The sequence below is a fragment of the Ktedonobacter racemifer DSM 44963 genome, from assembly GCF_000178855.1.
Classification (GTDB): domain Bacteria; phylum Chloroflexota; class Ktedonobacteria; order Ktedonobacterales; family Ktedonobacteraceae; genus Ktedonobacter; species Ktedonobacter racemifer.
The window spans coordinates 1,556,953-1,614,623 of record NZ_ADVG01000002.1 but is presented as its reverse complement, the minus strand read 5'-3'; the positions used below and the strand labels follow the sequence as shown (position 1 = coordinate 1,614,623).

At 55.8% G+C, this 57,671-nt stretch carries 45 protein-coding genes and 2 tRNA genes (2 of these 47 only partly in view); 23 read left to right on the top strand and 24 right to left on the bottom strand.

Going from position 1 to position 57,671, the window contains the following annotated elements:
• Positions 1-2,167: the 5' portion of a tetratricopeptide repeat protein gene (locus KRAC_RS23300; RefSeq protein ID WP_007911346.1), read on the bottom strand. It extends 437 nt beyond the left edge of the window; the window shows 2,167 of its 2,604 coding nt (coding positions 1-2,167); the start codon lies at positions 2,165-2,167; its stop codon lies off the left edge, out of view.
• Positions 2,168-2,302: 135 nt separating this feature from the next.
• On the opposite strand from KRAC_RS23300, the gene KRAC_RS23295 reads away from it, so the two are divergent.
• From KRAC_RS23295 to KRAC_RS23285, 3 genes are all read left to right on the top strand, one after another.
• Positions 2,303-3,028, top strand: a complete 726-nt coding sequence (locus KRAC_RS23295; protein ID WP_007911344.1) for a hypothetical protein — start codon at positions 2,303-2,305, stop codon at positions 3,026-3,028.
• Between the two features lie 289 nt (positions 3,029-3,317).
• Positions 3,318-3,851, top strand: a complete 534-nt coding sequence (locus KRAC_RS23290) for a hypothetical protein (RefSeq protein WP_007911342.1) — start codon at positions 3,318-3,320, stop codon at positions 3,849-3,851.
• Positions 3,852-4,225: 374 nt separating this feature from the next.
• Positions 4,226-6,547 (top strand): FUSC family protein, encoded by a 2,322-nt coding sequence (locus KRAC_RS23285; RefSeq protein WP_007911341.1) that lies wholly within the window; start codon positions 4,226-4,228, stop codon positions 6,545-6,547.
• A 55-nt stretch (positions 6,548-6,602) separates the two neighbouring features.
• On the opposite strand, the gene KRAC_RS23280 is transcribed toward KRAC_RS23285, so the two are convergent.
• From KRAC_RS23280 to KRAC_RS23270, 3 genes are all read right to left on the bottom strand, one after another.
• Positions 6,603-7,829 (bottom strand): pyridoxal-phosphate-dependent aminotransferase family protein, encoded by a 1,227-nt coding sequence (locus KRAC_RS23280; protein WP_007911340.1) that lies wholly within the window; start codon positions 7,827-7,829, stop codon positions 6,603-6,605.
• Between the two features lie 82 nt (positions 7,830-7,911).
• Positions 7,912-8,895 (bottom strand): 2-hydroxyacid dehydrogenase, encoded by a 984-nt coding sequence (locus KRAC_RS23275; protein ID WP_007911333.1) that lies wholly within the window; start codon positions 8,893-8,895, stop codon positions 7,912-7,914.
• 166 nt (positions 8,896-9,061) lie between these two features.
• A complete protein-coding gene (locus KRAC_RS23270; RefSeq protein WP_007911331.1) occupies positions 9,062-12,292 on the bottom strand; it encodes an ATP-binding protein in 3,231 nt (1,076 codons plus the stop codon).
• A gap of 344 nt (positions 12,293-12,636) precedes the next feature.
• On the opposite strand from KRAC_RS23270, the gene KRAC_RS62320 reads away from it, so the two are divergent.
• A complete protein-coding gene (locus KRAC_RS62320; protein ID WP_007911330.1) occupies positions 12,637-13,638 on the top strand; it encodes an extracellular catalytic domain type 1 short-chain-length polyhydroxyalkanoate depolymerase in 1,002 nt (333 codons plus the stop codon).
• 91 nt (positions 13,639-13,729) lie between these two features.
• Here the strand turns inward: KRAC_RS62320 and KRAC_RS23260 are convergent, their stop codons facing one another.
• On the bottom strand, positions 13,730-14,791 hold the full coding sequence (locus KRAC_RS23260; RefSeq protein ID WP_007911329.1) for a lipid II:glycine glycyltransferase FemX: 1,062 nt from the start codon (positions 14,789-14,791) through the stop codon (positions 13,730-13,732).
• A 368-nt stretch (positions 14,792-15,159) separates the two neighbouring features.
• On the opposite strand from KRAC_RS23260, the gene KRAC_RS62315 reads away from it, so the two are divergent.
• Positions 15,160-17,271, top strand: coding sequence for an SGNH/GDSL hydrolase family protein (locus KRAC_RS62315; protein WP_007911328.1), 2,112 nt, complete (start codon positions 15,160-15,162; stop codon positions 17,269-17,271).
• 68 nt (positions 17,272-17,339) lie between these two features.
• Here KRAC_RS62315 and KRAC_RS23250 read toward each other — a convergent pair whose 3' ends face one another.
• The 4 genes from KRAC_RS23250 to KRAC_RS23235 are packed head-to-tail and all read right to left on the bottom strand — an operon-like array spanning position 17,340 to position 21,955.
• A complete protein-coding gene (locus tag KRAC_RS23250) occupies positions 17,340-17,894 on the bottom strand; it encodes an acyltransferase (RefSeq protein ID WP_007911327.1) in 555 nt (184 codons plus the stop codon).
• 15 nt (positions 17,895-17,909) lie between these two features.
• A complete protein-coding gene (locus KRAC_RS23245; protein ID WP_007911326.1) occupies positions 17,910-19,541 on the bottom strand; it encodes a flippase in 1,632 nt (543 codons plus the stop codon).
• Positions 19,542-19,544: 3 nt separating this feature from the next.
• A complete protein-coding gene (locus KRAC_RS23240) occupies positions 19,545-20,738 on the bottom strand; it encodes a carboxylate--amine ligase (protein ID WP_007911325.1) in 1,194 nt (397 codons plus the stop codon).
• Between the two features lie 50 nt (positions 20,739-20,788).
• Entirely contained in the window at positions 20,789-21,955 is a 1,167-nt protein-coding gene (locus tag KRAC_RS23235; RefSeq protein ID WP_007911320.1) for an NAD(P)-binding domain-containing protein, read from the bottom strand.
• 478 nt (positions 21,956-22,433) lie between these two features.
• On the opposite strand from KRAC_RS23235, the gene KRAC_RS23230 reads away from it, so the two are divergent.
• The 7 genes from KRAC_RS23230 to KRAC_RS23205 all read left to right on the top strand — a co-directional run bounded on the left by KRAC_RS23230 (position 22,434) and on the right by KRAC_RS23205 (position 30,083).
• Positions 22,434-23,435 (top strand): GumC domain-containing protein, encoded by a 1,002-nt coding sequence (locus KRAC_RS23230; protein WP_007911318.1) that lies wholly within the window; start codon positions 22,434-22,436, stop codon positions 23,433-23,435.
• Positions 23,436-23,565: 130 nt separating this feature from the next.
• On the top strand, positions 23,566-24,438 hold the full coding sequence (locus KRAC_RS23225) for a CpsD/CapB family tyrosine-protein kinase (RefSeq protein WP_040444064.1): 873 nt from the start codon (positions 23,566-23,568) through the stop codon (positions 24,436-24,438).
• Positions 24,439-24,447: 9 nt separating this feature from the next.
• Positions 24,448-24,582: a hypothetical protein gene (locus KRAC_RS78410; protein ID WP_007911314.1), complete on the top strand. Its 135-nt coding sequence runs from the start codon at positions 24,448-24,450 to the stop codon at positions 24,580-24,582.
• A 20-nt stretch (positions 24,583-24,602) separates the two neighbouring features.
• Positions 24,603-26,210, top strand: a complete 1,608-nt coding sequence (locus KRAC_RS23220) for an O-antigen ligase family protein (RefSeq protein WP_007911312.1) — start codon at positions 24,603-24,605, stop codon at positions 26,208-26,210.
• Positions 26,149-27,390: a glycosyltransferase gene (locus KRAC_RS23215; protein WP_007911311.1), complete on the top strand. Its 1,242-nt coding sequence runs from the start codon at positions 26,149-26,151 to the stop codon at positions 27,388-27,390. Before KRAC_RS23220 ends, KRAC_RS23215 begins: the two co-directional genes overlap by 62 nt.
• A gap of 192 nt (positions 27,391-27,582) precedes the next feature.
• Positions 27,583-28,845, top strand: a complete 1,263-nt coding sequence (locus KRAC_RS23210; protein ID WP_040444062.1) for a glycosyltransferase family 2 protein — start codon at positions 27,583-27,585, stop codon at positions 28,843-28,845.
• A complete protein-coding gene (locus KRAC_RS23205; RefSeq protein ID WP_007911309.1) occupies positions 28,842-30,083 on the top strand; it encodes a glycosyltransferase family 4 protein in 1,242 nt (413 codons plus the stop codon). Before KRAC_RS23210 ends, KRAC_RS23205 begins: the two co-directional genes overlap by 4 nt.
• A gap of 69 nt (positions 30,084-30,152) precedes the next feature.
• On the opposite strand, the gene KRAC_RS23200 is transcribed toward KRAC_RS23205, so the two are convergent.
• The 5 genes from KRAC_RS23200 to KRAC_RS23180 form a co-directional block, all read right to left on the bottom strand.
• Positions 30,153-31,484: a polysaccharide deacetylase family protein gene (locus KRAC_RS23200; protein ID WP_007911308.1), complete on the bottom strand. Its 1,332-nt coding sequence runs from the start codon at positions 31,482-31,484 to the stop codon at positions 30,153-30,155.
• A 325-nt stretch (positions 31,485-31,809) separates the two neighbouring features.
• Positions 31,810-32,091 carry a hypothetical protein gene (locus KRAC_RS23195; protein ID WP_007911306.1) on the bottom strand — a complete coding sequence of 94 codons (282 nt, stop codon included), beginning with the start codon at positions 32,089-32,091 and terminating at the stop codon, positions 31,810-31,812.
• Positions 32,092-32,319: 228 nt separating this feature from the next.
• Positions 32,320-33,375, bottom strand: coding sequence for a zinc ribbon domain-containing protein (locus tag KRAC_RS23190; RefSeq protein ID WP_007911304.1), 1,056 nt, complete (start codon positions 33,373-33,375; stop codon positions 32,320-32,322).
• A 441-nt stretch (positions 33,376-33,816) separates the two neighbouring features.
• Positions 33,817-33,900 (bottom strand) — tRNA-Leu (locus KRAC_RS23185).
• A gap of 319 nt (positions 33,901-34,219) precedes the next feature.
• A tRNA-Leu gene (locus KRAC_RS23180) sits at positions 34,220-34,303 on the bottom strand.
• 379 nt (positions 34,304-34,682) lie between these two features.
• Between KRAC_RS23180 and KRAC_RS23175 the strand changes: the two genes are divergently transcribed.
• The 3 genes from KRAC_RS23175 to KRAC_RS23165 all read left to right on the top strand — a co-directional run bounded on the left by KRAC_RS23175 (position 34,683) and on the right by KRAC_RS23165 (position 37,505).
• The gene (locus KRAC_RS23175; RefSeq protein ID WP_007911302.1) at positions 34,683-36,143 is read left to right on the top strand and encodes a Ppx/GppA phosphatase family protein; all 1,461 of its coding nucleotides are present in this window, start codon (positions 34,683-34,685) and stop codon (positions 36,141-36,143) included.
• Positions 36,136-36,720, top strand: coding sequence for a CHAD domain-containing protein (locus KRAC_RS78405; protein WP_040444059.1), 585 nt, complete (start codon positions 36,136-36,138; stop codon positions 36,718-36,720). Before KRAC_RS23175 ends, KRAC_RS78405 begins: the two co-directional genes overlap by 8 nt.
• Positions 36,721-36,857: 137 nt before the next feature.
• Entirely contained in the window at positions 36,858-37,505 is a 648-nt protein-coding gene (locus KRAC_RS23165) for a hypothetical protein (protein ID WP_052568532.1), read from the top strand.
• A gap of 33 nt (positions 37,506-37,538) precedes the next feature.
• On the opposite strand, the gene KRAC_RS62310 is transcribed toward KRAC_RS23165, so the two are convergent.
• From KRAC_RS62310 to secD, 3 genes are all read right to left on the bottom strand, one after another.
• Entirely contained in the window at positions 37,539-38,483 is a 945-nt protein-coding gene (locus KRAC_RS62310) for a VOC family protein (RefSeq protein WP_007911301.1), read from the bottom strand.
• Positions 38,484-38,563: 80 nt separating this feature from the next.
• Positions 38,564-39,838 carry a protein translocase subunit SecF gene (gene secF / locus KRAC_RS62305; RefSeq protein ID WP_007911300.1) on the bottom strand — a complete coding sequence of 425 codons (1,275 nt, stop codon included), beginning with the start codon at positions 39,836-39,838 and terminating at the stop codon, positions 38,564-38,566.
• Between the two features lie 11 nt (positions 39,839-39,849).
• Positions 39,850-41,235, bottom strand: coding sequence for a protein translocase subunit SecD (secD, locus tag KRAC_RS23150; protein WP_007911299.1), 1,386 nt, complete (start codon positions 41,233-41,235; stop codon positions 39,850-39,852).
• A gap of 670 nt (positions 41,236-41,905) precedes the next feature.
• Between secD and KRAC_RS23145 the strand changes: the two genes are divergently transcribed.
• A complete protein-coding gene (locus tag KRAC_RS23145; RefSeq protein WP_052568529.1) occupies positions 41,906-42,652 on the top strand; it encodes an ABC transporter ATP-binding protein in 747 nt (248 codons plus the stop codon).
• A complete protein-coding gene (locus KRAC_RS23140; RefSeq protein ID WP_007911297.1) occupies positions 42,649-45,432 on the top strand; it encodes an ABC transporter permease in 2,784 nt (927 codons plus the stop codon). Before KRAC_RS23145 ends, KRAC_RS23140 begins: the two co-directional genes overlap by 4 nt.
• A 94-nt stretch (positions 45,433-45,526) precedes the next feature.
• Here the strand turns inward: KRAC_RS23140 and KRAC_RS23135 are convergent, their stop codons facing one another.
• Positions 45,527-46,804: an alkaline phosphatase family protein gene (locus tag KRAC_RS23135; protein ID WP_007911296.1), complete on the bottom strand. Its 1,278-nt coding sequence runs from the start codon at positions 46,802-46,804 to the stop codon at positions 45,527-45,529.
• Positions 46,805-47,423: 619 nt separating this feature from the next.
• On the opposite strand from KRAC_RS23135, the gene KRAC_RS23130 reads away from it, so the two are divergent.
• Positions 47,424-48,386 carry a DMT family transporter gene (locus tag KRAC_RS23130; RefSeq protein ID WP_007911293.1) on the top strand — a complete coding sequence of 321 codons (963 nt, stop codon included), beginning with the start codon at positions 47,424-47,426 and terminating at the stop codon, positions 48,384-48,386.
• Between the two features lie 54 nt (positions 48,387-48,440).
• On the opposite strand, the gene KRAC_RS73840 is transcribed toward KRAC_RS23130, so the two are convergent.
• Positions 48,441-48,611 carry a hypothetical protein gene (locus KRAC_RS73840; protein ID WP_007911291.1) on the bottom strand — a complete coding sequence of 57 codons (171 nt, stop codon included), beginning with the start codon at positions 48,609-48,611 and terminating at the stop codon, positions 48,441-48,443.
• 70 nt (positions 48,612-48,681) lie between these two features.
• On the bottom strand, positions 48,682-49,038 hold the full coding sequence (locus tag KRAC_RS23125; protein WP_007911285.1) for a hypothetical protein: 357 nt from the start codon (positions 49,036-49,038) through the stop codon (positions 48,682-48,684).
• 273 nt (positions 49,039-49,311) lie between these two features.
• On the opposite strand from KRAC_RS23125, the gene KRAC_RS23120 reads away from it, so the two are divergent.
• A complete protein-coding gene (locus KRAC_RS23120) occupies positions 49,312-50,193 on the top strand; it encodes a GNAT family N-acetyltransferase (protein WP_007911284.1) in 882 nt (293 codons plus the stop codon).
• 85 nt (positions 50,194-50,278) lie between these two features.
• Positions 50,279-51,184: a protein DA1 gene (locus KRAC_RS23115; protein WP_007911282.1), complete on the top strand. Its 906-nt coding sequence runs from the start codon at positions 50,279-50,281 to the stop codon at positions 51,182-51,184.
• 67 nt (positions 51,185-51,251) lie between these two features.
• Here the strand turns inward: KRAC_RS23115 and KRAC_RS23110 are convergent, their stop codons facing one another.
• The 3 genes from KRAC_RS23110 to KRAC_RS62300 form a co-directional block, all read right to left on the bottom strand.
• Positions 51,252-52,412, bottom strand: coding sequence for an AAA family ATPase (locus KRAC_RS23110; protein WP_007911280.1), 1,161 nt, complete (start codon positions 52,410-52,412; stop codon positions 51,252-51,254).
• A 47-nt stretch (positions 52,413-52,459) separates the two neighbouring features.
• On the bottom strand, positions 52,460-53,254 hold the full coding sequence (locus KRAC_RS23105; RefSeq protein ID WP_007911278.1) for an RNA ligase family protein: 795 nt from the start codon (positions 53,252-53,254) through the stop codon (positions 52,460-52,462).
• Positions 53,255-53,653: 399 nt separating this feature from the next.
• Positions 53,654-54,676 (bottom strand): DUF929 family protein, encoded by a 1,023-nt coding sequence (locus KRAC_RS62300; RefSeq protein ID WP_007911274.1) that lies wholly within the window; start codon positions 54,674-54,676, stop codon positions 53,654-53,656.
• Positions 54,677-54,787: 111 nt separating this feature from the next.
• On the opposite strand from KRAC_RS62300, the gene KRAC_RS71560 reads away from it, so the two are divergent.
• Positions 54,788-54,937: a hypothetical protein gene (locus tag KRAC_RS71560; RefSeq protein WP_007911272.1), complete on the top strand. Its 150-nt coding sequence runs from the start codon at positions 54,788-54,790 to the stop codon at positions 54,935-54,937.
• Between the two features lie 54 nt (positions 54,938-54,991).
• Here KRAC_RS71560 and KRAC_RS23095 read toward each other — a convergent pair whose 3' ends face one another.
• Complete coding sequence (locus KRAC_RS23095; RefSeq protein WP_007911270.1) at positions 54,992-55,453, bottom strand: TIGR03668 family PPOX class F420-dependent oxidoreductase; 462 nt, start codon at positions 55,451-55,453, stop codon at positions 54,992-54,994.
• 316 nt (positions 55,454-55,769) lie between these two features.
• Here KRAC_RS23095 and KRAC_RS23090 point away from each other — a divergent pair, with 316 nt between their 5' ends.
• Together KRAC_RS23090 and KRAC_RS62295 are read left to right on the top strand one after the other, a co-directional pair.
• Positions 55,770-57,221 carry a glycosyltransferase family 87 protein gene (locus tag KRAC_RS23090; protein WP_007911269.1) on the top strand — a complete coding sequence of 484 codons (1,452 nt, stop codon included), beginning with the start codon at positions 55,770-55,772 and terminating at the stop codon, positions 57,219-57,221.
• Positions 57,222-57,355: 134 nt separating this feature from the next.
• Positions 57,356-57,671, top strand: partial view of a molybdopterin-dependent oxidoreductase gene (locus KRAC_RS62295; protein WP_007911267.1) — the 5' end (the start) only. 1,304 nt of this gene lie beyond the right edge of the window; 316 of the gene's 1,620 nt are visible here — the first part of the coding sequence; it begins with the start codon at positions 57,356-57,358; its stop codon lies beyond the right edge, outside the window.

The window sequence follows — 57,671 nt, the reverse complement described above, 5'->3', positions numbered from 1 at the left end:
TTAAATATGCCTCAGCCTGTACATAATTCTTCATATCCATTTCAGCAGCGCCAAGATTAGCTAATAGAGCACTGGTTCGCTGACGATGACCAATATGCCGCGCTGTTTCTAAGCCTTCTTGAAAGTATTTTTTCGCTTGCAAATAGTTTCCTTGTTGACCAGCATTTACACCCAGGTTAGTCAAGATAGCAATCGCTAACTCATGATCTTGCATTTGCTGTGCGATAGTTAAACCTTCTTGTAAGCATTCTTTTGATTTCGCTGACTCTCCTCGTAAATCATAAACAGAGCCTAAAACCCTTAGTATGCTACTTATACGCTTTTTGTTATCGATCTTGCGTGCTATGACTAAGCCTTCTTGCAGGTATTTTTCTGCTTCTGTGTAGTTACCAAGTTTCCAGGTAACCCATCCTAGATCATTCAAGAAGGCGCTAATCTGCTCTGGATTATTGTGCTCGCGGGCGAGGGTGAGGCCCTGCTGGAAGACATCTGCGGCCTGGGGGAGTTTTCCCTGTTGCTGGAGGACCTGGCCGGTGTAGAGGAGGAGGGTGGAGAGGGTGCGCTGGTCGTTGAGGGTAAGGGCGGCTTCCTGGGCGCGCTGGAGGTGCTGCTCGGCCTGGGCGTAGAGACCACGGAGCTGGAGGTAGGGGGTGAAGGCGATGGTGCCCTGGATCAGCTCAGGCAGCATGGCGAGCCGGTGGGCCTGTTCGAGAGCCGTGAGGATGGTGGGACTCTCAAGCTCAAGCTGCTCGTAGTCGCTGCTGTGCTCCGCGAGGAAGGCGCAGGTGTAGGCGACGAGGCGGCGCTGGGCGGCATCGTGCTCTGGTGAGCGCTGGAGCTGGAGATAGGTGTAGTCGCGAATGGTCTGGTGGAGGGTGTAGCGGCTGGCTCCGCTGCTCTCCAGGATGCCGATGTCGATGAGGGTGTCGAGGATGTCGACCTCGCAGGTGGCGACGGCCAGGGCTGCCTCCTCGGAGAATGTGTTGGGGCGTGCAGGGAAGACGGAGAGGGCGTAGAAGGCCGAGCGCGTGGCCGGGCTGAGCTGCTGATCGGTGACGGAGATGACGGAGTGTAGCGAGAGCTGGATATCTGTAGTCAGGCTGGGATGAGCCTCGACGGGGCCGTGTGGCTCCTGGATTTGCAGGCGCTCCTCGGCGTTGCTCAGGCGCTCCAGGGCGGCGGTGATGCGGCGGGTCTGCCCGCTATAGGTCTGTTTGCGCAGGTAGTTGCCCATGAGGGTCAGGGCCAGGGGGAGACCGCCCACGGCGTGGACGAGGTCCTGGGCCTTCTGTACCTCGCGATCAACCACGCCCGGCGCGAGGAGGCGCAGCAGGGTCATGCTCTCCTCGTCGTTGAGAGCCTGGATCTTCTTCGCGCCATCCAGGGCGATAAACGAGGCGATCTCGGGATAGCGCGTGGTCAGCAGGTGCGCGCAATTGGAGCCACCAACCTTGAAGGCCAGGGCCTCCTCGGTGCTCCAGGCGTCGTCGATGACCAGGAGCATATAGCGTGTGCCAATGGCGTTATGAATGGCGCGCGCCCAGGCGTGTACATCGCTCAGAGAGGCCATCTCGGTCGCGGAGATGCCCAGGAGGGTGCCCCAGCGACTCAGCAGACCCAGGATGTTTGGTTTTGGACCAAGGCCGGCCCAGAGAATACCATCGCGGAAATGGGCGCGCACATCGCGGTCATGGGCCAGGGCGATGGAGAGCGTCGTCTTGCCCACGCCGGGCAGGCCATTGAGCGCAGTCAGGGCCACGTTACCGCCCGTGAAGAGGCGGCGTTTGATATCGGCAAGCTCTTCATCGCGGCCAACCAGGCGAATGGCAGGCAGGAGCGGAACGGCTGGATCAACAATAGTAGCGGCAGGCGTGGGAGACTCCTCGGCAGGAGATTCTACTTCATCAATATTTGAAGTGGTAGCGGCTGGGGGTTCGGAGCTTGCGCTGGGTACAAGGTCAAGTTCCTGGGTGGTCAGCCCGAAGAGCTGGCAGAGTTTGCGCCGAAAATAAGGATTGGGGCGCGTAATGCCGCGCTCCCAGCGGCTCACATTCACATGCGTGGTCCCGATCTGTTCCGCGACATCCTGCTGTGAGAGTGAGCGTGCGATCCGAGCTTCGGTGAGCTTCAGACGCGGTTGTGGCTCAGTTGAGGGAATGTGATCCACGTGCCATTCCTTTCTGGGCAACAGAAAATGATAAATATGTTTAATTGAATGATAACATATGATCTTTGCTCTGTACATGTTCATCAGGCATAATTAGATCAGTAAATCTACCTGCTACGTGAGGGAATACGCGGAATGGTAGAAGCCGGGCAAGGGGGGGAGGGACTGAAGCGCATCAAACCCCGAGCGCGTAAGCGCCGGCAACTAAGGGACTGGCTGCCAGGGAGTGATGAGGAACTCTTCCCCAGAACCTTTTTTATTAAGAAGGTAGCAAAACCAGGACACAGGCATTTCTTTCCGGGCACAGGCAACAAAGGAGCGGCGATGCATATGCAAGAGCAAGAATGCAGAGCGAATGTGTGGAATCCTGTACAGGGAACGGCGGCGACGCGGGCATATCCAGGTGTGCGGCGCGTACGCAGCATAGACCTTGTTCCATTTGAGAGCGAGGCCACACAGAACTCCGATGAATATGTCTGGGAGGGCGTGTGGGAAGCACCTGAACAAATGGATGAATTCGCTGTTTCAGGCATACGGGTCCAGAGCGAGCCACTGCACCAGGAAGCGATCGACTGGATCTATGAGGCCAGTCCAGCCGCCGAGATAAGCCGCATTACTACGCAGAAGCTTCTCCGGCAGCGTGGCCAGGCCACTGGTATGACACCGATCATCCTGGAGGCGAAGCCCACGCAATCCGCAGCGACGCAGGTAGAGCAGCATGTACCTGCCATGAGCAATCACGAGCAGCCTGTGAAAGGGAGACGCCTCTTCCTCTGGCTGTTGAGCCTGCTGGTGTTAGGAATTGTAGGTATCATGGTCTGCGGCTATCTGCTCGCCGCCATAGGCAACGGAACCCTGTAGGTTGTTCGGTACCAATGTATTGCGCATGAATGCTCGCAACCTTGGTAGGGACCCGATTTATCGTGTCCGAGCGCCATTCATGGCAGAGCGGCGCAAGCCTACTTTTGCTGGGTATGCACCTACCATATAGTTAGCGGTCCCCAACAGGAACGGTTCGGGCTGCGCCCACAGGCGATCAATCGCCTTCGGACGCGGTAAACCGGGTCCCTACCGATGGGGGCCATGAGCAGCGGAACCCTGTAGAGCCGTACCAATAGCGCCACGCACTCACAAGGCAGGAGAAAACAGCATGCAAAGGCCAGCAACACGCAGTAAAAGCAAGATGACTTCAAGCGATCTGCGACGAGACAACGAAATCTTACACTTCTCCCTGCAAGATGCGTTGCCGCAAGGGCATATTATGGCCCTCAATCCCAAATTTGGTACGCTCTCCTATCTCTCATACGAGAGCGACCGCCTGCTGATGATCGCGCAGGAGCAGTTTACCGGCACCGAGATGAGCGTTCTGCTCCCGCTGCTGGAGATGTTCCCCTACTACTGCCCATACGAAGTGTTATATGCCAGCTTCTATAACGGCAGCGTCAGCGAGGAGAACGTCGAGGAGAGCCGCGAGAAGCTCGACCAGGCGATAGAGGATGAGCAATGGGACCAGGAGATGCGCCCGATTCGCGATGCCCTCTCGCGCACACGCATCAAGCTGCGCAAGTTTGGCATTGACATCTCATCGATCCTGGCCACAGGCTACATCCTGATGGTAGCCTCAATGCCCAGGCCCATCATCAAGCCGCGCGAAATCGAGCGCGAAGCCATCATCGTCCTGTAACCAACAGCCCAAGTAGCGGGCTAAACACCGGGTTGAGCAATGGGTGCCATACACCACACCGTCCCTTTGCTCCCTCACCCCCGGTCGGCATGCGTGGGGTTTTGCGGTCCCCCCACGCATCCGATGCGGGTTCTTTTTTATTTTTGGCACCGTTCGAAGTAATGGCTGGTTGCTTTTGGATTGGTGTTGGGTATACACTAATAGGGTGAAGGGTGAGCGTTTCTGTTTCCCCCCGTTTTTCTCCTCTGAGATGATGTATGGTGGGCCTGCGGGCCTGTGTATAAGCATGACCACAGTGGAATATTTCTCTGTATTACGTGGTGTGAGTTTGGTGTTGGGCCTGGTTCTATGCTTTTTTGATATTATGAGGTCTTATGAAAAAGTTGGTGCATTTCTCTGCTTTCTGGCGGCAGTTCCAGTTGACGCGGGCGGACCTGGCTTATGGGGCACGCCTGATCCTGGTCGTACTGCCGCCTTTGCTTATTGGTCCCGCTATTGGTCAGAGTAAACTGGCGGCCATGGGGATGCTGGGTGGATTATATACAGCCATTGGTGGCACGAGTGGACGCTATCGCGACCGAGTGGTGGACATGCTGTGTATCGCGAGCGGCATGGCCATAATTGCCTTCCTGGCGAGCGGCCTGAGCGTTAGCGGCGTTGTACTGGCGATAGCGGCCGCTCTGTTGATTCCTTTTATTTTGAATATGTTAGGAATATTTGGGACCTCGGCGGGGCGTGTGGGTCTCCTGGTTACAATTGTCTTTGCCATGGTGTTGAGCGAGGAGGGGAGCTGGCAGACCGGTATCTATGTGGCGCTGTCTATGCTCATCTGTGGTCTGTGGGCCATAGTACCGACGCTATTGCTGTGGCCGCTGAGGCCCTACCAGCCGGAGAGACAGGCCGTGGCGAGCTATTACCGGGCGCTGGCTGGCTTTTGTGGTGCGCTGGAGGGTCCGATGTATGACGAGGGACAGCGGAAAGCCCTCAAGCGCGCGCGTGGACAGGTCTGGCAGGCCTATAACCAGGCGCATAGCATGGTAGTCGCCGTGCATGCCGGGTCGGAGGAGACGCCCCTGCCCTTGCAGCGCCTCTTCCTCTTAACCCTGCACGCGGACCACTTCTTTCAGACGGCGATCTCACTGGGAAAGTTTGGCGAATCAATGCCACAGGTTGCGCGCGTGGAACCTGTGCGCCAGGCATTGAACGCGGCGGTCAGCGAGTTTGGGCGTGTCTTGCGTCAGGTGGGTGCCTCGGCCTTGAACGAGAAGGTGCTGGTAGAGACGAATGAGCTGAATCGCAGGCTGGTGGAGGTGAAGGCGCGTGAGGACGAGTTGCGACGCCACATGCAGTCCCTGATGGCGCGCTACACGGCGGAGCCAGTGGGGCGCGCGAGCACCCTGACCAGGGTTCACCTGACGCGGCTGGTGGATGAGGAAGATTATAAGGGGATGATGCAGGTCTTGCAGGTGCTGCGAACCTGCCACCAGGTAAGCAATGCCCTGCTGGTAATCGTCGCGATGCTGAAGCAACAGGACCAGGAAGAGAGCCTGCTCCAAACGGCGCTGCGCCTGGCCTACCGCCAGGAGGTAAAGCGCAAGAATCCCCTGGAGACCTTAAAGACCCAGTTTACGATGCAGTCGGCCACCTTCCGCCATGCCCTGAGAATCGGCCTGGCGATGGGAGTTGCCACAGCGATCTACAGACTGTTTGAGATACCGCATGGTTTCTGGATTGCCCTGACGATCATGGTGTGCCTCAAGCCGAATTATAGTACCTCGAACCAGAAACTGGCGCAGCGCTTTATAGGCACATGTATTGGAGCCTGCATTGCTGCCGCCCTGGTCGCCCTCGTACGCGTGCCATCCGAGATGCTGCTGCTACTGGCGGTCTTTGGCTTTATCGGCTTCTGCTACTACCAGCGCAATTATCGCGTCTTCGTGATGTTTATCGCCCCCTTCTCCCTGTTGCTCAATTCCATGGCCACGCCGGGTCAATGGGAGATCGCCCTTCTGCGCGTGGGCTGTACGCTGCTGGGCTGTCTACTGTCGCTGCTGGCGGTGGGCTTCCTCTGGCCAGAGTGGGAGCGAGAGCGCCTGCCCAAACGGCTGGCGAAGGCTATCGCTGCCAACCGCGAGTACCTGCGGCGCGTGCTGGCGGGCTACGAGGGCCAGGAGAGCAGCATCAACGGTATGCATAAAGTATATAAAGCCATGTCGCTGACCAACGCCGATGTCGCAAGTGCCTTTCAGAGCCTCATGGACGAGCCAAAGGGGCAGCGGGGAGATGTTGAGCGCTGGGACGCCTTGATTACCTATAATCAGCAGCTCGCCGATTGTATTACCGCGCTCTCCGCGCACATCCCGTTGATGGTGCGCGAACGGCGCAATCTCCCTCGCCTGGAGCGCTTCGCCAGAACCATAGACAACGTCTTGCACCAGATTGAGGCGGCGCTCCTTGAAGGCAAGCAGGCGCAGGAGGTAAGCGGCCTGGTGGAGAACCTGCAAGAGTTGCAGGCGACCCTGCAAAGCCTGATTGCCGAGCGCCTGAGCTGGCAGCGGGCCGAGCACATGCAGACCCAGGCCATGAGCACTCGTCGCCAGGCCTTAAAAGACCTTGTCCCCATGATGCTGGTCCTCGACGAGATCGCCCAATATACCACCGGCATGTGGGAGACCGTGAAGATAGGAATACAGTAGCTGCGTACGCCAGTAGCGGGCGCCCGCTACTGGCGTACGCGGCTACTGTGGGGGACTAATGCGCCTGATAATGGGCTTCGGAGGCTTTGAGTGCGGCGCCGGGTTGGGGGAGTGTGTAGCCACATTCAGGCAGGATATGTTCCAGGGCGCTCAAGACGGTGTAGACGTTCTGGCGGCTGGCATTGTAGCCCATCAGTCCGATGCGGATGAGGCGCCCTTTGAGCTCGCCAAGCCCACCTCCGACCTCGATGCTGTACTCGTTGAGGAGGGCCTTGCGTACAGCCAGCTCATCGACACCTTCGGGGATGAGGATGGCCGTGAGCACGGGAAGCTGATAGCCGGGCTGGGCAAGCAGTTCCAGGCCCATAGCCTTGATACCGGCTTTGAGGGCATCGCCGTGGAGCTGGTGGCGCGTGAAGCGAGCTTCGAGTCCCTCAGCGTGTGCGATGCGCAGGGCTTCGTACATCCCATAGACAAGATTACTACAAATCGTATGGTGGTAGGCGTGATCGCCGTTCCAGTAGCGATTGAGCGCCAGGAGATCGAGATAATAGCTCTGAACGGGCGTGCGGCGCTTCTTGATTACCTCGATGGCGCGCTCATTGAGCGTCACAGGGGCCAGCCCGGGTAGCGCGCCGATGCACTTCTGGCTTCCAGAATAGGAGGCGTCGATGTGTAGAGCGTCGATCTGCACGGGGAGGCCACCCAGGCCACAGACGGTATCAACGACAAAGAGCGCGTTATGGGCATGGGTCACGCGCTCAAGGTCTGCGAGTGGCTGATGTAGCCCGGTCGAGGTCTCTGCGATGGCGGTAGCGAAGATCTTGGCCTCGGGATGCTCCTTGAAGGCTTGCTCAAGGGCTGCGGCATCCAGGGGCTGGCCTGGCTCGGTCGTCAGTACAATAACATTAGCTCCGGCGCGGCGCGAGATATCAATGATCTTACCGCTGAAGTAGCCCAGGCTCCCCGCGATCAGAGTATCGCCAGGCTCAAGTAGGTTGGTTAGCACGGCCTCGGCCCCAGAGAAGCCCGAGCCAGAGACGCAGCAGGTCAGCTCGTTCTCGGTCTGGAAGAGCCAGCGCAGCAGCCCGGCGGTCTCCTGCATAATCGCGAAGAGCTCTGGATCGAGATGTCCCAGTTGAGGCGCGGCACCCACCCGTAGCACACGCGGATCAACATTGCAGGGACCAGGCCCCAGTAGCAGGCGATAGGAAGGATTCAGCTCGGGAGGCGTAGCCCCCTCTGAGGAGCCTGTAAATGGGCGGGCAAATGTTTGCGACATGGGTAGTTTTCCCTTCTAGTCATGTTTATGGTGTGTGGTGCCGGATGACTTCCATTCACCCCGCACCACACACCATAACACATTATCTATTGACCTGGTTGGGTGGGCGCTGGCCCTGGACATGGGCCACGATGTTTTCTGCTGCCATGGTTGCCATGCGTGCGCGTGTTTTCAGCGAGGCGCTGGCGATATGGGGTACGAGAACCACGTTCTCCATGCTTAGAAGCTCTGGTTCGACGGCGGGTTCATGCTCGAAGACATCGAGGCCAGCCCCGGCGATCTGCCCGGATTGCAGGGCGCGTACCAGGGCCTTCTCGTCCACTACGGGTCCACGCGCGGTGTTGACGAGAATTGCCGACGGTTTCATCAGTGCCAGCTCGCGCTCGCCGATGAGGTGATGGGTTGAGGATGCGTAGGGGACGTGCAAACTCACAAAGTCGGACTGGCTCAGGAGTTCATCTAGCCCACCATAGGTAAGCTGGTAAGCATCCTCGATATCAGCCGGAAGGCACTTTGTATTGTAGTAGAGCACACGCATATCGAAGCCACTGGCGCGCTTCGCCATGAGCTGGCCGATGCGCCCGGCGCCGATGATTCCCAGTGTTGAGCCGTGGACCTCGGCCCCACAGAAGAGGAGAGGACCCCAGCCGGTAAACTTGCCCGCGCGCAGGAAGCGTTCGGCCTCGGGTAAGCGCCGGGCGGTCGCCAGCAACAGGGCGAAGGCCAGGTCGGCGGTGGTATCCGAGAGAATGCCCGGCGTATTGCTTACCGCGATCTGCTGGCGGGTCGCGGCCTCGACATCGATATTGTTATAGCCGACCGCCATGTTCGCCACCAACTTGAGACGAGGCGAGGCGCTGGCGCAAGCCCCCAGTAAGCGCGCATCAATGGTATCGGTAAGCAGGCAGAGCAGGTAGTCATGGCCGGGTGCGCGGCGTGACAGTTCTTCCGGGGACCAGATAACGCCCTCGTCCATATTGGCCTCAACCTCACCAATGGCATGCAGGAGGGAGTAGGCGTCGGCGGGGATTTTCTGTGTCACAAGAATCTTCGGTCGCTCAGACATGCAAAGGCCTCCAGAAAAAATATCAGCGAGTAGGAAAAGGGAGAAGCGGACTTTCATTGTAGCAAACGTATCGCTGAAGGTGCAAGCTAAAGCAGTGCATTTGTTTAACCTGATACAAAAATAGAGCCGGGAGACATTGGTCTCCCGGCTCTATTTTTGTATCAGGTTAAGATGTAAGGCGCTCGGCAACGTCGTTGAGGCGACGCAGGAACTGACGATCCTGGAGGCGCTCCAGGATGGGGCGCGCCATGCCAAGGTACCTGCGGTCACCTGTGCGCTCGGCAAGCACAATGTCCAGGCGCGCGGCATGGACGACTTCCTGGTACTGTTCAAGCTTTTCCAGGGCGCGTGCGAAGCGCTCGTTATCGTCGGTGAGAATCGCATAGGCAATCTCAATATCTTGTTTGAAGGAATTGCCTGAACCGAATAGGTCCGTTTGGGTATTGGGAATCAGCTCTTCAGGGAAGGGGAGATTACGTTCAAGGCAGAATAATAGGATGATGCGGGCCATGCCTCCCTGGTAATCTGTCAGCTTCAACGATGAGGCTCCGATGTCATCAGTCTGATAAATCTCGATGACATTCGTAAATTGTTCGCGCAAGGCAAAAATCTCGCCAACAACGCGCCGCAGGAAGGCGGCAATAGAATCAATAGTGGGCCGATTCTCGTGTGCCAGCGCCCAGCGCAGCAGAGAGAAGTAGCCATCAAACATATTGAAGGTGCTCAGGTCGCTACTGTTCTGCTCACGAATTTCCTCCATCTTAGGATATAGAATTTCGAGCAGGTCCCAGTGACCCGTACCAAAGGCAACGGGCGCGATGCTAGAAAGAGCTGCACTCAAATGGAGCAGTGATTGACCAGGACGCAAGCTTTTCAATTCTTGCAAAACAAGTTCAAAACTTGCTTCATAGTTCTTCATGTAGCCATAGGAGAAGACAAGCATATGCAGTGCGTCACCCAGCTCGGCGGCTGAGAGATGAGGGATAGCACGGCGGCGCTGGTTGACTTCGAGCATGGCTGGATAGTCACGCAGGCGCATAAAGAGCGTCGTCTGGGCATCCAGGGCTTCGCTGAGGGCCTGAGGATCGTTCTGTTGTTCGAAGTAGGTCGTTGCCTCCTGGGCGACAGGGAGAATCTGCTGTAGCTCTTCTTTACTGGATTCTACAATGTGTGAGCGTGAGAAGCAGCGAACGAGGTGGATACGCCATTGCTCGTACTCATTGCCTGAGGCGGCGACGAGCGTTTGAGCACGTTCAAGTAGAACGGGAATTTGCTGCTCCGTACCCTCGATGCGTTCCCAACCGCCGCCACGGGTATAGTTGATGAGCAGTTTGCGCAGGAGGCGTGCCCCGACCAGGCTCTGGGACGCGTCTGGTGTGTGTTCTGTGTTCTGTTTCTCCCAGTATGCGAATGCTTGCTGATAAGCTTCTGCTGTAGTACGTGACCAGAACATACAATCGCCCAGTTCTTCATAGATTGCAATTAATTCGCTCTCTGGCGCGATGGCGATGGCGCTCTGGAGGTAGTTCTGGGCCTCGAAGTAAGCCCCGGCGTGGCTGGCCAGGTGGGCGGCACGGCGCAGGAAGTGCAGGGCCTTGCTGACATCGAGCTGGAGCTGTGTACGGATAGCGGCCTGGCGCGAGAGGGTCACCGCCTCGCGATAATGATAAGCGATCAGCTCGGCGTACTCGTCGAGATGGTCGGCGTTGAGCGTCTCCAGCGAGGTCGCGATCTTCTCGTGCAGGCGCACGCGCTGTGTACGCGCGAGGGTGCCATAGGCGACATCGCGGAAGAGGATGTGGAGGAAGGCGTAGGTATGGCCCTCCGATGGTACAAGAATGTCGCGTTCGAGCAGGCCATCGAGTGCCTGTTGTAGCTCGCTCAGGCTATACTCGCTCAGGACCTCGGCTAGCATGGTCAGCGAGAGGGCACGCCCGGCGACCGAGGCCACCTGGAGCACCGAACGCTCAGGCCGTGAGAGCTGATCCAGGCGCGCCTGCACGGCGGCATGGACCGTATCGGGGAGCTGTTCAATACTTGCGGTGTCCCCAGTGAGCCCGCGTTCTTGCAGGCCTCGCAGCAGCTCCAGGGCGAAGAAGGGATTGCCCCCCGAGCGCTCAACGATCTGGGTGCGTACAGCCTGAGGGACGTCCTGCATCAGGTGTGAGATCAACTCCTGCGTGTTGCGCGGCGAGAGGGGTTGCAGGGCCAGGGAGGTGAAGTTCTGGCGCCCTCCGCCCCAGTTGGGACGGCGATCCAGCAGCTCGGGACGGCTGAGCGCGATCAGCATGAGGGGGGCCTGAGTACGCAGGTGGGTGATGTATTCCACGAGATCGAAGAGGCTATCGCTGGCCCAGTGCAGGTCCTCGAAGATAACGATGCGTGGAGCCTGGGTCGCCAGGACCTCGATCAGCAGCCGCCAGGCGGAGAAGATATTCTCACGGTCGGTCGTGGTCTCGCCTTCAATACCCAGGGTTGCCAGGATCAGGTCCGCCAGGCGCTCCGCGTCCGCTTGAGCATAGGAGGCCTCGCGGAAGACGTGGGCCACGTTCGGACGCGTAATAGTAATATCACCGCCCTGAATAAGCTGGCTCAAGAGGCCGCGCAGAGGCCAGTAGGTCAGGGTCTGGCCGTAGGGGAGGCAGCGCGCCGTCGCGACCTGAAAGTTCTCATCGAGGTCCAGGCGCGCTAGAAACTCTTCCAGCAGGCGCGTCTTCCCAGTCCCGGCGGGCGCGGTAATGGAGACAAGCTGTGGACGCTCCTCCTCCAGAGCGCGGGCCTGTAGGAGTGCGAGCTGCATCAGGTCCTGCTTACGGCCAACCAGGGGCGGGCGCTCAACCTTGCGCGTGGCGCGCGGTCCTTGCAATGGATAGACCGTGAGGGGTCTGCTCTTGCCCTTGACCTCGGCGTGGCGCGAGGCATCGAAGAGGAAGGCATGACTGGCGGCGGCATAGGTCCGTTCACCGGCTAAGATCTCGCCGGGATTGGCGTTCTGCTCCAGGCGGGCCGCCACGTTTACGGCATCGCCAGTCGCCATGAACTGGTTGCTGGTAGAATCGCTGGTCGCCATGACCTCGCCCGTATTGACGCCGATGCGTAGCTGGAAGATGGAACCCAACATCTCATCGTCAGCGACGGCCTTGCGCAGAGCCAGGGCGGCGGCCAGAGCGCGCTCTGGATCATCACCATGGGCCTGGGGGAGGCCAAATATCGCCATCACGGCGTCACCGATAAATTTCTCCAGCGTCCCCCCATGCTGGGGAATGATCTGGCGTGCATGTTCATAATAACGGCCCATCAGGGCGCGGACATCTTCGGGATCCAACTCATCGCCCAGGGCGGTCGAACCAGTGACATCGGCAAAGAGGATACTGACAAGCTTGCGCTCTTCTGGCATGAGGACTCCTTTAGCACATTGAAAGAATCTAAATAAATGCTGAGATTGCTTTTATATACATTTTAGCATAGAAGCTTGTGAATATGCTGTTGCCTGTGCATCAAAGAGTAAGGGGTGCGTGAGTGGAAAATGGGGCCAGGCCCCATTTTCCACTCACGCACCCCTTACCCTCGAGAGGACGCCAGGGGCGGCGGCAGAGTAATGGGAGAAAAGATAAACTGTACCTAAATCACAGTGTAATACGTTGTAGAAGAAAAGCCACCTACATCAATGGCAGAGATGATTTTGAACTCGTAAGCAAGCACAAAAAGGAGAATGGAAGCGTGAGAGGAGGCCTATTGCGTATGAAACAACGAGATACGCTGTTGGGGATAGGGCTCTATGGGTGGGTGGTATTAAGCCTGTTGCTCACGGGCTGTGGTGGGGTTTCGCAGGCGCAAGAAAGCACCATAGCGAACAAGAACGCGAAAATGACTCCAAAGATCGCGAATGGATGTGGGAAAGACTCTGAGGTGAAGGCGGGAGGTAGCGAAGATGAGACGATGACCGCCGATCCCAGGGTCGCCAATGGCAATAGCACGCGCGATTATTATATTCATGTGCCGACTAACTATAATAAGACGCAGAGCATCCCCCTGGTCCTGGTATTTCATGGGACAGGGGCGCGAGGCTCAGACATGGAGCAGGTCACGGGACTCTCGCAGTTAGCGGACCAGGAAAACTTTATTGTGGCCTATCCCCAGGGATTGAAGGATAATAATGGACAAACCTTCTGGGCCAGCATTGGTACAACTCAGCAAGGCATCGACGAAATCCGCTATGTCGATGATTTGCTGGATAACCTGGAGCAGAGCTTCTGTATTGATGAGCAGCGCATCTATGCCACTGGTTTCTCTAATGGTGGCGGCATGAGTTGGTATCTGGCCTGCAACTTGCCGGAGCGGATTGCGGCCTTCGCGCCAGTCTCGGGCAATTTCTATGACCTGGATACGGGCTGCAATATTAAGAGAGGCGTCCCCATTCTGGATGTGCATGGTACGGGCGACACGGTCGTGCCCTACATGGGCGGGCCTGCACCCGAGAAGCCAGATCTCCCCCTGCCATCGGTCCCGCAATGGCTCAATGAGTGGGCTAAGCGCGATCACTGCGCCCAGGGACCCAATACCTTTTTCCAAAACGGCAACGTCACAGGAGAGGAGTGGATACGCTGTCGCGATGGCTCCTCAATTGTGCATTATCGTATTGAGGGCGGCGGGCATGCATGGCCTGCCTCGCTTGATGGCTCGCCCTCCGCGTCGGAAACCATCTGGAACTTCTTCAAGCAGCATCCACTAACATATTCGTAAGGTCTCCTCGGCGTCTATGACGCCTCGCAGGGGTATGGTGTGTGGTGGCAATGCCTTTGCGGTACTGCCACCACACACCATACCCCTTTTTTTATCCCAGGTAGCGATAGAGGAGGCCGCCGAGCGAACTGGCGACAGGGAGTGGGAGCCGCTTCCAGGTAGAGGTGAGCAGGCGATACTTCCAGCTCTGCTCAGAGGTCGTGGCCAGGCCCGCCTGGCGGGGATAGTAGTAGTAGGGAAGCGGGTGCAACTCAGCGCCCCAACGGCGTTTAAACTCCATCAGGCCCTCGTTGTTGCGGGCGGTGCGCCCCATATCAAGAATGCGGTAACCATGCTCACAGCCCCACTCGATGGCGTACCACATCAAGAGGTTATTGGGGGCCAGGCGCAGGTAGCGTTCATCGGAGGCGCCATAGGCATAGCGCAACGTTGTACCGGACCCCAGCAGGATCATGCCGGCAATTGGTTGTTGCTCATACTCTGCCAGCAAGAGGATCATTTGCTCGCCTGGGGCGAAGTTCTCCCAAAGTTTGTGAAAGAAGGCCGAGGGCTGGGCGGGCATCCCATGCTTGCGTGTGCGTGTGAGCACATGGAGCCGATGATAGGTTGCCACATCGGCGGTGCTATCCGCGACACGAATGGAGAGGCCATTCTTGCGCGCCTTCTTGACCTGGTGCTGTACAGGCTTGCGCAGGTGCGACCAGGCGAGGGCGGGATCGCTTTCCAGGTTCAGGTGCCAGGTGACATAGAGATCACTCTCGACGAAGGCCGGATGATTGGCGAGCAGAGGATTGGTGCCAGTGCGTAGCTCAAGATAGCGCGCTTTGCGTTGGCGTGTCAGCTCGATAGCCTGCTCGAGTAGTTCGAGCGCGCTCGCCTCATTCTGCGCCAGCAGGGGCGCATGATCGGAGAATGGGAGCGAGACGAGATGCGTTCCCGCCAGTGGACTGCGTACGGTATAGAGAGAGAGGGTCCCTGCGAGCGAGCGAGCGGGGCCATCTGCCCCGGTGGTATAGCTCTCCAGGTGCGCGGGTTTAAAGCCATAGACGTGTTGGAGTAGATCGAGCCAACCTGGCTGGCTATAGAAAGACGCCTGCTCATGCTGCTCAATAAAGGCCTGCCGAGAGGTTTGTATTGCCGTAGTTTCAAGCATAGTCCTATCGCTCTCTCCTATGATCTGCTTATGTTGTCGTGCTTGAGTATACCTGGAAGAAGTTGTGATGACGTTGCGATAGTGGTTTCGTTTGTGTTCGTATGCATGCATACAAATGCATATATGATGCTGGCCGTGGCTATCATCTGTACCATATCACCACAGGAAGCAATGCGACCCAACCGCTTTAGCACCACATTAGTTATCGCAAATACACAGCCAAATGGTAACGTCTCTTTCATAGCGTATTTACGAAATGGGGTAGTTATGTGTGGTTGGGAGTTGGCTGCCACAGGCAGCCAACTCCCAACCACACATAACTCATCCGGGCGAGCGCCGCAGGCGCGAGAAATGAAGGGACGATAGACGTGCGACAGACAATATCACGTTCGCGCTGGCCACTCTGGCTCTGGTATGGATGGATACTGGCGTGTCTGCTCCTGGCGGGCTGCACGGATTCGAAGGCAAGTGGGCCGCCAGCGCAAGGAACAGAAACGCAGGCCAAAAGTACCGTTAAGCCGATCCTGCCTGGCCAGGAAATCTGGAAGAACAACGTCTCATCGTATCTCTTTGGCACAAATGACTCAATAGAGTGGACGCCAAACAACATTGAGACGATGCCAACGATTCAGAGTATGATGAAGTCGGCTGGTATTCCCTTGATTCGCTCGTTCTTCTTCTCCACGATCTCAGATAAGGATATAGATCAGCGTATAGGGACCATCGAGAAGATCGGCGCGCAGTGCCTGGTGGTGCTACCCGACTATGATAATCAGGCCTTTAATGAGCACGTAGTGCGCTACCTGGGTTCGCACTGCCTCATGTATGAGTTCGGTAATGAAGCCAACTACAACCACCATACTATGCAGGACTATATCGCTCAGTGGAATAAGCAGATACCACTCTTGCGCCAACTTAATCCAAAGGCCAAGTTTTTTGGTCCTACACTGAGTAATATCAATATTGAGACTAATAATGAAAAATCTTCGCCACGTTTTCTCTCAGCCTATCTTGCATCAATCAAATCCTCAAAGGTCCTACCAGACGTCTTAAGCATCCACTGGTATCCCTGCTGGCAGAATACCGAGGCTGATTGCCTGGGGAAGGCGAGCGAGATTGGCTCCATCGTGACGCAGCTACGCCAGAATGTGCGCGCGAGCCTGGGGCAGGACTTGCCTATTGCCGTGACCGAGTGGAACTTTGATCCAAACGCTCCGCCGCCTAGCTATGGCAACAAGACCGATTTCATCACCAAGTTCACCAGGGATGCCCTCAATGCCATGATCCAGGCCGGTGTGATTATGGCCTGCCAATATGCCGCGGGCAGCTATACCGGCTATGGCGGCCTGGACATGTTTGATGTCATTACCGGTCAGCCTAAGCCACAGTTTCAGACCATCAAAGAGTTGATTCAGACATATAAGCAGGGGCCAACCGCCAGTGGCGGCAATGGGCTGCTGGTGTCTCGTGGCAAGCCCGCCTTCTGCCAGAATAACGAGAATGCTGGTGGTCCGCAGAGTATCAATGATGGGCAGTATGGCAACTGGGGCAAGTGGGATGCTACACAACAATCGCTGCCGACCTGGTGCGCGATTCACCTGGATAAGGGACCCAGCAAGCTGCTCTTTATCTGGGTGTGTGACTACCAGTTCGACTACATCAATGACAACGGTGCGGGACCCGGCGCGTATACCATCGCTGTCTCGGACGATAGCACAGACGGCAGCGATGGTCACTGGAAGACGCTGGTCTCGGTTACTGGCAACGCTACACGCGTGCGTGAGCACCTGCTGGACTTCAGTGGTGAGAGCTGGGTCAAAATGACCGTAACTCAACTCTCGGCTAAACCACTGCGTGGCGACTTCGCCATTGACGAACTGGAGGCCTACGACGTCTCACAGAACGCAGACGACAGCTACTTCTTCTCTGGCGACTCGATTACCGCTATGGCCTATAACCGCTATCCAGAAGATCAGCCCTCGTTCGCCGAGGACGTCCACAAGGCTTTCCCACAGCGTTTTCCCGCGATGCTGGACGCGGGCCTGGGCGGCTGGAACTCGCAAGGGGCGGTTGAGCATATCGACGAATGGCTCCAGCTCAATCCCGATATTCACTACTGGCTATTGCAATGGGGGACAAATGACGCGCTGGGCCAGGTCCCGCCCGAGAAATACGAAGCCAACATCCGCCATCTCGTGCAGAAAATCAAGCAAGCGGGCCATATACCAATCCTGGCGCACATCCCCTCTATGAATCGCCCGGGAGAAGATAACACCGCCGTCAACACCTTAATCCAGAGCTATAACACGGCCCTCGACCGGGTCACAAAGGATGAAGGGCTGATCAGCGGCCCAGACCTATACAAGCTCTTCTCACAGCACAAAGAGTATTTCTTACCTGACGGCATCCACCCCACTGCCGCAGGCGCCATCGCTATGAACAACGCCTGGTTCGAAGCGCTACGCACCAAAATTAATTAATAGAGAGAGGCTAGAAGAGCGTGAGGGCTGCAGCCCTCACGCTCTTCTAGCCTCTCTCTATTCTTTTTTTACTCGAAGAGGGGGGAGAATTCCAGCGTGTAGGAGGGATCTTGCAGTTCGCGATACTTGACGACCTTCGCGGGTACGCCACCAACGATGGCGAAGGGGGGGACATCGCGGGCAACAACCGCGCCCGCCATGACGACCGCACCTCGCCCAATGGTAACCCCCTGGAGGATGGTGCAGCGAAGGCCGAGCCAGGCGTGGTCCTCAATCATGATGGGTTTATAGATGTCGGGAAAGGCGGGATGGTTGAGTTCGTGACTTCCCGTCATGAGCCAGGTGCCAGAGCTGATGCTCACGTTATTGCCGATGATAAGCCCGCCTGTGGTGTAGAGCAGGCAGTCGTGATTAATAATGGTATGGTGTCCAATGGAGACCTTGCTGCCGCCGCTACGCAGGCCGCCAAACATGATATGCTGGCCCAGCAAGAGATGCGTTCCAGGGCCGATGCGCCAGCCAAGCATATGTCGGTACCAGGCTCGGCGCAGCGTATGCGAGGGGATGTGATTGATAAGATGATTGGTCGCGTAGCGCAGGGCGGCATTGAGAAAGCGTTTCATGGGGTATCCTCCACACTACACAACTTCACCGCCAGCCAGGCGGTTCTCGTTGCGGCGTTTGCGTTGCAGGCGGCGCGAAGGCGTGGTCTCTTCCTCGCCGGTCGTGGGAAGTTGGATGGCACGCAGACGTGGCAGCGTGGCCTCATCGAATTCAGTGACAAGCGTCTCAACGGCTATCGACTCAGTTAACAGTTCCTCCGCGGCGGGTGCGCTTCGAGATTTGTGACGAATGGCCATCTGGAGCGTGCGCAGGTCCTCGGGCGGAATGGTGCGGAAGAGCAGCGCCACGGCCAGGTAGGCGCAGGCTCCCGCGGGTAAGAGCAGGTAGATGGTCTGGAAGCGCAAGAGCCAGAGGACGACGCCCATGATCACGCTCGCCAGGAAGGCTTTGCTGGCAACAACCAGGCTCTCAAATGCGAAGGCCTGGCGTGGGATATAGCGAATATTAATGCAGAGGAGCAGAAATTCGGTCAGGGTTGTGCTCAGAGCTGCTCCAACATGCAGAAAGCGCGGAATGAGCACGAAATTAAGAGCCAGGTTGAAGACCAGGGCAATACTGGCTGTGATAGTGATCTTCTTCTCCTGCCGTGTGCTGATAATCACGCTAACAATCACGGTATTGATGTACAGGAAAATTAGCCCGGGGGCCAGGGCCTGAAGCGCCGGGATGGTATGTTGGAAATCTGGGTTATGATAGAGAACGCCGATAATGGTGGGCGCGGCGACGATGAGGGCGGTGGTAATCGGCAGCACAAAGAACAGGAGAAAATTGAAGGATTTGGCGATAGCGATCTTAAGCTGCTCCTGTGAGACCAGGGTCAGATTGGCGTAGATGGGGGCCATGATGGGATTAATAATGAGCGAAGGCAGGAAGACCAGCGTATCGAAGAGGCGATAGCCCGCGCCATACCAGCCAACGACCGTTGTATTGGTAAAGGACTGGAGGAAGAGCGTATCGATGCGATAGTAGATGACCCCTATCGCGCCACTGACGATAAAGGGGATACTTGTGCGCAATAGCGAGCGGCTCGTGTCCAGGTCAAACCGGAAGCGCAGGCCTGCCTTGCGATAATAGCATATTGCCTGCCAGAGCGCGTTGACTGCTGAACTGACCAGTAATACCAGGGCCATGGTCTGCACGGTGCCACCTGTTTTGAGCACCAGGTAGCCAATCAGCGCGGCTAGTCCCTTCTCCAAAATTGTGCCGATGACCGGGAAGAGGACGTTGCCAAAGGCATAGTGCAGGGCGGCAAAGGTATTGCTGGTAGAGCCACTGAGCAGGGAGATGCCGCAGATCATGATGAGCTTGCTTTGTTCGTCATCATAGCCCACCAGGTGGCAGAAGAGCAGGGCGAAGGCGTAAAGGATGAGCCAGAAGAGACTTTTCAGGAGCAGGCTATTGGAGAGATAGCTCAAGGCCTTGCTATGATCCTGAGCCACATCCCTGGTAATCTGCTGATTGAAGCCAAACTCCAGGGGGAAGCCGATGAGCATGACAAAGCTGAGCGCAAAATAGAGTTCACCAAATTTGAAAGCCCCCAGGAAGCGTCCATAGGCAATGGTTAGCAGAAAGGTTGAGGTCCAGGTGATGGCCTGTCCTAAAAGAGAAATAGCGGTACTGCCCACCACTCTACGCAATTTATCCATTGTTTACACCTTTTGTTTGAATGCGCCACGTAGCGCCCGTTGAAGTACCGTTGCCATATCACCAAACGCGGGAAGAGGATCGCGCCAATCCCAGACCGAGAAGGTAATCTTCTTGAGCAGGGAGCGGAGGTAACAATCAAGAGAGAGATCGCCAAAGCGTATCTCCTGTATACCGGCGGGTATATCGGTGATGGCCCGCATCCAGCAGTAGTCGTAGCGTGGTTGCTGGGGCGTGGGTGACTCACCATGCAGAGCGCTATAGTGAATAAAAGGAAAATCCAGGCCGCAGGCCATACAGAGTGTATGCCAGCCCCAGGGGCGCACATTGATGTCGAGCACTTTATAGTCGCCCGAGCGGGGATCCTGCTTGAACTCGACCTCTACCATGCCAGTCACGCGCATATGGCGTACGATCTTAGCTGCCAGGTCGCAGAGACCGGGAATCTCTATGGCCTCCACAAAACTGCTGCCCAGGCCATAGTGAATGGGATACTGGCGTGTACGGCGCGCGGTCATGCTCAGGCGAATCTCACCGTCCTCACAGAAGGTCGCAACCGAGAACTGGCGCAGCCCATTACCCGGGATAATTTCCTGGAGCATGATCTCTTCAGGTGGAATAATCTGGGCGATGCGACGGTAGTGTGTGAAGAGCTCATCGCGCGTCGTCACTGGCAGGGCTTTTATGCGGACGACATGTTGCAGATTAATCGAGACCGCCGGTTTGAGGATCACGGGGAAGAGAATGCCCATCTGATCCAGGTCCTCCTCTGAGGTTGGATACCAGGTCCTGGGCGCGGGCACGCCCACATCTTCCGCCATGCGATAGGTCAGGCGTTTATCATGCGCCCAGCGAATCACGTTCCAGTCCTGGGTGGCCAGGAGATAGAAGCGCGAGAGCTCATGCGTATGGCGCGCGACAAACCCCACGCTGGTATCATCAGTGGGGAGAAGTATCCACTGATCAAGCTGCAAGTGTTTGCTGAGGCTGAGCAAAAAACTCAGAAATAATGGGCCATCCATGCGCTCCCCGTGCCATTTAATGCGTTGGGTCGTGTAGCGCGAGAACCAGGCGGAGCGAGGGACATTATCGACGACATAGCACGGAATGCCCCGTCGCCCCAGGCTACGCACGATGCCCAGGGCTTTGAAATCACTACCAAGGACGATAACACCGGGTTTTGCTTGTGGTTCTGACATAGGTACACCTTTGTTCCATTCCAGGAGGAATGATGGTCTAGCCAGAGAGGCTAGGCCACCATCGCCGCATGTTTGGCAACCTGTTGCGCCGCGACACGCGCCCCGACCACGAAGCGACAGAGCGGCCCAAAGTTATAGTTGGCGGAGGCACCAACAAAGTGCAGGTTGGGAACGGACGACTCAAACCAGCGATTCAAAAGCGGATGACCCTGCTGCTGTTGCACCTGGTTGCGTAGCTCCTGATCCAGGTATGTCAGTTTTTGGACATTGGTCTGGTAGCCAGTTCCAAGGATAATATGATCCACTTCGCGTGTGCTGCCATCGCTCAGGCGCAGTTGAGCACGTCCCCTCTGTTCACGGGCCTCAGTCACGGTGGTGTCAGGCGTAAGCGTAACATGCCCTTCAACACGCGGGCGTAACCAGCGTGACCCAGACGGGCGGACCGCGCGCTGATCGAGGGAACGTCGAGTCTCCTCAGAGAAAAGGCGGAAGAGCAGCGGATTCGCCACAAGCCAGTTGACGCCTGGAGGGCCAACATCACTTGGGGGGTAGAAGATGCGCTTCAGTGGTCCCGTAAGGTAATAGAGGCGGCGATCAATCCAATTGATGGGGCCGCGCGCGATGACCTCCACGGAGGCCGCACCAGCCTCGTGAAGCAGCGCGGCTGACTCCAGCGCGCTCTGCCCGCTACCGATGACTACCATCTGTTTATCTTTGAACTGGCTATGTTCGTGATGCTCCTGGCTATGGCTTGCCAGCTCATGTGACAGGCTAGCTATGACTTCGGGAATATGTGCGAAGGGTGCGACGCCTGTCGCCAGCGTAATCGTGTTCGCCTGCATCTCGCGTCCATCTGCCAGCTCCAGGCGGAACGTGTTGCCATCGCGGGCGACTCGGCTGATATAGGTCGGGTCGACCTCAGGGAGCAACTGCTGCTGGAACCAGTGTCCATAATTCAGAAATGTTTTGAGCGCAACCGGTTCCTGCTTGCCTAAGCCGATACTTTGCCCATAGCGGGGCAGGCTATAGGCCCGCGCTGGATCGGAGATATTCAGCGCACTCCAGGAAGATTTTAAGTACATCTGGGGTGACATCTGCTCCCAGAATTCCATGGTCTTCCCAAAAATGTGCGTGGGAAGGCCGCTGGCCTTGAGATGGGCCGCGGCTGAGAGTCCATAGGGACCCGCGCCAATAACGACATGTGCATCCTGCGCCACGTCAACCTACCTTTCAAAAGCAACCAGAGAAACTCTATCCGTGTATGTGTATTGTGCAAAAAAAACTTTTTATCGACCTCGCATCACTCCCGGCTCTTTCCTGCCAGACATGTTCTTGACTATCCTGCTTTGCTTGCTATAGCAGAAGATACAGCGTAAACGTAGCAATAGGATGTTGGCACCGGTAGATAAGTAGTGTTTTTTTACGAAGGAAAGGTGAGGTTATGTGGCAGAGGTAAATGTGGTAGCGATGCGTGCTGAATAGAGGCGGTTGGAGAGCATACGAAGCCAGGGCGCGCGGTTGCATAGTGAGCGGAGATACAACCTGGTAGCAGGCGGGGAAATTGGTTATTTGAGCACGTGAATAGAACCGAGAAAGGGATTTGATAACCTGCTCTTCACACCAAAAAGCACCGAATATGCGCATGCGAGAGGTAAGCTACGTGGTAGTGTTTAAATTCAGGAGGAGCGAACTCTCATGCGGCGTACTTTGGAAGCCATTTTTCGCAGAATCTGGTCTCTATGCATATTGCTTATTCTCTTGCCACTGATAGGGGTTGGTATCGCGTATCTCTTGCCGCGTTCGTACTCCTCATCGGCGACGATCTGGGCCTTGCACCGCTATACAGTAGTCGGTTCAACCGGCCCTGAGAGTAACCTGGATGCGACTCCGTCGCAGACACAAACGAATGCCTTGCTGGAGTTGCTCCATACACGCCAGTTTGCGCTCAACGTAGCCCGTAATACGGGTTTAGATCAAGAATTGAGTAGCTCACTGGCCTATAAGGTCAATAACTTGTTGCGGCCTGGTGATGTTGAGGATGCTGTGGTGAGTGAGGTCTCCAGCAATATAGTCGTCACACCCAATGGCTACAACCTACTCTCAATCAGCTATGCCAACGGAAATCCCCAGGTTGCGCAACGGATCGTCCAGAACGTAATTACCGAATATTCTGGTCAGAGCACGAATCTCTCTCTCTATGATGGGCAGCGCTTGCTGGACTCATACCAAAAAGAGTTGACCAAGGCGAAGCAAGGGTACAATGATGCGGTTGTAGCAGAGGCGGCGTATCTCAAGGATCACCCAGATGCCTTGCGTACAGGTGCTCCCTACGATCCAAATTACGCGCGTTTACACTCTAACACGCAGCAGGCGCAGACCTCTTTTCAGAACATCCAAACATCAATTGATAATTTGCGCCAGCAGCTCGCGAGCCTGGGCCAGGGGGCAAACGATCTCTTTAAAATCATCGATTCCACCTCTGATGCCAAACCCGTTGCGCGTATGAAGTCAATTTTGCTTTGCGCAGGCGTCGGCCTGGGATGCGCCGTGGCTGCGATTATGCTGTACCTCATGGTTGCAGTCCGCCGGGATCGCGCGGTCTATACAGCCTCACAAATTCAACGCGTGACATCACTGCCCATCCTGATGCAGGCTCCATACATCAAAGAAAGCACCAACACCCTGAGCATAGAGTAAAGAAGATGATGTTGCTGTACCTGGGCAGCCGCAGGCTGCCCAGGTACAGCAACATCATCTATGAATACATTTTACCCATGGAGTTAGTTAAGAAGAACAAGCGAGCAGAGAAAAAGAAACGCGGGAGCATATGAAAAAAATGGAGATGCAGAACGTCGAACAGGGAAGCTCCAACAAGCCTGAGAGGGAGCAGAAATTCCTGGAAGATGTCGACCACTTAAAAACAGAGAAGCTCATCGTCGTTGACGCCAGGAAGGAAGGGGCGCGTACTGAAGAGAAGCATGTGACCCCGAAACAACTGAGCGCCCGACCAGCCAAAGCGCCCGCGCAAAGTAATTTGAGTAAGCGCGCGCTGGCGGAGCAACGCCGCGAGATCGCGAACCTGCATATGTTGAAGGAGCGTTGTCGCCAGTTGTGCCTCTCGCTTTTCTTCCGTCGTGACACTACAGTGAGCAGTATTGGTTTTACCAGTTCGATACCAGGTGAAGGCAAGTCATATCTTGCCAGCATGACAGCCCTGGCCCTGGCACAAGATATTCATGTTCCCGTGACGCTGGTGGAGTGCAACTGGGAGCATCCCAGTCTGCACGAGGTGTTTGAGTGCGCACCGACGCCAGGACTGGCCGAGTGGTTGCGTGGCGAATGTGATGAGCACGAGATGCGGCGCCATATCACGCAAAACCTGACGGTGATACCAGCAGGTCGCGGGAGCCAGGATGCCGTCCGCCTCTTGCAGCAGATGCGCAAGGACGATCTGAAATCGCTCTTCTCCGCCCTGGGCGAGCAGTACTTTATTCTTGATTTGCCACCTGTGGTAAGCACGGGCTACGGCGCGCTAGCCGCCTCCCTAGCTGACACCCTGTTTATGGTCGTACGTTCAGGTGTGACTACTGACCGTATGATTGCTGAGACCTGCGAGCAATTGAAAGATGTCTCCTTGCAGGGCATCATTATGAACCAGGAGCAGAGTCATGTCCCGAACTGGATCCGCCAGCTCATGTAGGAGGACTCTATGAAAGAGATACTTGGACTCCTGGGCTTCTTTTTTTTGATTGGCCTGCTGGCACAACAACATACCACGCGTACAAAATGGATCCTGGGCGTGGGTATTGTTGTTCTGCTACTGTATATGGCCCTGACCAAATGAGCAAGTGAGTTGAGGCGCGCATGGATATACGGCTCAAGTCGAAATCAACAGTAAGCAGTGGCGGCATGGGTGTGGAGACTGTTGCCTCGTCCCAGCAGGAACGAGCACGGAGCGAGCGCCGCCTCTTTATACGCGTGAGTATTGGGGTGTTGATTCTGGCCCCGGTGTTGATCCTGATAGGGGTCTTGAGCAGCTTCAGCCTCATGCTGGGCCTCATGCTGGTGATTGGCGTCCTGGTGGTGGTCGCGCGAAGGCCAATTCTTGGCTTCTATATGGTCGCCTGTTGCGCGGTCGTGTTTGAACAATTTTCGCTCTCGACCCCAATTCTGACGGACTCATTGCCCATCTACGCCTGGCCGCCTGCACTGGCTGGACTGGTAGAGCGCCCCATTGGCTTCTTCATGCTCTACATTCTTGCGGTAATAGTGATCAGGCGCTGGCTGACGCGCCAGAAGCCCTTGCTCAGAGGGGGCGCAATGAAGGGGCCATTGGCCCTTTTTTTGCTCTGTGTAGGTTGGGCGCTGGTCCATGGCCTGACGAGCGGTGGTATTCTTAAAATTATCGTCATAGAGATCCGCCCCTTCTGGTATCTCTTCATGTGCTATGTGCTGGCCTATAATCTGCTTACGGAGAAGAGGCAGATCCGCAATTTTCTCTGGTTCCTTATTCTCTGTTCCGCGCTCAAGTCCTTGCAGGGCGTCTATGTCGTGCTGGGGCCGCTACATGGTGATATGAAGGCGCAGCACGATATTCTGGGACACGAGGTGTCCTTTTTCTTTGTCATGGTGTTACTGGTGCTGATCGCCTTTTTCTTGCAGTATCGAGATAAAGCCCAGATGTGGGTGATCTTCTTGACGCTCCCCACCCTGCTCTATTCTCTGGAGGCCAATCAGCGCCGCACCGACTATGTGGCGCTGATTATCGGCGTCGGTATCGTATGGGTGCTCACCATTGTGATGAATCCGCAGCGCCGCAAACGCCTGTTGATCATTCTCTGTACCTGTGGCGTGCTGGGTGCAGGCTATGTCTTTGGCTTCGCACATAGCGGAGGTGTGATTGGTGAGCCAGCGCGCGCTGTCTATTCGGTGTTTCATCCCGAGGGCGCGGACGCCAGTTCAAATGCCTATCGCGATGTCGAGGATTTCGATTTGCTCTATACCGTCAAAGAGAATCCACTAGGGATGGGCTTTGGCAAGAAATTTCTTCAGCCCCTGCCTCTGGCACAACTCGCCACCGATGATCCTACCGCAGGCGGTAATCCCTACGAGTATATCCCCCATAACACCATCTACTGGATCTGGATGCGTATGGGCTATATCGGGTACTTCGCGCTCTGGTTCTTGTTTGGCTCGCTCATCATCCGTGGCTGTATTATTGTGAAGCAACTGAAGGACCGCTATCTCCAGATGATAGGCATGATCCTGGTAGGAGCCATCTTTATGGAAGTGGCTGTGGCCTTTAGTGATTATCAGCTCTACTTCTTTAGGAATGTGATCTTCCTGGGCCTGATGATGGGAATGTTGCTGAAGTTGCCCGAAATCGAAGCAAAAGAGGAGCAAGAGAAGCGTGAAGATCCTGATCATAAGCTCGTACCTGCCCGCACCCCAGTGGGGAGCCAGCGCGCGTAGTTATTATTTGCTGCATGCCCTGGCCGAATATCATGAGGTGTGTCTCCTGGCCCTGGCAAGCCCGGAAGAGGTCCAGATCAGCGCTCAGCTTCCCCTGGTGCAAGAACTGAATGGGCGCGTGACCCTGTTGCCCTTTCAACCAGGGGGCGCGAAGCGTCGGCAGCAGATAGAGACCCTACTACGGGGAAAATCCTACTGGCTGGAGGCCTGCATTCTCCCCGAGGTGCAGGACGCCATCGATGCACTCTATGTGCAAGAGCCCTTTGATGCCGTCCTGTATGAGGGACTCTTTGTGGCGGGCTATCGCTTGCCGCCCGGGGTCAAAATAGTACTTGATCAGCATAATATCGAGCAAGAGCTCCTGTGGCGCACCTACCAGAATGAGAAAGAACCTGTGCGCAAAATCTATAACTGGTTGGAGTACAGGGTTCTCAAGCGTGGCGAGCTTGAACGTTGTCAGCAGGCGGACCTTGTGCTTACCACGAGCGGGCGTGAGCAGGAGTGGTTGCAGACGAGGCTCTCCGGCCAGCAGATAGCAGTTGTTCCTAACGGCGTAGACCTGGAGCGCTTTCAAGTAGACCCCGCCAGGCAGGAGCAGGCAGGCCGAATTATCTTCACGGGCACCATGGATTACTATCCTAATAGCACGGCTGTGCTGGCCTTCGCGCGCGACTACTGGCCCTATATTCGTCGGCAGATACCAGGTGCGACCTGGCAGATTGTGGGGCGCAAGCCGCCACCAGAGGTAGAGCGCCTGGGGGCGCTGCCCGGCGTGGTCGTGACCGGCTCCGTGCCAGACACTCGGCCCTATCTCGCGGAGGCCGAGGTCGCGATTGTACCGCTGAGTGTAGGCAGTGGCACGCGCCTGAAGATCCTGGAAGCCCTGGCGATGCAGAAGGCGGTGGTCTCGACGAGTATTGGTTGCGAGGGACTGGAGCTTGAGGCCAATACACACCTCCTGGTCGCCGACGAACCTGGCGCCTTTGTAGAGGCGGTGGTCTCGCTCTTACGCGACGCGGAGAAGCGTGCGCGCCTGGGGAGTGCGGGCAGAGCATTGGTCGAGCAACGCTATGGCTGGGGATACTGTGGCGAACTGCTGACCCGGGCGGTGAGCGTACTAACAGGAGATACGGTCTCTAGTCCGGTAGGGACCAGCTTTAGCGCGTCCGAAGGCGATTAATCGCACTTCGGCGCGAGCCAAAAACGCTTATGTCTCGCCATCGTGAGATACGTACGTTCTCCAGGCCAAAATCGGCTTACGCCGCACTGCCATAAATGGCGTTCGGACGCGCTAAAGCTGGTCCCTACGAAAATTTGCAAAGTTTATAAGCGCATGTCGAGATGTGTTTTTGCAGAGAGAGTGGGTATGTCTATGTTGCTTATTGTTTGGTTGCGCTGGCTGCTCGCAGGAGGAGAGCTCCTCTTCTTGCTGCCGATCGCCTACCTGTGCCTGGTCTGCCTGGCGGCGTTGCTGGAGGCCAGGCGTCGCGCGCGCCAGGAGGCGAATGTGACGGAGCAGGCTGGCGTGAGCCGCTTTTCTTTATTAGTACCTGCGCATGACGAAGAAGTGACGCTTCCCGGCTTGCTGAAAAGTTTGCAGGGCCTGACCTATGCGCGTGAGCACTATCGAATCTATATCGTCGCGGACAACAGCCATGACCGCACAGCGGAGATTGCGCGTTCCAGCGAGAACGTGCGCGTCTACGAGCGTTTTGACACAGAGAAGCGTGGCAAAGGCTATGCGCTCCACTGGCTACTCGGGCGCATCGAAACTGAAGCGGACGGCGCGGAGTGGGCGGATGCTTACGTTATTCTGGACGCGGACTCTATTGTCGAGCCAGGCTTTCTGGCGGCGCTCGACCGCGAACTAGCAGCAGGGGCCGTGGCGCTCCAGATGCATAATACAGTCTTAAATGGCTCTGATTCGCCCAGCACCGTGCTGCGCTGGCTGGCCCTGACACTGGTCAATCATGTACGGCAACTGGGGCGCAATGCCCTGGAAAGCAGCGCGACCCTTACCGGGAATGGTATGTGCCTGCGCCGCACGTTACTGCAACGCTATCCCTGGCAATCCTTCTCTGTGACTGAGGATTACCAGTATTACCTTCAGCTAGTAGAGCAGGGTGAGCGGGTGCGCTATGTTCCCGAGGCGGTTGTGCGCTCGCATATGCCGACCTCCTTTGAGCAGATGCGCACGCAGGATATTCGCTGGGAGAGCGGCGCACCCGAGCAACCAGGCTGGAAGACTGCGCTCCGCCTGCTCCGGCTCGCCGCGCGTGAGCGCGACTGGGTACGACTGGAGACGGCCTTTGAGTTACTGACGCCCCCACTCTCCCTGATGGTGGGAGGAAGTGTCGTGTTGTTCCTGCTGAGTTGCGTCCTGTACTCCTGGCTTACTCTGGGGTTGGCCTGCGCCTTACTGCTTGGGCTGGCCTGCTATCTGGGAACCGGGCTGTACTTTATGCGGCCAACGCGAGAAACCTATCAGGCACTCTGGCACGCGCCCCGTTTTATGCTCTGGAAATTGTGGGTGTACCTGGTGGTGCGGCGGAGCAAGCAGCATAGCGCTGAGTGGGTGCGGACCAGCAGGAGTTCCGTGGCGCTCGGTAATAGTGAAGAGGGAGGACAGGTATGAGCACGGTCCGTGTTGGCGCGGTCACCTTTGACTGGTATCCATTTGATCCCCTGGTACGTCGTATCTCAGAGGCCGCGGTGGATGGGGGCGATGACGTAGACGTCATCTGCCTGCGGCAAGAGAGCGAGCAGAAATCCGAGGTCTATAACGGGGTGCGCATCTTCCGCCTGCCCATGAATCGGGGCTTTGGGCAATCGCTGCCGCTTACGCTCTTAAGCTGGGCCTGGTTTATGCTTATGGCGGGTTGGGTCCTGACCTGGAGGCATCTCAGGCGCCGCTATGACGTCATCCACGTGCATAATATCCCTGATTTTCTTGTCTTCTCGGCCCTTATCCCGCGCTTATTGGGCGCGAAAGTGATCCTGCACATTCAGGACACGGCTCCCGAGCTGATGGTCGCCAAGGCCAGTGGGCGTAAGGGCGCGTTGATATTTCGCCTGGCCTGCTGGCAGGAGCGTATCTCCTGTGCCTTTGCGCACAGTGTTGCCACCGTTGGCTGGCCCTTTGAAGAGCTTCTGCTCCAGCGGGGCGTACCTAAAGAGAAGATTACCATCATCCTGAATAGTGCCGATCCCAAGCTCTTTCCTGAGGAGCGGCGATGCACCCCTCCCTATACCGTCGCTGAGCGGACCGGGCAGGCGGAGACAACTCCCTTCATTATCATGTATCACGGGACGTTGGCCGAGCGCAATGGCATGGATATCGCTATCCGGGCGCTGGCCCAGGCCCGGCAGACAGTTCCACAGTTGCGCCTGGACATTAAGGGGCGGGGTGAGCACCTGGCATACCTCAAACAGCTCGCGCAAGAGTTGGGGGTGCAGGAGCATGTCGTATTTACTGATCCCTGCGCTATGGAGGAACTGGTCGACTTCCTGCTTCAGGGAGATGTTGGCATCATTCCCTATCGCTGCAATGGCTTCTCTGAGCTTGTGCTCCCCACCAAAGCCTACGAGTATGCCTGGATGCAGCGCCCCATGCTTGCCTCAGACACAAAGGCCATCCGTTCAATGTTCAGGGGCGAGTCCTTGATCCTATGCGATCCCGAGCGCGTTGAGAGCTTCGCCCAGGCCATGATCGACCTCTATCAACAACCAGAGCTACGCGAGCGCCTGGTCACGAACGCGCTGGAGGACTACACACCCTATCGCTGGGACGCGATGGCCCAACGCTACCGCCAGCTCCTGTATACCCTTGCGCATCCTAACCGGGCGCCGGAGGTGGCATTAAGCCAGCAGTGATTTTTTGAAAGAGAGGGAGCCTATGGGGGCTGGCGCACGCCAGCCCCCATAGGCTCCCTCTCTTTCAACTTACCCCACTTCGAGGATGCGCAGAAAGAAATCCTGGATGGTCACAGAATCGATGTCGCCGCTGATGGAGAGCGCTGCCTGGTGTCCAGAGGGCCAGCATGCAAAGCGGAGCAGAGGCGTAGTTAGACCTTCTACCTGCTGTATGATATCGCTGCGCGTCTCGAATTGGGCCGAGCGCGAGGCGCCCAGGCCAGTGGGCAGATGTAGGTAGTGCGTATAGGAGGCGCGCTCCTCCTCGGAGGCGCGCTGAGCAGCATAGCCCTGCTCATGTAGGAAGGCCAGGACCGCCTCGGGTGTCTCAGGCGAAACACCAATAGCTGGACACTGCGAGGCTTCAAGCGTAAAGGTGCGTGCCTCCACGCTGACCTCGTGCTCGTTCCAGGTGGTTGTGGGCTGCTCGACGAGCTGGACGTGGCGCGCGAGAATGGTCGCGCGTTCGGTACAATCAGCCTCGACCTGCCAGGCGTTGGGCGCGGTCTGCTGAAGCGTGAAGGTGAAGCGAGCGCGCTCCTTCCACCAGCGGGCGATCTCGTCCAGGCGCGTGATCCAGATGGGGCGAGGCTGGCTAGTTGCGGTCCGCAACAGGATGCTCAGGGCCTGGCGACAGAGTACTCCCCGCTCGGGATGCAGGTTGAGCACATACGCGCCCTCCAGATCATACACACGCTGCATTACCAGGCTCCAGAGCTTGCCCACCTCCTCGCCTGAGGTAATACGCAAGCGATCAAAAAGCATCTCATCGTCGGGAATGCTGGTTGGAATGCGCAAAAGCGTATCCTCAAAGTGTGGACGCAGGGCATAGGCGGTGCAGGGCAGGGCGCGGTAGAGTGCCAGTGATTTCTGATAGCCATCGAGAATCGTTGGGGAGAGCGAGGCCTGGTCAACAACATCATGTAGTACGGCTTCATTGCTCTCATAGGCAAAGCCCAGGTCTGTGAAGACCTGAACCGAGTCCTCGCTCCAGCCCAGGTAGGGATTGCGAAAGCCCTGAAACGGCATTTTTACCTGCTGAAAGGTTGCGATGGCGCGGCTGGTCTGCGTATACTGTGCATCCTTGTTTAACTGGCGATAATCGTTGTGGACATAGCCGTGGATGCCGATCTCAGCCCCCGCCTGTTCGATATCTGCTAGCAGGCGAGGATGGCGCTGTAAGACCACGGCGGGAATAAAGAATGTTGGTGCAGCCTGATAGGGTTTAAGCTCATGAATGAGCGTTTCCAGCGAGCGGCGATTGCGTGTCTCGCTGAAGCCAAAGCGGGAGAAGACGGTCCAGAGGCGGCGCGCGAAGTTGCGCGGCCCCTTGGTCTTGATGGAGAAAGAGACCAGGTTCAAGAGAAACCTCCCATGTCGTAGAAGAGAATGGGCCGGCCAGGCCGGCGACAGCATCTGCACGAGGGCGCAAAAAGACGCTCCATCGCGAGCACATTACTCCAGCAAGCAAGCAGGAGAAAGAACGCGGCTGCCATGAACATGGGAGTGGAATATTTGATTATGTCTGTATTATAACATATACATGGGCTTATGTGGTATGACTTTCGCGCCTACGGCGCTCAGAGAGTTAGAGGGTATGGACATGGGAAATGAGGCGCAGCCTCATTTCCCATGTCCATACCCTCTAACCGCAGGCGAGCTTGCGAGCCTGAAAGGCAAGTCGCCATTAGACAATAGGGGCAAGCTGGTCTTGAAAAATCCGGTAACCATCATGAGTGATCACACCTTCCAGGAGGAGATCATCATTGATGCGATAGCCTTCGGGATGAGGCTTAATATTGTCGAGGTGGGCGAAGAGCCAGCCGGCGGGTGAGAGCCACTGCTGAAAATTGTCGAGGGCATGTCGCTGATTGAGGCCATAGGCATAGATGATCTCGGCTTTCTGCTTGCCGTCATCGATCCATAATTCGGCAATATAGAGGACATAGACGGCAGTTTCAGGATCCATGGGTTTTGCTCCTCCTGGGGAACGAGGCAGGAACGCACTACGCTGCTCTAAGAATAGTATGCCATAGAAAAAGCAATAAAAACAGCTCATAGCCAACTTTTTCCAGGCCTGAGCGCACACATCGAGACTCTACCTGCTATATAGAAACACGTCTCGCTTGCAGACCAGGGAGACACCTGGTCTGCAAGCGAGACTCTTTCAGCAGGAGTCACTGGTCCATTTTATATTTTAGACCAGGTGGAAGCGCTGGCTTGCCTGGTGTGAGGCAGTCACCAGGAGCGACTCGCTGGCGTCTATGCCAAGATGCCTGGCTGTACTGCGTACAATGTCGTTGGCCAGGTGTTCAAGGAGCGCGGCGTTATCACGCTGTGAGAGCTGGATATGTCTGGAGCGTAGGAGCGCGAGCGGATCCCTCTGCTGTCTCCAGGCCAGCAAGAAGCGCAAGAGGCACACAAGAAAGAGGCATAAGACCGGAATATAGATGAGTAAGCTTAGCAGGTCAAAGAATCCAGTGAGTAACCAGTTGGAGAGAAAGCTATTGGAAGGTGAAGGGCTTACGAGGGCGCTTAGCCAGGAGGATTGAGCGAAGAGAGACACGAAAGAGGGGGCGCTAAAAGGCGCGATAATGACAAAAAGGGTCAACGCGACAAAGGCCAGGCAACGGAACAGGCTCACCGGTAGACGCAGCGTGGTTGTGTGCGAGATATAGAGATGTTCCGCCAGCGAGGTAAGAGAGAGGAAGACCGAGGCGTCCTGGCGCTGAAGCTGAATGTATGCTGGCTGCCCTGATCGCCCATGCATGCAGGCCACCTGGATGTCATCGAGATCGCGATGCCTGGCTTCTTCCTCCAGCAGCGTATAGACCCTGCCTGCTTCCATGTGATGTCCAGTCTGACTGGTCAGGAACCACGAGTGATGGGTAATAATGCTGCCATGCCCGACGAGCACGGGACGAAGCTGAAGCTTCTGCACCTGCTTGTGAGGCATCGGCCTGGGCTGGGGATCGGGCTGTGGCAGGGGCGCGACGGTCTTCCTGGCCACGATTCCCGGTATATTAGAAACGCTGAGCATGGGATCGGAGACCGGTAACGCCAGTGCATCCTCCTCGTCCTCGGACTTTGAAAGCATGGAGGGGAGTGGCGTCTGTGGTATCTCGGTAAAACGCGCGAGCTTGGTAAAGGACCCCGTCCCTTTACGCCGGGTGGGCATTTGTGCCCCACATTGAAGACAGGTCGCGGCCTGTTCAAAGTTGGCTACAAAGCAGTGGGGGCAGATGGATGGCATGCGTGATCCTCCTCTTCTACATTGCACAGAGATGTGTCCCTGATAGATCGCATGAGCAATACTATATCTATTCAGGCGACATTGTACATTTATGGATATAGCATGTCAATTATGGCTTATATGGCCATACAAGCCATTTTTCATGTATTTGTAATGAAGCAAGCAAGATAGCGCACCTTGTGGCCTATGCAAGGGAGGAGCAAAAAGTAGTATGAAATTCTGTTCATTCCTTAACAAAGGGGCAAAAAGCTAGAGAAGCGAAAGGGCGGCGTATACAAGCTTGATTATTATCAATATAGCAGCCATAGAACAGATTTACACATTGTAACACTCCCCGTTGAGTCTACAGTGGGATGTGGTTTCGACAAAAACATGGCACTGAGATGAAGCGGGGGGAAAGTGGAAAAAAAAGAAGGCCTCATATGAGGCCTTCGTAGTCAGTGCCGAAGGGGGGACTCGAACCCCCATGCCAATTAAGGCACAACGCCCTGAACGTTGCGTGTCTACCAATTTCACCACTTCGGCGGAAGTGATCTGTTCACTTGGAACGAGAACTATAATACAGGATCAGGCCCGCTCCTGTCAAGCCCCTACATAGAGCAATTTAAGAGTTTTGCAAAAATCTAGACTCTACAAGGGAGGCGACACGTTTCCAGTAGCATCCTTTTCTCCATACCCTGTCTGGAAAGCCTCGGTAAGATGTGTATGGATAGTTGGCGGGCAAAGCCCGCCAACTATCCATACACATCTTACCCTTGAGTGCCGCAGGCGCGAAAAGCCAAAACGCAGACGCGGTACATAGTTTAAGAAACTATGTACCGCGTTCTCGTCTCCATGGTATGGGTGCCGAAGGGGGGACTCGAACCCCCATGCCAGTTAAGGCACAACGCCCTGAACGTTGCGTGTCTACCAATTTCACCACTTCGGCAGAAGTGATCTGTTCACTTGGAATGAAGACTATAATACAGGATCGAGGCTCGTCTGTCAAGAGTTTTCACAGCCATTTTTCAGGGCTTAGCCTTAAAAAGCGGCTCAGTTGATCGTTACCCACTTTGGGGACCTTTCCCACCTGGCCGTATGGTTCAGTATCTTATCCAGTGGTCTCCACTTTCGTGCTATAATAACAGAGATTGTTCCAACTGGTTGCTTAGTATGCCTGAGTTCTCCTTCCTACACGAGTAGAAGTGGGAAGCCAGGGTAAGGAGGAGTGTGCCCTTTGCGGTTACGTCGAGAGATAGGTGCTGTAACGGCAGAGATGCTCAAGGCGTGTCAGTGCAGAGAGGCGAAGCAAACAGAAGGAGATTGAGATGCAGGAGACAAGGACAGCCCCCGTGCGAGCGGCCATCGATATTGGGAGTAATACACTTCAACTACTGATCGCGAGATGCCAGGGCGATTCTCTGGACATCCTGGTGGATGAGGAAGAGATGGTGCGCCTGGGAAAGGATGTCAATGTGCATGGGGAGATCTCGCCGCAGAAGCGCGAGGAGGTCATAGGTATTCTCCAGCGCTATAAAGCTCTGGTGGTTGAGCACCAGGTAGAGTCTATCTTCGTGGTCGCGACCGAGGCAACGCGCAAAGCACGCAATAGCCAGCAATTCCTGAACGCGATAGAGCGAGCGGTCGGCGTCAAGACGCAGGTGATTGGCGGCGAGGTGGAGGCGATGTTGACCTTTTATGGCGCAAGCTACGAATATTATCGCCAGCAAGGGGCGCCTGATCCCCTCGTCGTTATGGACCTGGGCGGTGGAAGCACCGAACTGATCAACGCGCAGCGTGGGAAAGTCAAATGGCTGACTTCTCTTCCTGTTGGCTCTGGATGGCTGCATGATCGCTATATGCCTTCGGACCCACCAACTGAGGACGAGCGCGATCTTGCGCAGGTGTTTCTCAAGACATACATGAATGGAACGCGCCAGAAAAGCAGGCCCGAGACGCTCATTATCACAGGTGGTAGCGCGAAGGCCCTGTTAAAGATGGCCCGCGCCGCCCTGGAGCTTGGAGACGAGGTACAGCGCCTCTCCTTTATGGATGTTGTGCGTTGCGATGGATTGCTCAGCTCGTTATCGGCAGCAGAGGTCGCTCGGCGCTATGGCATAGATGAGAAGCGCGCGGCAGTCTTACCCGCGGGAGCAACGATCATTCAGGCCATGATGACCCGCTTGCAGCTATGCGAAATTCGCATAAGCACGCATGGCATTCGCGAGGGCGTTCTCCTGGCATATGCGCGGCATGGTGACGACTGGCTGGCGACGTTGGAAGCGCATGGAGAGAGTGCGGGCAGCAAGAAGTCGACCAGCACAGGGGCGGAGATGGTAACAGAAACCTTCGCTGAGACGGGTAGGCGGCTCTTGAGTGAGGGGGCTAGCAAGATGGGCGGGTGGCGTGCGGAAGTATTGAAGAATGAAGATGTAGAGGCCGTTCATAAGATGCGCGTGGCATCGCGGCGCCTGCGTGCAATACTGGACGCCTACGAGGATGTCTGCGAGCCGAAGTCTTTTAAAGAGGTCTATAGCTGGACCAGGGAACTGGCAGATATGCTGGGTCAGGCCCGCGATACCGACGTCATGATGCAGAAATTGCAGCAGCGTATGGAGGAGGCAGAAGAGGAAGAGAAAGAGGGCCTGAACTGGTTTATTGCGCGTCTACATGTATATCGCGACGAGCACCAATTTGTGCTGGCGCGCTACCTGAAAAATTTAGATGAGCAGAAATTTTTGCGCCTGATCGATGCCTGTCTGCCAAAGGAGGGAATGCGTCATGGCTAAAGCGAGAGCTATTCACGGTTTGCAGCCGCACGCGACGACAGGCGAGAACGCGCGTAAGATTATCGAGACGCGCCTGGACGAACTGTATCAATGGGAAAAGTACGTGGGTGAGCCCTATCGTTCAAGTGAACTGCACGATATGCGCATCGCGGCCAAGCGTCTGCGTTATACACTGGAACTTTTCGCCGACGCGTTGCCGCCTGCGTGTGCAGCGCTGGTCAAAGATGTGGAGCAGATACAGGGGGAGTTAGGGGAGTTACACGACAATGATGTCATGGTTGCATTGCTGCGTTTATGTCTGGGGAGTGTGGGTGGTGGAAATACCTATCAGGCTGCTTTGACGCAGGTGCCGACGCTTGCCAAAAAGAAGTCGCAAGGGAAAACCGTAATAGAACCGGCCCTGGTGGCGCATATGGCTGATCCGAAGGTTGCGCCTTCGGCCGAGGAGCGCCTGGGACTTGAGGCGTTATTACGAGCTTATGAAAAACAACGTGAACAATCTTATATAGCCTTTCGCGAGCATTGGCAACAGCTGCAAGAGCGAGATTTTCGCCGCGAATTACTGTATTCTATATAGGGGTAGGTTTTCAGAAGAGGTACTGGTGCCTGGCCTGATATGTATAGATAGAGTAGGAGTAGCAAGCTGTGACGGTAAGGCTGTGTTATGGTTGTGGGGGACAACATGGTGCAGCGAGACAAAAGGAGTAACGAGGCATGACATCTAGTTCAATCGAAGATTTGCGCTGGTGGCAGCAGGCACACCCGACCGAAGAAGAGCTATTGCAGAGTGGAGGCTTGCTGGTCGAGGATTGGCCCCATGCACGCTACGTAGTGAGGCTTTCACGCGCCTTATTTGAGGCGACGCGTCCTCTCCACAAGCTGGACGAGCATGCATGGCTCTTGCTGGAGCGGGCAGCCTTCCTGCATAACGCGGGCATGATGGTCGAAGAGCGTCAACACCATAAGCACTCTTATCGATTGATCAGGGCGGCGCGCTTGCCAGGATTTAGCGAGAGCGAACGGCACGAAATCGCCTGCATCGCGCGCTACCATCGCCGCGCGCTGCCCAGCAAAGAACACGAAGAGTTTGCCACCCTTAAACCATCGGCGCGCAAACTCGTCTCAACGCTCGCGGCGCTCTTGCGTGTAGCGGACGCGTTAGATTACAATCATGATGGTCGCGTACTGGGCCTGGTGGCCGACGAAGAGGGGTGTACGAAAGATATCTGGACGCTTGATCTCCGCGTACGCCCCCTGGCCGACCTTGACGAGGAGCTTATCCATGCCTATGCCAAGGCGGACCTCTTCGAGAAGGTATTCAAGCATAAACTACGCTTAAAAGTGCATGCGCAAGAGTGTTAGTCGTGCCGAGTACTATTTTATTGCATCCTTGCCTCATGCCTCAGCCTGTGCTGTGAGCACAATGGCCGCGCCGCAAGCCTGTGTTGGATGAATCCAGACGAGTGGGTGGGGCTGCTCTTGTGCTGTATAAATCACGCCGTGCGCATCGAGATAGCGCATGGCGGCGGGAAGGTCCGCCACCGCCAGGGTGATGCGGCAGAGGCTCTCGCCATATCGTTGCAGGTAAGCAGCGAGCGAACCTACTTCAGGGAGGCGCCCTTGCTGGTTCGCTGGATCGATATTTGTTGGAAGTGGCATCGCCAGCTCAAAGCTATGTCCCGATCCGCTGTTTTCTTCCCCTGCGAGGGGGAAAGAGACCAGGAGTGCATCCCACCCCTCATGCTCCCCGCCGAATTGGATGGAGGGTTCTAGCCCATAAATGCGTTGAAAGCGTCGAGTGGCCTCTTCAAGATTCTCCACGACAAGTGTCGTACTCAGAACCTTTAGCGCACCCAATGGATGAGTTGGCGGGTGCTGCCAGCCAGCCAGACGAAAGCGGCGCTCCTCGCCGGTGCTATCGTGCTGAATCAGGAAGGGATAGTGCTGGGTGAGGTCTGGGCGCTCAACGTCGGTACGCTGCCAGCCTCGGCTGCGACCCTCGGCACTATGAAGCGCGCCAGCATTGGGACCATTTACGGAGACGCCCCGTGCCCTCATGGCCTGGCTATCTGCCTCGATATCGTCTGAGCCAAGAACAAAATTGAGATAGCCATCGCCCTTTGCCAGTCGGTCGAGCATGCTTTGTTGCGCCTCTGCCGCCTCCTCAACCGAAATCAGCTCCAGGTAGGTATCCCCAATAACGATAATGCGGTTGGCGGTACCTCCAAAGGGATGGCGCCCCCCGCCACTGGCAAGCAGCCCCAGGGTCTGCTCAAAGGTTTGTGTAGCCTTCTCAAGGTCATTAACGCCGATAATGATATGGTCAATCCCTGTAAGCATAGTCGCTATTCTCCTAGAATAACGACAAAAGAAGAGGAGCAGGGCAACCTGCTCCTCTTCTTTTGTCGTTATAAGCTTTCTTAGCCGCGGGAGCGAGCAAGCTCGCGTGACTCGCGACGACCGGCCAGCGCAACCTGTTCTTTGCGCTTGCCGCCGAAGATGCCAAAGCCCAGTTCGCCGTGCTCCCAGATGACCAGCAGCATGCTGGCATTGAAGATTGAGGAGTAGGTACCGCTAGCGATACCGATCAGCAGCGTCAGGGTAAAGGTATGAATGCTGGTGCTGCTACCAAAGAGCGTGAGCGCCAGCAGGGTAAAGAGTACGGTGAGCGAGGTATTGAGTGAGCGAGCCAGGGTCTGTACCAGGCTGGCGTTCACCACCTGCTCAAAGGTCTCAGTTGTGCGGCGGATCATATTCTCGCGGATACGGTCGAACACCACGATGGTATCATGCACCGAGAAACCGACGACGGTCAGCAGTGCCGTGATGAAGAGGGCATCGATCTGGATATTGAAGAAGTGACCCAGGATCGAGAAGATGCCAACTACCACCAGGACGTCGTGCAGCATGGCGATGATCGCGCAGGCGCCATAGCGCCATGGGCGGCTCACCTTGCGGAACGAGAACCACAGGTAGAGCAGGATCGCCAGCGATGAGGCCGCGACCGCAAAGATTGAGTAGAGCTTGGTCTGATCGGCGACCGAGCCACCAACCGTCGAGCTATCGATCAACTGGACATAGATGCCTTTGTTGTAAAAAGCCTGCTGAACTTTCTCGATATCGCCAGTATTGGACTGGAACTTATTGCTGGTCAGCAGTGAGATGGCCTGCGTCTGGTTGTTGTTACCAATCACAGGTGCGTCTGCTGTTACTGCGGTCTTGTCATTGATCTTCAGACCGGTCGTGGCCTGGCTCAGCTTGGTGCTATCGGGTAGCTTGGAGAAGCCAGAGATCGAGACCATGCTGAAAGCAGGTTTACCATTTGAAGCGGCATAGTTGTCCTGGCGGAAATTCAACTGCTCGCCTGGAAACTGTTTCTGCACATTGCTCTTAATGGTATTCAGGACCGTGTTATCGATCTGCGGAGTCAGGCGAATCCAGGCCACGCGATCGGCGCGAATCTTCGGGTTCTGTGTGAAGTTGACCTGGACATCCTTCAGATTGAGTGGCTGAAGGATGTTCTTTACATCGGCTGTCGTCTGAATAGACTTATTGGGCAGGAGATCGACGCTACTACCGCCGCTGAAGTCAATGCCGACATTCAGGCCCCACATCAGCAGAGCAATGACGCCGGGAACGATGACCAGTAGCGAGGCGGCCAGGAATATAAAACGGTACTTAATCAGGTTAAACACGGCATCCTCCTCTAGACTGTGCCGTTACGGCGTGCAAGGGCCGCTTTGGGGGTGGCATTCCCCGGAAGCCCAAACAGCGCTGGATGGTTGATGACACCGGTCGGCACCAGCAGGTTCAGGAAGGTGCGGGTGACGGTGATGGCAGTGAACATACTGATCACAACGCCCAGGAACAGGGTGGTTGCGAAGCCAACGATGATCGTCGCGCCAAAGTTCGTACCGAAGATGTAGAGCACGGCGCAAGTGATCATGGTCGAGATGTTTGAGTCGCGAATAGAAGGCCAGGCGCGTTTCCAACCGATGTCGATGGCGGAGGCGAGGAGGCGCCCCTCGCGCAGCTCTTCCTTCACGCGTTCAAAGATGAGCACGTTCGCGTCTACGGCCATACCAATTGAGAGGACAAAGCCTGCGATACCCGCTAGCGACATCGTCACGCCAATCATCTTAAAGACGGCCAGGGTCAACAGTGAGTAGAGTATCAGGGCCACGTCGGCGAGAAAGCCGGGGAGGCGGTAATACAGGAGCATGAAGAGCATAACGATACCCAGGCCAATGGCACCTGCGATCAAGCTCTTGTAAATTGAGTCCTGACCAAGAGTTGCGCCAACGGTCGACTCACTGGCAATGTCGAAGGAAATGGGCAGGGCACCAATCTTTAGGAGCTGTACAAGCTGGTTGGCCTGATCAAGTGTGAAGCTTCCCGAAATTTGACCGTTGCCGGGCAACTGGCTCTGGATAACAGCGGACGAGATAACCTTGTTGTCCAGGGTAATCGTCATATACTTGCCGATGCTTTTGGCTGTGTAGGAGCTCAGGCGGCCTACCGCATCACCGCGCATGCCAAAGGTGATTACATACTGGCTGGTTTGCGGATCTTGCTGCACATTTAGCGAATTCGGGTCGAGATCGTTACCATTGAAGAGTGCCTTTGTGCTGCCATCGGCGTTAGCCGTCAGGGGCGCATCGTTTTGCATGGGGCTACTACCAGTGTCCCAGAACTCAAGCTTGCCTGTGCGCAGCAGCGACTCGACGTCTGCCTGCTGGTTGCCGCTGTTGTAGCCAGGCAGCTCGACCACGATGCTTTTCTGCCCGTCGAGCGTGGTCTGGGTGCGTACGACTGGCTCATTTACGCCCAGGCCCTTGTTCACACGTTGCTCGATCAGGTTGCGCGCGGTCGCCATCTCATTATCAGAGGGGTTCTGACCTGGCTTGGGGTTCAGCAGCACGCGTACGCCACCTTGCAGGTCGAGGCCCTGATGAAAAGTAAATGGATTGTTGATACCGTATAAGGGCTTTCCACCCTTCTGGCTCGCTGCGTTTGGCCAGAAGACCGTGTAGGCTGCGCCCGCGGCTAATAGGATGATTAAAAAGAGGAGTGTGAGTGTTCCTCGGCGCATATGTACTGTTTCCTCTCACTCAATGTGTGGTGATACGTTGAAGTCTGTGCGATTAACTGCCCATCTTCCACCGAGCGCAAATAAAAGCGTTCTTTACAATATTAGGAACGCAGACGCGCCTCTATTGGATACCAGTGAAGTATAGCATAGTTGATTGCTATTGCCTATCCTGTTGTTGTGTCTTTGTGCCCGAATACTTAAAAGGCTTTGGCTCTGGATTATCCCAATCTATACTCGGCAAATATCATAAAAATTGCAGGGTCTTCCCCCTAATGGGGAAATATGGCGCCAGCGACGAACACGAACGTCTCTTTGTGCTCGATATCAACCTATTATAGCAAAAAAAACCAAAGAAAGTCTGAGGGAAACCAACACCAGTCCAGGCGGCCAGGTGGAGCAAGCGCACCTGGCATGGGCCTGGAGAGATAGGAGTATGTAGACTAGGAGCTACCTGAGAGTACTATGCTTAGAAGTAGGGAGAAATCTCTACCTGAATTCAGGGGTAAAAGCCGTCTTCTAAAAGGAGCCACCGGAGAATGTGGCTAATAAACAATCTGAAAAAAGACTGTGTAAGAAGTGTAACAATAGTAGAGATCTCTTCGTAGTAACTTACGATATATCGTTTTTGGCTATTATTGACTACCAAGTTTTAAAGGAGCTGCTGCTTTTTATGGAGACTACTGTGCAGGGTGTTTCTGGTGCGCAAGCCAGTAGCCATGAAATTGTCATGGATGTCCGCGATATCACGAAAAGTTTACCGCTTGGACGTGAGCGGATTGAGATTCTAAAAGGGCTTAGTTTTCAAATTCAGCGTGGGGAGTTTGTCTCAATCGTGGGACCCTCAGGTTCTGGTAAGAGCACGCTCCTGGGAATTATCGCTGGTCTGGATAATCCAACGACAGGCAATGTGTTGATTGATGGCGTCGATATCGCGCGTATGACCGAGGGCAAACTGGCGGTGGTACGCAATCAGAAGATCGGCATGGTCTTCCAGGCATATAACCTGATCCCAACCCTGACGGCGCAGGAGAACGTCGAGGTGCCGCTCTACGTAGGCAAACATAAGGGTTCGCCCGCGGCGCGCGCCAAGGAATTGTTGGACCTGGTGGGTCTCTCGCATCGCCTGGGCCATCGCCCCAGTCAGCTCTCAGGTGGTGAGCAGCAGCGTGTCGCCATCGCACGCGCGTTGGCGGCTGATCCTCCCATTGTGATTGCCGACGAGCCAACGGGTAACCTGGACGCGCGTAATGGTGAGAAGGTGTTGGAGTTGATCGCCACGCTGCGCGACCAGACGGGCAAGACTTTTATTATCGCCACGCATGATCAGAATGTGGCCTCGCATGCCGGCCGAACCATACGTATCGTCGATGGGCTGATCGCTGAAATTGATAGCACCGGTGGGAGAATTGTGCAATGAAGGCCTCGATGTACTTTAATTACACCTCGCGCTCGCTGGTGCGAGGTGGGCAGCGTACGGTCCTGGCCCTCTTCTGCGTAGCGGTCGGTGTCATGGCGATTGTAGCCCTGCAACTGGTGGGGCTTATGATCAATAACGCCTTTACCAGTAACGTGCGCGATGCCAATGGCGGCGATATCGCCGTCACCTCCAATAACCAGCCCTTCAACGGGGATGACCTGAAGTTCTTTGATACGCTTAAAAAAGATAAGGTCATTAGCAACTATACCCCGGTTGTGAATTCGCAGGCCTCCTCTGGCAGCGGCTCGATCTCCCTGCGGCAGTCCTTCTCGGTCCGCGTCGTTGATCCCAAGGTCTATCCCCTGGGGACGCCGCTGAGCGTGAAAGACCCGAAGAACGCGACCGTTGTCGACCTGTTGCAGGATAAGCAGATCATTGTTACCCAGGCCTTTGTCGATCAGTATCACAAAAAGGTGGGCGACGAACTCGATGTGCGCGTGACCTCATCCGACCGCCAGGCGCGCGTGATTAAGACTAAGATCGCAGGCATTGTGGACAACAGTGGCGTGCTCTCCCAGGCGGGTAGCGTGGCGCTGATCTCCCTGGCCGATTATAAAGATCCTAACGCAAAGGTCGCGCAGACCTATGATACCGTCGACGTGAGTACCGTCGACAAGGCGCATATGAATGACGCGGCCAAAAAGCTGCGCGACAATTTCCCCATCGCGAATGTGCGCACTGTCGACGACGCCGTCAAAAATCAGCAGGCGACAATCGACAACATCCGCAAGTTCCTGGAGATCGCGGGTCTGCTGGCCCTGTTGATTGGTGGCGTGGGTATCGTTAATACCATGCAGGTCTTGCTTTCACGACGCAAGACCGAGATCGCCATGCTCAAGACGACAGGCTACCGGCGCTTTGATCTCTACCTGCTCTTCGGGCTGGAGGCAGCGCTGCTGGGCCTGGTTGGTGGTGTGCTTGGTGCTGCGGCCTCGATTGGTGTGAGCTACCTGGTGCGCAACATCGTCCAGAACACCTTCCTTTTGAATATTCCCTTTATACTGGACTACACAACGATTGTGGGTGGCGTGATCATAGGTGTTGCGACCTCGCTCATCTTTGGCCTCTTGCCTATTGTCCAGGCAGCGAATATTCGCCCGCTCAACGTCATTCGTGACCTGCCCGAGGGGAAAGGCGCGGGGAGCCTGGTCCTGACCGTCTTCCTGCTGCTGGTGCTCTCGGTGCTTTTCTGCGCCCTCTCGATTGTCATCCTGAACAATGACATCCGGCTGGGCATAGGCGTGGTCTATGGCACCTTCATCTTCCTGGCTCTGCTGAGCGTCTTCTTTGGCCTGATTGTCTGGTTTATCAGTCGGCTGCCTGTGCCAGAGCGCTTCTCCGTTGGCTACCTCTCTTTGATCGTCTTGGGAGTGGCCTTTGCGCTCTTCCTGTACTGGGTCTTGCCCAACTACCTGAACTTCCCTTACTTGCAGACGTTTGGCCTGATCTTCCTGGTCATCTCGCTGCTAGGCTTGCTGGTTGTGGTGTTGCCGCGTACGTGGAAAGCGAATGTCAAAATGGCGCTGCGCAACATTGGTCGCCAGCGTGCGCGCACAACGACTACCATGCTGGCGCTCTTTGTGGGCATCTTTACCATTGGCCTGATCTTGATCCTGGGCCAGGACCTGCGTGACCAGGTCAATGATGTCATCTCCAAGACGCTGAACTATAACGTGGTCTCGATCACTAGTGGCAATGATACACAGAAATTGCAGGATAAGCTCTCAAGCTTGAATGGACTCTCCAGCTATCAGCGCCGTACCCTGGCCTCAACCGTGCCGGTGGCAATCAATAACAAGCCGCTTCAGGAGATCTTGCCTAGCGAAGGCGATAAGGCCAAGTCTGGTCCGGGTTCGCTGGGCAGAGGTGGCGCGCTCTACTTCCTGAGCGGAGTCGAGGGCTACGATGTGGGAAACAACCAGTTCCCTAGTACCAAGGATCTGCAGATTATCCAGGGGCGCAACCTGAACGCCAGCGATGAGGGAACGGACAATATTCTGATCGCCAGCGAGCTGGCCAACCTGGACCCCTTCCACTTGAAGATTGGTGACAAGATTACCCTGGCGGGCCAGGATCGTGTCAGCATCAAAACCGTCACGGTCGTGGGCGTCTACCAGCAGAGTAGCCTGGGTGGGAGTCTCTACCCGCTATTGGGGACGCGCAACAGCGTCAAGGCGCTCTCGCCAGGAGGCGTCGAGCAGTCGGTTTTCTACATGAAGATCGATGCCAACAAGCTCAATAGCGCGGTAGATGCCATGGGCAAGACAGTTCCTAACGCCTTCGTGCTCAACCTGGCGAATATCAGCGATTTCGTCGATCAATTGCTGAACGACATCCTGCTCACGTTGACGACTATTGCCTCTCTCTCGCTGGTGGCAGGCGTTATTATCATCGCTAACGCGGTGGCGCTGGCTATGCTGGAACGCAGGCGCGAGCTGGGCATTCTCAAGTCGGTGGGCTATACCAGCAGTTCGATTCTTAGTGAGGTCATGATTGAGAATGGCGTGGTAGGTGGCACGGGTGCGCTGCTGGCCATGCTGCTTGTCACGGGCGCGATCAGCGTGCTGGGCGCGCTGGCCTTTGGCGCGACCTTCGGCGTAAGCGTGCCAATGGCGCTGGCCCTGATCCTGGGTTCGGCGGCACTGGCTATGCTCACCTCGGCCATCGTGGCCTGGGGCGCAGTACGAGTGCGCCCACTCGAAGTATTGCGCTACGAGTAAAGAGAGCCTATAACTTCTGGTAGAGAATATGATGCGACCCGGTAGCCTCAGACTACCGGGTCGCATCATATTCTCTACCAGAAGTTATATTAGCTTAGAGGGGAAGCGCTAGCAGCGGAATCTCCATCTCTTCGGGGGTCAGGCCGCCATGATGGCCCTGGAAATGCATATCGAAGGTCCCCTGCTCATACCACCAGACGGTCTCATGCTTGTAGGGAAGGATCACTACGTTGCCCAGGCGCGACAGGAGCGTCTGCGATGGGGCGCGCAGGCCAAAGAACTGCTGCGCGATCAGGCTGGCGACGGGATAGACCTCGGCCTTGTCCGCGAGATGCTGGCGTAGCAGAGTAACAACCTCATCGACATAGGGTTCTTTCACATGCAAGAACATATCTCGCGGCGAGCCAGCAGGAATGAGCAGGCGTCCCTGGTGATTCGTCTTTAAGTAGCGTATGAGCTGAGGGAGCCGCTCATTAAGGTAATAGGTTGTACGTGGATTGACCTGCGTCTGACCATGGTCGGCGCTCAGGAGGAGCAGCGTGCGAGGTGAGTGCGAGGCCACGCGCTGGTAGAATTGCTCCATCTGCTGCATGAAAACGTCAATTTCCCGCTCGACCTGGGGTGAGAAGGGTCCATAGTTATGGCTGGCTGTATCGATGCGATCAAAGTAGAGAAAATAGTAAGTCGGCGCGGTAGGCGGCTGAACGAGCAAGTCTGCCAGTCCCCCTAAGGCTTCCTGGATGGTTGTATAGGGATGAACTTGTGCGCCACGAAAGACGATATCGGAGTAGGTTGAAGGCGTATATGCCTGATATTGAAAGATATGTGAATTGACGCCCTCGTCCTGTAACGACTGGTAGAATGTCTGGCGCGGGAAGAAGGCCGTTGCCGGTACCGAGGCGCGTTTGAGCGTATCGCGCACAACCTTGTCATCGGCATAGGAGAAAAGCAGGGGCGAGATGATGTTATCGACCAGCGGCTCATAGTAGTGCCACTCATAGACGCCGCTCTGTCCGACCTCCAGGCCGGTGTGAATACAGGTCACATGCGCGGCGGTTGTCGAGGGGAACTGTGAGGTAAGCTTGGAGACGACGCCAGAGGCCTGAGCCGTTTTGAGAAAGGCATAGCGCTCCGCGTGGCGTTTGAAGAGATGCCAGCCAAAGCCATCGACAAAGAGGAATACGACCTGCTCATAGCGCGTAGGCAAGTTATGGAGGATATCCGCTGGCAAGGCCATGGGCGTTGTCCCGGTTAGCAGCGAGCGAATGGTCGCGGGCAGATAAGCGAAGCAATAGGAGCCATAGCACGGTTTGACGAAGCGCTGAGAGAACTTCGACTGACTGACCGCTTTAATTGAGGCTGTGTTGAGCATGGCTGAACCTGTACTTCCTCTACTAGCTCTAGGCTCTTATTTCGAAACCCAACGTCACTTTCGTGACTAGCGCTTCGCGCTCAGGATTTCGGATAAGCAGTAGACAGAGATTCCTGCAAACTCGATGCAGGTTGGCAAACGTGGTCTGCTGTCTGCTTAACAGTATATCATGAAAAACTCTTCTATCAACTCCACAATTGGAAAAAGGTGTGCTCTAGATATCATATTATTTAATAGGGAGTTAAATAATTATTGATGCAATAAAAGATATCATGGCAGGTTTAAGGATGTGCTGGCTTGAGGCTTTGACCTCAAGCCAGCACATCCTTAAACCTGCGAGCACCGCAGGCGCGAGAAATAGGCGCCAGATGATGGAGCAAGAGGTATATGTGTGTTTTGCACATATACCTCTCTCGTTTTTGCACTGAAGTAGAGATTTATCTAGAGGCACATGAGAAAGGGTGTGCGAGACGTTGCTGGCGCGTTTGCTTGTTCGTCGGGAGAAGTGTCCAGCCTATTGGACGCTCTATCTAGCTTATACTATCTGTCTCTTGCGCGGGAAAAATAGAAAATAAAAAATGTCGGAGTCTCGCGTCGTCTCAAAGAAAGTCTTATTGCGGTGAAACTACAACGTGCTGATCTCGCCATTCTTCTGGCCAGTGTCCTCTGGGGACTAAATTTCTGTACTGTAAAAATTCTTGTGATGTATCTACCTCCTCTGCTAGTGGGTTTTCTGCGCTTTTTTCTCTCTACACTTGTCATGATGGCGATGTTGAAGTGGATGGAAGGGAATGTGAAGGTTGCCTGGAGAGATTTTGGCGCGCTGGTGGTCGCGGGTATGCTGGGCTTTGGGGCGCAGCAGATTTGTTTTCTCTATGGATCGTACTTCGCTGAGGCCTCGATGGGGGCGCTACTAAGTGCCTTTACCAGCGCGATTATGACGCTTGTAGCCTCGCTGGTTGCGCGTGAGCGTATGACAGGCCTGATGATTGGGGGCCTGCTCGCGGCCTGCGGCGGGATGGTGCTGGTCGTATTAGGGAAGGGAAGCCTGGGCGCGATTACTCCTGCGAGCTGGATTGGCCTGGGCCTGTACTTTGTGGCGGGTCTCTTGAGTGGATTGATGCCCCTGCTGACGCGGCGCTCGCTGACGCGTTATTCATCCTTGCGGGTCACGACCTGGACGCTCTTCGTGGGCGGTGTATTCTTCATTATTCCAGGAGGGATGAACGTACAAAATGCACATATAAGTGTGTTGCCCCCGGTGGTTATTCCCGCGCTGCTCTTCACGGCGATTGGGGCGACGGCGGTGACCAATATGTGCTGGAACTATGGTCTTGCGCGCGTGGGCGTGGTACGCCTCTCCATCTATGGCTATCTCCCTTCAATTCTGGGTGTGCTTATGGCTGCTGCACTCCTCGGCGAGATGCTTACACCAGCCCAATGGTTGGGCACAGCCTTAACAATGGGTGGCGTCCTGGTTTCACAGATCAAAGGCCTGGATATACGCAAGTTTGGCAAGTCGCTCTTCTCCAGGAAGGAAGAACTTGCCCTCCTGGTGGATGAGTATGCAGGGGGCGATTAAGCTGCTTATAGCAGTAACGAGAAGGAGGGGTGCAGACTGCACCCCTCCTTCTCGTTACTGCCCCTTCTTGTGATGCGACTCCTTGTGGTGTTTCATCACGGTACGAGCGGCTACCTCTTCGGCGCGGTCGCCGTAGCGGCCACTCTTCTCGGCAGATTCTTTAATGTGTTCATACTGGCGCTGTTCTTTTGCGCCAACACCCTTCAAAGGTCTCTTCTGAGGCATTGTGCCACCTCCTCGTAGCGTAAGGCCCCTGTGTGGGCCAGGGCTATTAAACGAGGGCGCTTACCGTTTACTACACCTCGGCGCGGCGATAGCGACGCCGGCGGGTCAGACCATAGGTCAGAAGGTGCCAGAGGGCGACCAGAATGATGGCGCCCAGTAGCGCCCGGAAAAGGGGTACACCAAACAACACGAAATCGCCGATGCCAGTGATGACAATTACTTGTGTCATCAGCCAGATGCCAACAAGAGCGGCGATAATGGCGCCCACAATCCCTAAAGGAAGGCGCCAGCCAACAATATATTCAGCAACGAGACCGACAATGGCGGCGATAACCAGGTAGAGAATGATATTCCAGCCAAAGCTCCAGACGTTGTCCCCAAGGCGGATCGTAATACCATCCGCCAGCACAAACAGGGATGCTAACATAAGTGACCTCCTTGTATGCATAACGACGCGATGTAAATCATTGAAAATGCCTCAATATCAATGCTTAGCTATATTACGGAGTAACGTGCGTTCTTGGTTTCAATTGGCTGAGATAGTCCTTCGCACCAGCGGCGCTCAGAGGAAAAAGGGGTAGGGTCCAAACTGGCAAGAATAGGGGACGTGTTGGCGCGATGAGTGTGATTAATGGTATGCTTGAAAACAAGATTTCACTCATCGTCCTCATCATCAGGAAACGAAAGGTATTTATTGCGCATGGCAGACGGTAAACAGGGGTTGTTGCGGAAGCAGGGATTGGGAACAGAGGAGTTACAGGAGATCGAGCAGCTCGCGGCACAGTGTGAGCAGTATGGGCAACTGGAGATGAAGCTAAATTGGAATGTGCTACGCGAGCGCCCTGCAGGCGAGACAAACGACTTTCTCTACTATGAACAGGGCCGGCTTGTGGGCTACCTGGCGCTCTTCTGCTTTAATTCGCAAGAGGCCGAAATAAGTGGGATGGTGCATCCGGAATACCGCCAGAGAGGTATTTTTCGCACATTATTCCAGGCGGCAACCCAGGAGGTGCGTCGTCGCGGTGTTCCACAGATCCTCTGTATTGTTGAGCACAAATCGCAAGCAGGCCAGGCCTATATTCGGACGCTTGACACACGCTTCCATCATGCCGAATACAAAATGGTGCTACAAGAGCCACGCCTGCCGGGCAAGAGCATTGAGGGGCTGACCTTTAGACAGGCCCAGCCGGAGGATGGCATGCTCCTGGCGCATATTACGGCGGTGGCCTTTGATATGCCGCGTAGTGAGGTAACCTGGTATAGCCAGGGAAATGGGAGTGTAAATTCCAGGCGCCCATCCTATCTAGCGCAACTGCGCGATGTCTATATTGGGAAACTGGATGTCTCGCTGGGTGAGCAGGAAGCCTATATTATTGGCTTTGGGGTGTTGCCAGAATTCCAGCACCGGGGCTATGGGCGCCAGTTGCTAGCCTATGCCATCCAGGAGACGCTAAAGCGTAATCCTGGGCGTATTGTGTTGGAAGTCATGACGGAGAACCAGGGGGCGCTCTCGCTCTACCAGTCCTGCGGCTTCCAGGTCGTCACCAGTTATGACTACTATAGCTATCCAGTCAGCCGCTAAATTGTAGGGTCCATGCTGGCATGGACTCCGAGCGAAGCGACAATGTGATGAACACGATGCCAGTTGCTAAAGAAGTGAGATAAACATGGGGCAGCCAATTTGTAAGGCCTGTGGGCAGCCTATTGCAGGTCGCTTTCTGACCGCCCTGGATGCGACCTGGCATCCTGAACACTTCCTCTGTGCCGCCTGTAAGCGCCCTATTACGGATGCACGCTTTACGCCGCACCAGGGGCGGCCATATCACCAGGATTGCTATGCACGCGAGATCGCGCAGCATTGCGTCTACTGCGGAAAGCCCCTCCTGGGCATGTACCGGGTGGATTACTGGGGCAATGCGTTTTGCCAGGAACATGAGAAAGCATACCCTGCGTGTGACTTTTGTGGCCGCCTCATTCCACCCCAGGACCAGGAGCGCGGTGCCGAGGTGGTGCGCTGTCGCGTCTGCCGGGCCAGCGCCATCGAAACGGTCGAAGAGGCCCGTCCGCTCTTTAAACAACTCATTCAATGGGTGGGCGCACAAGGGCTGCGCTACCATCAGCTCCCGCTCAGTCTAGAACTCTGTACGAAAGCGAAGCTGCGCCACTATTTGCACGAGAATGGGCCGACGCACTCGCTGGGCGCGACCATGAGTGTCTCCTACGCCCAGGAGGGGCAGGCCCTGCGCTCTGAGGTGAGCGGGGTCGCGGTCTTGCAGGGTCTGCCCGCGCTTGTCTTTGAGAGTGTGGTCGTGCATGAACTGGGCCATGTCTGGCTAGTGGTCCAGGGCGTCCCTCGGGCAGAAGCGTGGCGCGAAGAGGGCTTTTGCGAAGTACTCTCCTACCGCTATTTACGCTCCCGGGATACGGCGGAGAGCCGTTTCCGCGCCGAGAATATGGAGCGCAACCCCGATCCTATCTACGGCGAGGGCTTCCGCCGTATGCAGTCCCTGATTGAGCGCAAAGGCTTTGCGCGCTTCATCGAAGAACTGGAGCACAGCAAACGCTGGCAATAATATATAGTGTACAGAAGGCGCCCTATGTGTGTCATGACACACATAGGGCGCCTTCTGTATACTATACTTACATGTTTTCGATCCATTCGACCTGCTGGGCTTCGGTCAGGTCGGGGACCTCTAGCTTGTTCAGCAGACGCTGCAAGACGGCCTCTGGCACATAGGCGCGGCGCGCGCGATTGCGTTCCAGGAGTTGTGGGAGGGATGCATCAAGGTAGACGAGCCGCACGCGCGCACCATAGGAGACGAAGAGATCAATAAGTTGCTGCCGCAACTGGCGTGTGATATTGGTCGCGTTCCAGGCGAAGGCCATTTTTTGACGAAGCATGACCCGGGCACGCTCACGCGCAGCCTGGATAACGCGACCCTGATCATCGGTTGGGGCGATACGTAGCTCCCTGCGTAGCTCATCAAGCGAGACGACTGGCAGCTCCGGCACATTGGTTTTGAGCCAGGTATCCTTTCCGCTGCCAGGTAGGCCCGACATCAGCACCACCTCAAATTGCGTCTCGTCATAGGCGACATAGGCTGGATCACTCTGCTCCTTTTGAAAGTAGGTGAAGCGGCTATGCGAGGTCGCGAACTGGCGCGGCGCGTCATAGCACTCCTGCTCCTGGCAGAAGGCATTGAAGAGCTCAATGCGCGTGAGTAGCTCGTCTTGATCGGCACAGATGCGACCACACACATCCGCCTCAGCCAGCAGGGTGAGATGAGAGAGTCGCACGCTCTGGCTGGCCTCAATCACGCTCCGCTGGGGGTTGGGGCTATCCAGAAAGCGCAAGGGAAGTCCATGGAAGCGCACGAGGCGTGCGATATATTCCCTCGCCTGAAGCGCGACGGGCGGGAGTTCCTGCCCATCGCAGAGTATCCGACGCGTAAGCAGCTCGCCCTTCCGGGCGTGCCCACGCGATGAGATGCGCCCATCAGCTGCCAGGTGTGTCATCGCGGGCTTTCCCACATCGTGGAGTAGAGCCGAGGCAAAGAGTAGCGAGCGCTCAGAGGCGGGAAGGTTGTGCCAGGATGGGAGCGCGATCATAGCTTCCGCGACCATGCGCGTATGGATAAAGACATCGCCTTCGCCGTGATATTCAGGTTCCTGGGGCGTACCCGCAAGCGCGCGAAGCCAGGAGAAGCTCTCTGCCAGGCTATCCCAGTCTAGCTTCCAGTCTGGTGGCGGAGGTGTGAAGGGAAAGGTCCAGGCATCTGCTGGTTGGGTGTTTGCTAACATACTATGATCCTCGTGTTGACTCTTGCTGACGGTCAAAATTATAAAAGCTAGAAAAGCTCGACGCCCGGGCGGAGGCGATTGGGAACGATGGGGCGATCCAGCCAGTGGCTCTCCGAGTCAGAGATGGTCTGGAGAAAGCTGGAGCGCACATATTTGTAGCGCTCTTTGACCTCGCCTTGCTCCTCCACTTTGATATACAGCCCCTCCATCAGGGGCGAGGTATCCGTCTCCTTCAGAACGCGTTGAACGTCCAGTCCCCGACTACGGCAGTTTGCCTGCAAGATATCCAGGTGCTCCTCGTTGATAAAGTGAGAGTGCCCAATCAGTGCCGTTAATTCCTGGAGCGTCTGAATGGCTCCAGTGTAGAGAACCTTCACCGATACGACGAACGGGAGCGGGCGCAGCAGTTCCTGCCTGCGTTGTGTGCTCAGAAACTGCCCAGTATGCTTGTCGAGGATATCGAACTCCATAAAGTAGTGGGGCAAATCGGTATAGAAGACGGTGTGCTTGGCATAGAGCCACTCGCCATAGAGCACATAGCGCTCGCCCAGGACATCCCACAGCTCAAAGGTATAGCGATTGGCCCAGGTCTTGAAGAGGTGGAACTGCTTCTCGCGCGGACCCCCATTCAGGAAGTGTCCCCGGCTCTGGAGGAGAAGCTGCCCCTGGCTATCAAAGCTAATCGCGGTATTGGCCCCATCCATCTTCTCTTCAACGACGAGATAGCGACCGGCGAACTCCTGGAGGAGGACAAGCGCGAGATCCTCATCTCCGCGTTGTATACCTGAACCCTCGATATGCTGTGTGCGTGGATATTTGTAGATGTGGATATTGGTACTCATGACGGCATAGCATCCTTGTCTGAAAACCCTGGAGGGAATAGCATAGAAAGCCGGCAGAGACGCGCCAGGCGCTCTGCTAGTAGCACTGCCTGCTTAATTGCTCAGGCAGAAGGGTTGAGGCTGGTCAGGGCAAAGGGCAAAGGGATTATGGAGCCGGAGCCGGAGTCGTCTGCTGCCGGGCGAGAACCAGGTGGGTGTGTGTGAGGGCGCGCTGAGGCAGATCTCCCCTGGCTGTTTGATGTATCTGATGCATTTCTCTCTTCCCGGCACTAAAAATTATATCTCTGCTAATAAAGAATAGTACCATATTCATGAGCCTTATGGAAGTGGGGTAGAAGTAGTTGAAGTTGTGATGGTTGCCGGGCCATGGCCCGGCAACCATCACAACTTCAACTACTCTTAATCTTCGCGGCGGGGGAGGATGGCTTCGGGGGTCTGAGCGACTGCCAGTTGGTCACTGCCCTGGGCCTTGGGCAGAGCCTGTTGGAGCGCGGGAATGGGATCGGCCTTACAGACTGAGGCGGGCTGGTTATTGGTGACCTTGCAGATGGCCGCAGTAAAGATATTGGCGGAACCCAAAATGCTCTTGGAGACATCAGAGCTTGAGTCTGAAAGCTTATTCGCGATCTCTTTCTGCGAAAGATTGGAGATGACCTCGACATTAAAGCTTGGGCCAGTCGAGAGGTACTGGTTCGCGATATCCACAAAAGGGAAGCCGCCCGCGCTTTGCTGGTCGGTGTAAGGTGGAGCGTTATAGGTTTTAATCAATTGCTGCTGCTCGTCGGTGGGCGTCTGGAGTGGCTCATAAAAGTTGCCGGAGCGCTTGTTGGTAAACTGCTCGACTGTGTCCAGGTTGATATAGTTGCTTTGATATTTGCTGCCATAGAAGCTGATAGTTGAGAGACTGGGTGGGCTATCCTCAGCGGCCGAGGTGGTTTGTGGCAGAGCGCTAAAGGTTCCAAAGCGGCTCAGGGCCACGACCAGCGCCCAGCGCTCCCCTGCGCAGTAGGGGCAGAACTCGGCGCCAGAGTAGAAGATCTTGGGCTTGCCATTGGCGCCTGTCAGAATGGGTGGCTTATTCTGTGTGGCCTTGAGGAAGGACTGCACTCCGCCATCTCCCACCGTGTTCAGCGTCGCAGGATCGATACTGGTCACCGCTTTGAGAACCTCGGGATCGGTCGGGCCAGAGGCACCCGGGGCTTGATTCTGCTGGCCCACGTAAATAAAGATGCCAATAACGGCGAGAATCGCGAGAAGAATGCCACCGATCAGAAACCAGAGCGACCTGCGCTGGCGGGTTGCGCGACGCCGAACATTTCTATTTCTGCCGCGATTGGAGCCGGGACGAGGGCGTGCCTGCGTCTCGCTTCGTACAGGACCAGAGGTGAGCGGCTGTGCATTTTTCTTCCGGGTTTTTGCCATAGTGCATGCCTTTCAATGAGTGTGAGTGTGTCAGGATGATTATAGCATTATCTTTCTGTCTGGCCCATTCTGGTACCTGTTTCCTATGTGTGGGAGGTCTGATAGCTAACAATGAGAAGAAAGGATTGCATCTTGCATAACATGCGCCTGCCACTAGAGGGGACGCATCACCGGGGCAATGATGATGCCTGGAATAGTGCCGCTATTCTGGCGGAGTTGCTCCGCCTCAGCCGAGAGGGACGGGTTGTGCCTCTCGGCTGAGGCGAAAAAAAAGGTAGTCTAGAGCGTGTTATGAAATGGTGAATGATATGGAGATCACTCGCCCTTGCTCTGGTTGTTGAGTGCAGGTCCCCAGGCCGAAATACGCGTGGGCGTGAGCATGATCACGGGTTGCTGCTCCAGGAGCATCGCGCGGTACTGGACATAGCGCACGCGCAGGAGCTTAAGCGCGTGCGCGTGCGCTTCGTGCCCTGGATCAATCAATTCGGCGTGACAGTGAACCTGTACATAGCCCAGGTGGCTCCAATCATCTTCGTACTGGTCAATAAGCAAGGCTACCTCAGGGCGTGCTTGAATATTGCGCACGCGCTGGAGCCGTGTTGGCGAGACGCTCTTCGGCTTTTCGTCGAGCGGTGTGTAGAAGCGTTGTCCATCAAAGGCATAGCAGACGGGTATAGCGTGTGGCGTCCCCTGGGCATCTGAGGTGGCCAGACGAGCGACACGCTGGTGACGGACAAACGTCATCTCTGTTTCAGTGAGTGGTGCTTGATGATGCATGTTTCTTATACTTTGTTTGTAAGGAATTTTAGTGTGTGTTCTAGACACTCTAGGCACTCATAGATATTATAGTTTCAGAGCCTACCCGGGTGGCAAGGGGAAAAGAAAATTACTTACTGGTTTGCATGACCTTTCGCGCCTGCGGCGCTCAAGGGTAAGGGGATGTGGGTGGGAAACGCGGCTCAGCCGCGTTTCCCACCCACATCCCCTTACCCGAAGGCTCGCGTAGCGAGCCGAGGCGTAGACCAGCGAAGAATGGAAAAGTGCTGCATGGGTAGACGTTGAGTTTGTTTCTGGTAGAAAGGCTTTTGTAGATATGTCCTTAGTGCAGATAACAGAATCCCCACGAGTGCAGGCGAGTGAGGAGATCCGACGTTTCCGCTGGCGCTTCCCTTTATTGCTTGTATGCTTGCTTGTGGCCCTGACCTGGCAGGTGGTGATGCGTGTAAACACGCCCGCGGCCGATACTCCGCTTGGTCTCTTTCTGATCCTGTATGTGGGGAGCTTCCTGCCTTATGGCCTGTCCTGTGTGCTGATCTTCTGCACGCCAGCGCCGCGAGGTCGCCAGCGTTGGCTGGAGTTGGGTGTCATCCTGCTGAGTGGACTGCTGATGCGTGCGCTCTTTCTGCCGCTGGACCCCAACCTTTCGCGCGATTCCTGGCGTTACCTCTGGGATGCCAGGGTCACATTACTGGGCTATAGTCCCTACGTCTATGCCCCTTTTGATCCTCACTTTGCGCACATACGCGACTTTATCCTTGCGAACAGCCGCTTTCGTACGGCCCCCTCTCTCTACCCTCCCATGGCGCAGGGTATCTACCTCCTCAGCTATCTCCTGGCACCGAGCAATCTGCCTTTCCTCAAAGGCATCTTTGTGCTCATGGACCTGGTAAGCTGTGGTGGAATCGCCTACTTGCTTGCGCGACGCGGTGGCGATTGGAGCCGCTGCATCCTGTATGCCTGGTGCCCGTTGCCGATCATCGAGTTTGCGCTCCAGGGTCATGTTGATGCCAGTACCGTCATGTTCTGCGTCCTGGCGGTGATCTGTGCCCAGGGAAACTGGCGTGGGAGTCGTGTGGCGACTGGCTTCTTAATTGCGCTGGCCACGCTCACCAAGATCTATCCCATTCTTCTGCTGCTGGTGTTAATGCGGCGTCGTGATTGGGCTATGCTCCTGACCTGCGTGTTAACGATCTTTCTGGCATATGTGCCATATCTTATCCTGGGGCATGGCCAGGTGCTGGGCTTCTTCTCCACCTACGCGAGCGAACAGCAGCCAAACGCTGGCCCGGTCTACCTCATCCTGGCGAAGTTGCAGGCCTTCATTCCCAATCCCCTCGCGGCTAAATTGCTCTTCTACGCCGGTGAACTTGTAGTCATGGGAGGAGTGGCGCTAGGTGTCCTATGGATGCGCTGGCGTAAACGCATCAGCGTTGAAGCAAGCGTACTTGTGCTCTATGGCGCGGTCTTCGCGGTCTCCTCGCATATCTTTCCCTGGTATGTGCCGACGCTCCTGCCCTGGATCACCCTGCTCTTTCCTATAGCGTGGCGCCCTGAGCGGCGGCCCCTTAGCATCGGACTGGCAGCGCTGGCCACTTGCTACTTTACCTGTGCCACACTAGGCGGCTACTTCACGCACACCACACCCGACTGGAACCTCTACTACCTCCTTGCCTACTTGCTACCCCTGCTCCTCCTGGCCTGTGCAACCAGCTTTGCCTGGCGACAGCGCCGCGTCAAGGCTCACAGTGATGTGAAGTCGCATTGAGTGGCACGACGCGTGCTTTAGCAGCGTCGGTCGGGAAAAATTTTTTAGGTTGCAAAAGCAGGTATCATTAAGCGTGTCAGCGAAGAGAGATGTGTGTCTTTTCCTTATGCTCAAACAGAAGTCAGGGAACCTATATGCAAAACAAACAAACGCAAGAGTGTCCACGTTCCGCGTCTCCTAAATCTCTATCGAGGGCGGGAGCCATCCTCTTCTCTTCACTATGGGGACTATGTGCAGGTCTGATAGCAAGCCTTCTGGCCGTGGTTACCATGGGCGTGCTGTTCTTCGTTGCTGGCACGCCAACGCCCCCGGAACTATTCGGGGATTATGTTCTCAAACATATTGATGTTGGTACTTTTATCCGGCTCTTAATCATGTTCTCTCCCAACTCGAAGACGACGCCGCTTGGACTGGCCCTGCTGACCATGATCGCCATTGGTACAGTGTTGG

What these genes read in the sequence shown, in the direction of transcription:
- KRAC_RS23295 (WP_007911344.1), top strand. Translation starts at nt 2,303, where the DNA reads ATGGTAGAAGCCGGGCAAGGGGGGGAGGGACTGAAGCGCATCAAACCC.
- KRAC_RS23290 (WP_007911342.1), top strand. Translation starts at nt 3,318, where the DNA reads ATGCAAAGGCCAGCAACACGCAGTAAAAGCAAGATGACTTCAAGCGAT.
- KRAC_RS23285 (WP_007911341.1), top strand. Translation starts at nt 4,226, where the DNA reads ATGAAAAAGTTGGTGCATTTCTCTGCTTTCTGGCGGCAGTTCCAGTTG.
- KRAC_RS23280 (WP_007911340.1), bottom strand. Translation starts at nt 7,829, where the DNA reads ATGTCGCAAACATTTGCCCGCCCATTTACAGGCTCCTCAGAGGGGGCT.
- KRAC_RS23275 (WP_007911333.1), bottom strand. Translation starts at nt 8,895, where the DNA reads ATGTCTGAGCGACCGAAGATTCTTGTGACACAGAAAATCCCCGCCGAC.
- KRAC_RS23270 (WP_007911331.1), bottom strand. Translation starts at nt 12,292, where the DNA reads ATGCCAGAAGAGCGCAAGCTTGTCAGTATCCTCTTTGCCGATGTCACT.
- KRAC_RS62320 (WP_007911330.1), top strand. Translation starts at nt 12,637, where the DNA reads ATGAAACAACGAGATACGCTGTTGGGGATAGGGCTCTATGGGTGGGTG.
- KRAC_RS23260 (WP_007911329.1), bottom strand. Translation starts at nt 14,791, where the DNA reads ATGCTTGAAACTACGGCAATACAAACCTCTCGGCAGGCCTTTATTGAG.
- KRAC_RS23250 (WP_007911327.1), bottom strand. Translation starts at nt 17,894, where the DNA reads ATGAAACGCTTTCTCAATGCCGCCCTGCGCTACGCGACCAATCATCTT.
- KRAC_RS23245 (WP_007911326.1), bottom strand. Translation starts at nt 19,541, where the DNA reads ATGGATAAATTGCGTAGAGTGGTGGGCAGTACCGCTATTTCTCTTTTA.
- KRAC_RS23240 (WP_007911325.1), bottom strand. Translation starts at nt 20,738, where the DNA reads ATGTCAGAACCACAAGCAAAACCCGGTGTTATCGTCCTTGGTAGTGAT.
- KRAC_RS23230 (WP_007911318.1), top strand. Translation starts at nt 22,434, where the DNA reads ATGCGGCGTACTTTGGAAGCCATTTTTCGCAGAATCTGGTCTCTATGC.
- KRAC_RS23225 (WP_040444064.1), top strand. Translation starts at nt 23,566, where the DNA reads ATGAAAAAAATGGAGATGCAGAACGTCGAACAGGGAAGCTCCAACAAG.
- KRAC_RS78410 (WP_007911314.1), top strand. Translation starts at nt 24,448, where the DNA reads ATGAAAGAGATACTTGGACTCCTGGGCTTCTTTTTTTTGATTGGCCTG.
- KRAC_RS23220 (WP_007911312.1), top strand. Translation starts at nt 24,603, where the DNA reads ATGGATATACGGCTCAAGTCGAAATCAACAGTAAGCAGTGGCGGCATG.
- KRAC_RS23210 (WP_040444062.1), top strand. Translation starts at nt 27,583, where the DNA reads ATGTTGCTTATTGTTTGGTTGCGCTGGCTGCTCGCAGGAGGAGAGCTC.
- KRAC_RS23205 (WP_007911309.1), top strand. Translation starts at nt 28,842, where the DNA reads ATGAGCACGGTCCGTGTTGGCGCGGTCACCTTTGACTGGTATCCATTT.
- KRAC_RS23195 (WP_007911306.1), bottom strand. Translation starts at nt 32,091, where the DNA reads ATGGATCCTGAAACTGCCGTCTATGTCCTCTATATTGCCGAATTATGG.
- KRAC_RS23190 (WP_007911304.1), bottom strand. Translation starts at nt 33,375, where the DNA reads ATGCCATCCATCTGCCCCCACTGCTTTGTAGCCAACTTTGAACAGGCC.
- KRAC_RS23175 (WP_007911302.1), top strand. Translation starts at nt 34,683, where the DNA reads ATGCAGGAGACAAGGACAGCCCCCGTGCGAGCGGCCATCGATATTGGG.
- KRAC_RS78405 (WP_040444059.1), top strand. Translation starts at nt 36,136, where the DNA reads ATGGCTAAAGCGAGAGCTATTCACGGTTTGCAGCCGCACGCGACGACA.
- KRAC_RS23165 (WP_052568532.1), top strand. Translation starts at nt 36,858, where the DNA reads ATGACATCTAGTTCAATCGAAGATTTGCGCTGGTGGCAGCAGGCACAC.
- KRAC_RS62310 (WP_007911301.1), bottom strand. Translation starts at nt 38,483, where the DNA reads ATGCTTACAGGGATTGACCATATCATTATCGGCGTTAATGACCTTGAG.
- secD (WP_007911299.1), bottom strand. Translation starts at nt 41,235, where the DNA reads ATGCGCCGAGGAACACTCACACTCCTCTTTTTAATCATCCTATTAGCC.
- KRAC_RS23145 (WP_052568529.1), top strand. Translation starts at nt 41,906, where the DNA reads ATGGAGACTACTGTGCAGGGTGTTTCTGGTGCGCAAGCCAGTAGCCAT.
- KRAC_RS23140 (WP_007911297.1), top strand. Translation starts at nt 42,649, where the DNA reads ATGAAGGCCTCGATGTACTTTAATTACACCTCGCGCTCGCTGGTGCGA.
- KRAC_RS23135 (WP_007911296.1), bottom strand. Translation starts at nt 46,804, where the DNA reads ATGCTCAACACAGCCTCAATTAAAGCGGTCAGTCAGTCGAAGTTCTCT.
- KRAC_RS73840 (WP_007911291.1), bottom strand. Translation starts at nt 48,611, where the DNA reads ATGCCTCAGAAGAGACCTTTGAAGGGTGTTGGCGCAAAAGAACAGCGC.
- KRAC_RS23125 (WP_007911285.1), bottom strand. Translation starts at nt 49,038, where the DNA reads ATGTTAGCATCCCTGTTTGTGCTGGCGGATGGTATTACGATCCGCCTT.
- KRAC_RS23120 (WP_007911284.1), top strand. Translation starts at nt 49,312, where the DNA reads ATGGCAGACGGTAAACAGGGGTTGTTGCGGAAGCAGGGATTGGGAACA.
- KRAC_RS23115 (WP_007911282.1), top strand. Translation starts at nt 50,279, where the DNA reads ATGGGGCAGCCAATTTGTAAGGCCTGTGGGCAGCCTATTGCAGGTCGC.
- KRAC_RS23110 (WP_007911280.1), bottom strand. Translation starts at nt 52,412, where the DNA reads ATGTTAGCAAACACCCAACCAGCAGATGCCTGGACCTTTCCCTTCACA.
- KRAC_RS23105 (WP_007911278.1), bottom strand. Translation starts at nt 53,254, where the DNA reads ATGAGTACCAATATCCACATCTACAAATATCCACGCACACAGCATATC.
- KRAC_RS62300 (WP_007911274.1), bottom strand. Translation starts at nt 54,676, where the DNA reads ATGGCAAAAACCCGGAAGAAAAATGCACAGCCGCTCACCTCTGGTCCT.
- KRAC_RS71560 (WP_007911272.1), top strand. Translation starts at nt 54,788, where the DNA reads ATGAGAAGAAAGGATTGCATCTTGCATAACATGCGCCTGCCACTAGAG.
- KRAC_RS23095 (WP_007911270.1), bottom strand. Translation starts at nt 55,453, where the DNA reads ATGCATCATCAAGCACCACTCACTGAAACAGAGATGACGTTTGTCCGT.
- KRAC_RS23090 (WP_007911269.1), top strand. Translation starts at nt 55,770, where the DNA reads ATGTCCTTAGTGCAGATAACAGAATCCCCACGAGTGCAGGCGAGTGAG.